Raw genomic sequence first — 56,903 nt, 5'->3', positions numbered from 1 at the left:
GCCACTCAGAATTGCCAGCAACGATATGGATACGGTCATTACTAGGCCATTCATGATGACATAGCGGGCGATCCAGAGTTGGTCCAAAAAGGTCTGTGACATCGGCTTACCTCGGCAATGCCAGCCGGCGTTCAACGAAGCGCATGACTGAAGCGATTACGAAACATGTTGCGACATAAAGCGCCGAGGTAACCATCCATGTCTCGATCACGCGGAAACTTTCGACATTGATCTTGCGCGCGGCAAAAGTCAGTTCCGGGACAGCAATGGTTGCGGCGAGCGAGGTATCCTTGAACAGCGATATGACCGTCGACGACAAGGAAGGCAGAACGTTGCGCAGCATCAGCGGCGCGACGATCGATGTACGGATCTGCATTCCGGTGAGCCCGATCGCAAGCCCAGCTTCCGTCAACCCCTTGGGAATGGACAGCAGACCGGCCCGGAATACTTCCGCGAGATAGGCGCCCGAGTACAGGGACAGGACGAGGACGAAGCTTTTTATCTTATCGAGCCTGAAACCGATTTGCGGCAATGCGAAAAAGGCAAACAGCACAAGCACCAGGATCGGCAGATTGCGGATAAGCGTGACGTAGCAGCGGGCCGGCACTGCGGCAATTCGCTGCTTCGAGATGAGCGCAAAGGCCACCAGAAGACCAAGCACGGCACCAATCAACAGCGAGATCGCGGCAAGCCCAAGGCTCAGCATCAATCCGCTCAAAAGAAAATCGAAGTTGCGCCAAACGGCGCCGAAATTCAGCGTGTAACCCACGACAGGCCGCCTCCAGAAGAAGGAACGGGAGATGCTCCCGTTCCTTTTTACCAATTACTTGAATTCGACCGGAAAGCCGATCTGCGGAGGTGTCAGGTCTTTGCCGAACCAGGTTTTGTAGGACTTCGCATAAGTGTCGAACTCGACGCCGGTCATCGCCTCGTGGAGGGCGGTATTGACGAAGTTCAGCCAATCCTGATCGCCGCGCTTGACGCCGCAGGCATAGGTCTGCGGGTTCCATCCATAACCGGCATCCTTATACTTGCCGGGGTTCTGGGTCATGTACCAGGCAAGGGAAGACTGATCGGTAGCAGCGGCATCGGCCCGGCCGGACTCAAGCGCCTGGTAGATCAGGTCGACGGAATCGTACTGGTCGACGGTTGCTTCCGGAAGAGCTGCATGGACCATGGCTTCCGCATAAACATTCTGAAGCACCGAAATCGTCACCGAAGAGCCCGCCGCCTTGAGTGCGGCATAGTCGGCATATTTGCCGTCTGCCTTGAGCATGAGGCCGACGCCCTCGCGATAATAGGGAATCGTGAACGCGATCTGCTGAGCACGCTCGCCTGTCACGGTCATGAACTGGCAGGTGATATCGACCTTGTCTGTCGTGATGTTCGGAATGCGCGCGTCCGACGACTGGTTGACGTATTCGATCTTGTCCGGATCCCCGAAGAGGGCCTTGGCGATGATGTGACCCATGTCGACGTCAAAGCCCTGGAGTTTATCGTCCGCACTCTTGAAATGCCAGGGCGCGTTGGTGCTGCCGGTTCCCATGACGAGGTGGCCACGGGCGAGCACCTCGTCAAGCTTGCTGCCAGCAGCCAGTGCCGGGCTGCATAGAATTGCGGTCACGGCCAATGAGATCAGGCCGGTTCGAAGTGAAATCGTCATTGTAGTTCCCCTTTTTTGTAGAGCGTCGTTCCCGATGTCCTGTATAGTGGACATGTATCTGCTTTAATGGACTCCTACATCAAGTCCTATGAGGAACAAGTTGTCAATAGGCGCTACCGAAGGCAGTCCGGCGCCAAAGTGCCCGCGAATTGCTGCCCGTCGTGTGGTGTAGCGTTTGTGCAATCGGAAATCGGCGCTCGAGCCAGCGGCTGCACTGACCAAGAGGGAAGGGCAGGGCAGCCCGCCGCCTGCATCGATCGGATAAAATTGTGAAATATCGAGACCAAATCGGCCGCTTTGCGCAATCGGAAGTCGTCAGTTGCCGTCTCGCTTTCGCGCACCGCCCCATCGGCAACGACTCCGAAGGGATGGCTTAGCGTCGGATTTCATCTGATTGGCTTGCCCGAAGTGTCGATCACCTCGATCGAATGAGCGATCAACCGCCGTCGTCCACTGGTGAGCAGCTCGAGATCGCCGCGCTGATTGATGAGATCGCCGACGAAATGACCAAGAGAGGCGTTGGAGCGGCCATAACGGATCGTTACGCCGCACTATCCGACGGCCTCCGATATGAGGAGGATGAGTATAAATTCAATCTGTTCGGTGTCATGACCGCAGTTGCGCCATGGAGATGGTCGCTCATATTCCGGAGATCACGATAAAGTTCATAGCCATATGAAAAGCGCACGAAAGAAGTATTCCACCGCTAAAATATCGTATAATCCCAAGAAAAAATCCAATTAGTGCATAGTCTAAGAATGCCGACAAACTATTAGGAACGTGCGGTATTATGTATAAAACTGTCGTGCAGAAAACGATCAATTTATCGTTGTAGTGATGATTCCGGAGCTTCAGCCATAGATAACCACGAAAAAATAGCTCCTCGCAGATCGGTGCGATGATGCAGGTCGTAAGTATGAAAAGAACGCTTGTAGCCGAAAAGCTGTAGCTTGCCTGGTCCAGACCCTGCCAAGCGGACTTTAAGAGCAGCAAAACAAGGCCCGTCACAAACGCATAGAGCCGCGAGCGATGTTCGCGATCCGGTTGAGCAACCTCTCGAATACGCAGTAGGATCGACCCCAAAAGCACTATGTCAATTGTCAAGATCGGTACGACAATGGCTATTTCTGTTCGTGCCATCCCGGTAACGTCCGATGCGGACAGGACGACGCCGGCAATATTGGTAATCAGAAAAGCCACGAATACTGCGCTTATGATAATTCCGATGTCACCCGCGCAGACGAGAAAAATCATACGACAGATAGTTGTCACCCCTACGAGAAACCGCTTCCAGAACTGTGCCATGAACTAAAAGCCGCCTAGCCACCTGAATTTCAATGAATGGTTGGGGTCATCGCTGCCTAAACAATGGACTAATGAGGAAGTCCCATATCAAGAATGAGATAATTGGAGAGAGAAAGGCGAAGTAAATGAAATGATCTCCGATTCCCCGTAGGCCGAAGGGGAACAGAAAAATCAACAGGGGATTTATGATGGCAAGGGGTATGAGAATGTTAAGATATTTCAACCGTTACCTCCCCAGTATCGGACATAGACCCCGACGAGAACCAGAATCTATGTCCTTTGCCGCCGGTTCCGAGAACTATCTATGGCTTTCCGGAGCTGCTAATGCCTCTACCACCGTCGGATGCGGGGCCTCCACCGTAGTCACCCATCGCGGTATAGCCACCATAGTCGGGTGAGGCTCCGCTGTTAATATTATTCTCTACGGAGTTGCCGATCGCATAGCCAGCGAGCCCGCCGCCTGCAGCGCCGATCCGCCCGCCCATGGGGCCAGCCGCAGATCCAGCCGTTCCCCCGACCACGCCGCCGACAGCAGCACCTATCCGGCCGCCCCATCCGCTGTTTGAACTACTATCAGATGAACCACCCATAAAACTTCTCCTATCTTGCGCTTTGGGTTGAAATTTCATTATGTGATGCATCACAGATAGTATTATCTGTGCCAGATGTGGCTATAATCAACCCTAAAAGTCGCGCCCAATAGGAAAACAACCATTGGATGAAACTCCAGCATCATTTTCCTGGTTCACGAAAACAACCGGGAAATACACTGGCCACATAGTTGAACTTTCAATCATTTCTATTGTCCTGCGCCTTCTCGGGCTTGTTCAACCTTTTGTTTTTCAGGCGCTTATCGACAGAATTCTCCCATTTCAGCGGGAAGATAGTCTTTATATTGTTGTTGCACTGCTCGTTGTCGTCGCTTTGTTTCAGAGTGCATTCAAGTCGGTGTCGACGTATCTCGGCGGTGATCTGGTCAATCAACTGACACGCGAGTTCAGCAGGCGTATTTACGAGCACGTTCTCCATTTGCCGCTCCGCACCCTGCAAAAATGGCAAGTGGGCGAGTTGTTCGCACGCATGGGTGAAATCGAAACTATTCGACGGTTTCTGACTGGAACCATCTCCGGTGTGATCATCGATATCGTGTTCTCATTTGTGTATCTCGGCGCTCTTTTTTCGATCAGCCCATCTCTTACCCTGATCATCGTCGTCATCCTGCCCATGCAGATGGCCGCAATCGCGATAGTCGGTCCCTTCCTGCGTCGTCGCTTGAAGCAGTCGTTCCTCGCAAACTCAGCTCATCAATCCCGTATGATCGAGACCTTCAGGAATGCTGAGACTGTGAAGGCCCAGGCCGCCGAAGAGCGCTATGCCAGGCGTCTCGATGGAACGATGTCCGCTTCCCTCGATCTGGGGTTCAAGATCACCAGGTTGCACATTGTGAACGGAATCATCAGCGATGCGTTCAGCAATGCTTTTGATATCTTGATCGTCTTTTTTGGCGCGATGCTCGTTCTGGATAACTCCATCACCCTTGGACAACTTGTAGCGTTTCATTTGCTGGCCGGACATGTGTCGGCACCCATCCTTGGACTGGCGTCGCTGTGGGAGCACTGGCAGGGCATCAAGATCGCTCGCCTTCGTCTCGGGGATGTCCTAAACGCCCCCTCGGAGGTCAAAGCGGGTAAGCAAAACCTTGTTTTGAAAGGACCGGCAACTCTGCGCCTGGAGGCGGTCTCGTTCGGATACACTTCGGAGTGTCTTGTTCTCGACAATCTGGACCTGACGATTTCCCCTGGAAAGCCGACCATCATTGTGGGACGCTCAGGCTTCGGAAAATCTACCCTAGCGAAGGTTCTGAGCGGATTGTATCCACCGGACTCGGGTACCGTCTTCATCGACGATCAGGTGATGGATAGCTTCACCCCGGAGAGTATCAGGACCAGCATAGCCTACCTGCCGCAGGAAGCTGCACTGTTCGCCGGAACGATTAGGGAAAATCTCCTCCTCGCCAAGGAAGACGCCACCGATGATGAGATGCAAACGGCATTGCGGGATAGCGCTTGCGCAGAAATGATCGAGCAATTTCCGGATGGAATGGAGACAGAGGTTGGCGAGCACGGATCTTCACTATCAGGTGGTCAGCGACAGCGATTGGCGCTAGCTCGCCTTCTGTTGCGTAACCCCAACGTCTTGATTGTCGACGAACCTACCAGTGCCCTGGATGAGCGGTCCGCGTCCATTATCACGCAAACGCTGAATGACCTCGCCAAGTCTCGCACCGTTGCCATCGTCAGTCACCGGCCAGAACTGTTTGGTACTGAGGCGCATGTCGTCGATCTCGAAAAACTCCAGGTGCGACCATGACTGGGGTGTCGCCATCCATGGCACGAGCGTCGCCGACAGTCCGAATAACGGCCTGGCTTCTTCTGGTGCTGTTCGCTGTCATCCTTGGCGGCAGCATCGTTGCCAAGACCGAAGTTGTGGCACGGGGCTCTGGAAAATTAGTTCCGATCTCGCGTGTTCAGGTGGTGCAACCGCTCGCCGACGGCAAAATCATCGAGTTGAATGTCAACGAGGGGCAGACGGTGGCTGAAGGCGAGGTCCTGGTCAAACTCGATCCCACCGCAGCCCAAAGTGATATTCAACGGATCCAGGCCAATATCGAGCAACAATCGCTCGATGCGGATGTGGCTGATGCCATTGTTACGCCACTTGCCTCACAAGATCCTGCAAATCCCGGCTTCGTCGAGGCTGGCGTCCAGAAATTCCGTCAGGACTGGCCTGCTAGCTCCGAGAAGGAGCCAGAAGGCGAGGCGCTTGTCCGTGCAACACTCGTTGCCTTGCGCGATCAAATTTTGCAGACCGATGCTCAACTGAAACAATTGGAGTTGCAGCAGGAGGCGCAGAATGCCCGCATAGAAAAGGCCAAGACTGATCGTGACATCGTTTCTCAGAAGCTTACCTCGGCGGATACTCTACTGCAGCAGGGGGTCATGAGCCGCAACGAACACCTCGATAGGCTTCGAGAGTTGAGATCAATCGATAGCGATGCGCGGGTGGCCGAAAGCGAACTTTCTGCCCTGGTGGCATCGACGGAAACGACGAGACGTCAGCGGGCATCTGCGATCTCCGACAATCTCGCCACGCAGCGTCGCCGTCTCAGGGAATCGGAGATCGCCCGAGACAGTTCCAATGCTGCATTACGCGCTGCGCAGGAAAGGCTGAACAATCTTACACTTCGTTCACCGGTCGCCGGACGGGTCGAAAATATGACGGTTCACACGGTGGGCGGCTACGTGGAGGCAGGAGCGACCTTGATGGGTGTTGTGCCGACTGACGGTGGCATGGAAGTGGAGGCCTTCTTCGATAACAGAGACGTGGGTTTTTTGCAGAGCGGACAGAAGGCATACGCAAAGTTCGACGCCTTTCCATCTGAGCGCTTCGGCGTCGTTCCTGGCCACGTGACCAGCATCGGGGCGGATGCACGGGAAAACGGCGCATCCAAGTGGGTATATGCCGTGCGCCTCCGGCTCGATAAGTCTGGATTGTTGGTGGACGGCAAGGACATTGGCTTTTCACCAGGGATGACGGTGACCGTCGATGTCGTCACGTCAACACGCAGGCTTATTTCCTACTTTTTCGAACCTATTACGAAGGCGCTACAAAATGGGTTGAAGGAGCGATGACACCAATGGATACGACTTCAGCGGTCAGAAAATTGGGTGCGATGGATGCGCTCGGGTGTATGACGTTTTTGGCACTTCAATCTCCGCTTCATCGACGCTGGTCGATCGCTGACATGGAAAGAAACTTCGTCCCCGCACTCAAGGCGGGCCAGTGCAAGATTTACTTTCACGGACCGGATAATCCCAAAGCCTTTGTGACATGGGCGCTCGTCGACCAAGAAACGCACCTAAAGCTGATGAGCGATGGCCTTACGCCTCATGAATCAAAATGGGCGTCAGGAAACAACCTTTGGTTCATCGATGTTGTAGCACCTCACGGCGACGCAGCAATGGTCATTCGGGACTTGCGGCAAAATCATTTCTCCGGACAAAACGGATACTCGATCAAGCGCAACCCGGATGGCTCGATCAATCGAGTTAAGAAGTGGCGTAACATTCGTTGAAATTGAGCCTCGTCTCTCGCATGCTTTGCTTTAATCGCCAGCCGGGGAGGTTGCGATGAACCGAAGGAGGGATTCCCCATGACAACATCTGACGCGGAATTCCTTCACCCAAGGTCAACTTGCCGTAATCTAAAGCCTGCCGTGAAACACATTGGAGATCAGCTGTCGCCGACAGCCATAATTATCGGCAGGTTTGCTCCGGCTCTACAGAGAGTGTTGTCAGGGGTAGCCATGTAAGTTCCATAAGATAGATTATCTGATTTTTGCATGCGGAAAGGTACATTCTATTTCCAAGTGCGACATGCGAATGACGCCAATGGGTTATCACTCGCAAGGAACACGCAATGAGGCGCACCTACTCGCAGATTGGATTGGACGATCGTCGCTTCGCTCACTTGTCCGGCGCGAGGGCCGCCTCCACCCTGCGCAGCAGGCTCTTCAGCTCCGGCTCGCGGACCTGAGCGGCCGCTTCATTGGGCGAAAACCATTGCAGTTGGCGTTGGCCACGCTCTGGAAAGCGATCGGCCAATTCGGCGACTTCGAGAAGGTGGACTTGAACGATAGAGGGCACGGTCTCGCCGGTGCCGAGGACTTTGAGATAGGTATAGTAGCCGAAGCGCTTCTTCCTCGCCTTTCCTCTGACACCCGCCTCTTCCCACGCCTCGCGTTCGGCGACCTGATGCGGAAGCTTCTTGTCCATCGGCCAACCCCTGGGAATGACCCACCGGCCGCTTTCGCGCGATGTGATCAGCAGGATTTCGACATTCTCCCGTCCCTGCGACCGCCGGTAGCAGATCGCGCCATATTGTTCGATGGACCGGCCGGCGAAGAGTTTATCCGCTTCGCCGGCCAGACGGCCGAGATAGGTCTTTTTACTCATTGGCGGTCACGGCCGCCTGCGGCATCGGGCTCGGCGTCCGGCTCTGCAAGAGTTCACCGCGCTCTTCCAGAACGGGATAGGCGGCAGCGGCGACAAGATGGGAGTTGATCTGCTTGAGGTCGCGCAGCAGATCGAGGTGAAGCGAACTGGTCTCGGCGGTCTCGATGCCCCCTTGCCGCAGGCGCTGGAAATGGGCTTCCGTTCCCTCGCGCTCCGCCTTGCGGAAGATGACCTTTTCCTCCGCCAGCATGCGGGCGGCGCTCTCGTTCTGTGTCATGAACAGGGCTGCCGTTGTCCGCAGGTTCGATTGCAATCGGTCGAACAGCCTTGCCAGCTCGATCTGGCCCTCCTTCGAGAAGCTCAAGCCCCGGCGCAGACGTTTGGCCAGATGCGGCAGCAGGTTCTGGTCGAGAACATCGCCGGCATGCTCCATGTTCATCGAAAACAGCAGGATTTCGTTCAAACGCCGCCTGTCGGCTTCGCCGAGCTCGTCGGGATCGATCGAAGTCAGATAGGTCTTAACCGCCGTGTTGAGGCTGTCGAGGATGTTGTCCAGCGACCGCAGCCGTGCCAATGCCCGCCGGTCGGTGTCCGACAGCGCCAATTTCGCGCCGGCGAGCATTTCAGACAAGACGTCGACCAGCCTCAGCGCCTCTCGCGCCGCAGCTCCGAGGGCAACGACAGGCGTCTCCTTGGCGGCCGGATCGAGATATCTGGGGCGTGTCGGATCGGCTTCGTCGATCTTCTGCGGCAGCAGTTTCGTCAAAAGATCGGCATAGGGCCGCAGCAGCGGCATGAAGACCACCGCCAGAACGACATTGAAGGCACTGTGAAAATTGGCGACCGCACGGCCGCTGTCGCTGTCTACCATCGCCGACAGGCGCGTGGCGGGCTCCAAGAGGCCGATCACCGCGATCACCCCGACAATGCGTGTCAGCATGTTGCCGATCGGCAGCCGCTTGACGGATAGATCGGCGCCCGACTGCCCTTCGATCAGCGGGTTGATCGCGGTTCCCAGATTGGCGCCGAGAACGAGAGCAAAGGCCTGATCGACATCGACAAGACCCTTGCTTGCCAGGGACATGATGAGCAGCACCACGGCAACGCTGGAATGGGCGGCCCATGTGAGGATCGCCGCCAGAAGCATGCTGAGCACCGGTGTTGCGGCAATCGCATCCAGCACATAGGCAAGCGCCTTAGACCCTTCATATTGCGTCATCAGATCGAGCAACTGATGCAGCGCCAGAAGCATGAAGCCGAGCCCGATCATGACGCGCCCGAGATCGTGAATGCGCGAATTCGCGACCCGCCGAAACATCAGGACGCCGATAAGGATGAGCGCTGGCGAAGCAGCCGCGACATCGAAGGACAGCACCTGCACGATCAGCGTGGTTCCCACATTGGCGCCCAGCATGACGGCAAGCGCCGGCACGAGATCCACCAGCCCGCCGGCTGCAAAGCCCGACGCCATGAGGCCGGTTGCCGTGCTGCTCTGCAGGATTGCGGTGACGCCGATCCCGGCGAAAAACGCCTTCATGCGATTGCTCAAGGCGCGGCCGAGAAAAGAGCGAAGATCCGGGCCGAAGGCGCGTTGAATGCCTGTCTGGACCATGCGCGTGCCCCAGAGCAACAGGGCGATGTGGCCGGCCAATGCAACAAGGCCGAAAATAAGCGCCATAGCGGTTCTCCGTATGTCAGCAATGCCCGGACGAATGCCGAACATCAGTATCTCGATTAACCAAACTTTTGTTAGCCGACTATGTTTCTTTGCCTTTATGCCTTTTGCAAGACCAGATTGTCATAAAAATGAACGGAAGAACAATTTTACTGTTTAAAATCATGATGATGAAATGACGTAAATCCCGTCATCATCTAGAATAAATATTCATTTCGTCTGGAAAGGTCCGTCTGAAAACGACGATTTTCGGTCCGCAACGCTATTATCCGATGACATTGCCGCTTTTTCGATTTGATCCGTCCGACGTCTGGCCAATATAGCATAAAAATCAGCATAGACCTTTTGGCGCGCAGGGTCCCCTGCCCGCAAGCCTGGACGATGGGAAGACAAGCAGCCGAGGGCTTCAAGATGACGTGTTTTATCTGCATCACATGCGGCACGCAGTTCCGCGAAAGCGGCGCACCACCTCCAACCTGCCCGATATGCGAGGACGATCGTCAATTCGTGCCCCAATCAGGGCAGGAATGGACAGACATGGGAGCACTTGACCGAACCCATAGCGTGACCTGGAATAAAGAAGCGGAAGGCGTACACAGCCTGCAGATCTCGCCTTCTTTCGGCATAGGCCAGCGCGCATTTCTGATCGAAGGTCCGGCCGGCAATATCCTCTGGGATTGCCTCAGTCTCGTCGATGAGCCCAGCAAAACCCGGATTGTCGCCATGGGCGGCTTGAGCGCGATTGCGATCTCCCATCCCCATTTCTATTCGTCGATGATCGAGTGGAGTGCGGCCTTCGATAACGCACCGGTCCATATCCACGCCGATGATGCCAAATGGGTGCAAAGATCCGGCCCCGCCCTGCGCCTCTGGACCGGTGAAACGCTGCGGATCGGCCAGGCGACCATGATCCGCTGCGGCGGTCATTTCGATGGCAGTTCCGTGCTCCATTGTCCCTGGCTCGAGGGTGGCCGAGGCGCCCTTTTCGTCGGCGACACCATGCAGGTCACCATGGATCGCAAATTCGTCAGCTTCATGCGCAGCTATCCGAACCTCATCCCCCTCGCCGCCAAGGCGGTCACGGCAATTTCGCAGGCCGTGCAGCCATACCGGTTCGAGGCGATCTATGGCGCATTCCCCGGCCGCACCGTCGAGAGCGACGGCAACCGCGTGGTGGAACGCTCGGCTGAGAGATATGTCAAGGCGATCGCAGGCTAGAGTGCCCCTACTCCCGATCAGCGTGCGGGATCGATCCGGTACGGATATGCACGTCATCCGGGTTATCGCCGTCAGCGAAAGCTGCCGGACCGTCCACGCCAGCCGGCGTGGAAGATCATGCCATGATCGTCGAGCGCAGCTTCAATGCGAGATCGGGGCTATCCGAAGTCAGGCTGCCGATCCCCCGCCCCAGCCAATGGCGGAGGTTTGCCTCGTCGTTGACCGTCCAGACGCAGAGCCGTTCCAAAGGCAGCCGATTGCGGATCAGATCCCATTCGGCTTCCATAAGCTCGTGGTGAATGGCGATGATCTTCACCAGCTCATCCACCCGGTCGATGAAGGCGGCCAGCCCGCCCTGCCTTTCAGCCCAGGCAGCGTTGACGGAAACGAGACGCGAGATTTTCGGAGCATGATGGCGGCAATCCTCCAGGACCGAAAGGTCGAAGGAGATCAGGTAGGAGCGCTCCTCGATGCCGAAGCGGGCTAGCTCGCTTGCGACCCGCGCCGCAATATCCGGGTAAGGGGTTCCATTCCCGCCGACCTTGATTTCGACATGCAGGTCGATGGCGTCGTTCGGTGCAAGCACCTGCAGCACTTCGTCAAGGGTTGGAATGGCCTCATCCGTGCCTTTCAGCCGGGTCGCCTTGCGGCCCTCGATCGACAGATCCGGTACGGGACCGGCGCTCTCGGTAGTGCGTTCAAGGGTCGGATCGTGAATGACGACGAGCTCGCCGGCCAGCGTCAGATGGACATCGAATTCAACGGCGTCCACACCTAGCTGGGCAGCATTGCGAAAGCCGGTGAGCGAATTTTCGGGCCAGAGGTTGCGGGCGCCGCGATGGCCGGTAATCAGGGTCATGGAGCATGTTTCCTATCGGATCGTGGGATCGAGCTTGTCGCGCAGCCAATCGCCGACGAGCGAAATGGAGAGCGTTGTCAGCATGATGACGATGGCGGGCGCCAGCATGATCCAGGGCGCGCGCGTCAGATACTCCCGGCCGAAGCCGACCATGTTGCCAAGGCTGGTTTCCGGCGGCTGTACGCCGAGGCCGAGAAAGGACAGACCGCTTTCCATCAGGATGATTTCAGGGAAAGTCAGCGTCATGGAAACGATCAGCGTCGAGGCGACATTGGGAAGGATATGGCGCAGGTAAACCCGTGCCGGCGTCGCGCCGAGCTGCACCACCGCGGCGGCATAACCCTGAGCGCCAGCGGCGATGGCAAGCCCTCGCGCGATGCGCGCATAGCGCTCCCAACCGTAAAAACCCATGAGACATACGAGCAGCAGCATCGAGGAACCGAAGAAGGCGAGCACCGCCAGCGACATGATGAGGAAAGGCAGCGCCGCCTGGAAATCCGCGAGCATCAGGACCAGATGCTCCACGAAACCACGGAACTGCGCCGCCAGGAAGCCGAGCAGCGTGCCGAAGATCGCAGACAGCAGCGTCGCGCCGAAGGCGATCACAAGCGAGACCCGGATCGACTGAATGAGGCGCGAAAGCACATCGCGGCCGAGTTCGTCGGTGCCGAGCAGATGCCTGGCCCCGCCCGGCGCAGACAGCCGGCTGGTCAGATCCATGGCGGTGATGTTGAAGGGGCGGATATGATCGGCAAAAATTGCGGTCGCGACCATGGCCGCAAGCCATAGCAGGCAAAGAGCGACCGAAAACGGCACGTTGCGACGCAGGAAGGAAACGAGGCCGCCCTGCTTTCGGGAGACCGGCGTTTCGATAAGATCGGCAGTAGCCATCATATTCTCCTCAGTGTCGCGCCGCATGCGAGCGAAGGCGCGGGTCGAGCCAGCCATAGAGCAGGTCGACGACGAGATTCGACACGACCATGGCGGCGGCGATGATGAGCAGGATGCATTGAACGACGGCAAGGTCGCGGTTGCTGACCGAAACCACCAGCAGGCGTCCGATGCCCGGCCAGGAAAAGATCGATTCCACCACGACCGCGCCGGCAAGCAGCGAGCCGACCATGAAGCCGACGATGGTGACGATCGGCACCGCCGCATTCGGCAGGGCATGCTTCCAGACCACATCGCGCCATGTCAGCCCCTTGGCGGAAGCCGTGCGGATATAGGGCTGCCCCATGACCTCGATCATGGCGCTGCGCGAGAAACGCGCGAGGATGCCGATCCCGCCGATGCTCATGGTCAGCGTCGGCAGGATACCGTGCATCCAGGTGTCCTGTCCGCCCGAGGGCAGCCAGCCGAGAATGACGGAGAAGATCAGCACGAGCACCAGCCCCATGACGAAAGAGGGAATGGTAAAGCCGAGCACGGCGGCAAGGATGACGCCGCGGTCCGTGAAGCTCTGGCGATGCAAGGCGGCATAGACACCCGCCGGGATGCCGAGGACGAGCTTGAGAACAAGGGCTGGGATCGTCAGCTGCAGGGTTGCGGGCACGCGTTCCAGCACCAGATGCAGCGCCGAAGCCTTGTCGCGCATCGAGACGCCGAAATCGCCGGTGAAGATCGATTTGATATAGGCGATATATTGAACCCATACTGGCTGGTCGAGACCCCAGGACTTGCGGAAGGCATCGACCGCTTCCTGCGGCACATCAGGCCCGAGCATCACCAGGGCCGGATCGCCCGACATGCGCAGCACGACGAAAGCGAAGGTGATGACGGCCAGGATCGTCAGTGCGGCACGGAAGAGGCGGACGAGAACAAAGCGAATCATGATGGCCCCTATGCCGCGACCGGCGTGGTTTCACCCGTCACGACGTGACAGGCGGCAGTGCGACCATCGCCAATCTCGCGCAGTTCCGGTGCGGTGGAGCGGCATATGTCGCGCGCCAGCGGGCAGCGGGGATGGAAGGCGCAGCCGGATGGGCGGCTTGCGGGGTTTGGCGGCTCGCCTTGCAGGATGACGCGATCGCGCATCAGCTTGCCGGGCACGGGAATGCTCGAAACCAGCGCCCTGGTGTAAGGGTGCTGCGGCGAACGGAAGATGACGTCGGAAGAGGCCTCCTCCATGATGCGGCCGAGATACATGACGGCGACGCGGTCTGCGACGTTGCGCACCACCTTCAGATCGTGACTGATGAAGACCATGGCGATGCCGCTCTGCTCCTGCAGGTCCCGCATCATGTTGATGACCTGTGCCTGGATCGATACGTCGAGCGCCGAAACCGGCTCGTCGCACACCAGAAGCCTCGGTCGCGAGGCGAGCGCCCGGGCAATCACCGCGCGCTGCCGCTGACCGCCGGAAAGCTCATGGGGATAGCGCTCCGCCTGGTCGCCACGCAGCCCCACGGCGGCCATCAGCTCCGCCACGCGCATGGCATGATGTTCCTTCGGAATGAGCTTATGGATCTCGAGCGGCTCGGCGATCTGGGCGGCGATCGTCAGGCGGCGGTCGAGGGCTGCAAGCGGATCCTGGAAGACAAGCTGCATTTTCGCACGCAGTCTGCGCCACTCCGCGCTGCCGCGTTCGGGCATCGGCCGGCCTTCGAAATGAATTGCGCCTTCCTGAGCGTCATCGATCCCGAGGAGCATGCGCCCGAGCGTCGACTTGCCGGAGCCGGATTCGCCGACGATGCCGAGCGTCTCGCCGGGCGCGACCGCCAGCGACACGCCGTCGACGGCGCGCACCGAGCTTGGACGGCCGAAGAGGCCGCTGCGCATGCCATAGATGCGTACAAGGTTGTGAGCTTCGATGAGCGGGGTCATTGCAACAGGCCCTCCGGAATATCGGACCGGATCTCGGAAGCCCCTGCTGCCGGCACGGGCCGCAGACAGGCAAGCTTGCGTTCGTCTTCGAGCGTGACAAGCTGCGGCCGCTCGTTGCGGCAGTCCTCGACGGCACGCATACAGCGCGGCGAGAAGGAACAGCCCTTCGGCAGATGTTTCGGATTCGGCACGGTGCCGCGAATGGGGATCAGCCGCTCGCGGCCACCATCGATGCGGGGAATGGCGTCGAACAGGCCGCGCGTATAGGGATGCCGTGGTTCGGAGAAAAGCTGCTCGACACTGCCCTCCTCTACAATGCGCCCCGCATACATGACGCAGATGCGCTCGCACACCTGGCTGACGGCACCCAGATCATGGCTGATGAAGACGGTCGCCATGCCGGTCTCGGCGCGAAGCTCGATCAGCAGATCGAGGATCTGCGCCTGGATTGTAGCGTCGAGCGCCGTCGTCGGCTCGTCGGCAATCAGAAGATCGGGTTGGCCGGCAAGCGCCATGGCGATCATCAGGCGCTGGCACTGGCCGCCGGAAAACTCATGCGGATAGGAATCGAAGCGGCGACGCGCGTCGGGAATGCCGACCATATCCATCAGCCGTATCGCCTCCGCTCTTGCGGCCTCGCCGCACAGGCCGCGGTGGGCAGCGAGCGCCTCGGCAATCTGCCGGCCGATGCGCAGCACCGGATTGAGGGAGCTCGACGGATCTTGGAAGATCATGGCAATGCGCTTGCCACGCACGCTTTCGAGCACGGCACGCTGCCCGCCGATCAGCTCGCGGCCTTCGAGCTTGACGGAGCCGGCAACACCCGCCTTGGCGGGCAACAGGCCAAGTGCCGCCAGCCAGGTCACCGACTTGCCGCAGCCGGATTCGCCGACAAGGCCGAGCGCCTCACCCCTGCCGACATCGAGATCGATGCCGTGGAGAACCTGCACCCCGTCGAAGGCGACCGTCAGATCGCGCAGTTCCACAAGGCTGGAGCCGGTCGTGCCCATGTTTCATCCCCGCATTTCGTTCGAAGCAAAAGACGGCCCGCGGCGGGCTTGCACCGCCGCGGGCCGAAGCGATGAGCTGGTCAGATCGACCAGTTGGTGGAGCGGAAGTCCATGGCGAAAGCCGGAGCCGCCTTCCACTTCAGCGATGACTTCATGCCGGTGAAGACGGCATTCTGATGCAGGACCTGGTAGGCCGGGTCTTCGCGTTCGCAGATCTCGAGCATGCGGGCGACGGCCTTCTTGCGCAGCGCACGGTCGGTGGAGGTTTCCATGACGACGGAGAGCTTGTTCACCTCCTCGTTGCTCCAGTCCTTCTTCTGCTGGACTTCGCCGTTCGGGCCGAACTGCACGACCAGGGGCGTGATCGGGTCGTTGATGCTGTTGCCGGCCGACCAGTCGCGAACGCCCTTGACACCGGCCGGATCGTGGATTTGGGCCCAGTTTTCCTTCATTTGGATCTCGACGTTGATGCCGACCTGCTTCCACATCTCCACCATGATCTGGCCGTTGGCCGTCTGGTTGGTGTAGTAGTTGTTCAGCAGGCGGAACGGGATCGCATCGCCCTTGTAGTTCGCCTGCTTCAGAAGATCCTGGGCAAGCTTCGGATCATATTCCGGAACCTTCCAGCCTTCGACGAACATGTCGCTGGAACGGAAAGAATCGAACTGCAGACCGGCCGGGACGACGGTCTTTCCGCCCCAAAGCGCGTCGACGATCGCCTGACGATCGATGGCATGCGTCATGGCGCGACGCACCAGCGGGTTGGCAAGGACCGGATTCTGCACGTTGAAGACCGAAATGCGATGGTTCCAGATCATGGAGTTTTGAACTTCATAGCCCGGAGCAGCCTGGACCGTGGCAATCTGGTCCGGCGGCAGGTCGCAGGCGAAGTCGTATTCGCCCGAAAGCAGGCCATTGACGCGCGAGGCGACTTCGGGAACCTCGACGAAACGGATCTGCTCGAGCGGCGGGCGGCCGCCCCAGTATTGGTCGAAGGCGATCAGCGTCAGCGAAACGTCGGGCTTGAATTCGCCGACCATGTAGGGACCGGTGGTAATGGGCTTGCGAGCCCAATCGGCATAGGCGGCGGCCTCATCCCAGCTGCGGCGGTTGGCAATCTGACTGCCGAAGGAATACAGACGGCCTTCCATCGTCACGTCGGGCGTCGCATTGTGGAAACGAACCGTGTATTTATCGACGATCTCGACGCCGGCGAGCGCCGGCCACAGACGGCGGCCGATGCCGGGAATGGTGGCCGGCAATTCCTTGACGGTTGCGGGCTTGTGATCGTCTTCGAAGATCGTTTTGCCGCCTGCGGGCTCGGTATTGCCGAACAAGCGCTCGCGCGAGAAGGAGAAGGCGACATCTTCGGCGGTGAGTTCATCCCCATTGTGGAACTTGACGCCCTGGCGCAGCTTGAGTTCGAGCGTCCTGTCGTCGAGGCGCTTCCACTCGGTGGCAAGGCCCGGAACCGGCCCCTGGTTGCCCATCCAATCGCGCAGGATCAGGCCTTCCCAAAGGTTCGGGAAGAAGACGCGCTCGCCGACATTGGACTGCTCGTTCCATATGTCGAGCGTGTTGTTATTGGTGATCTTCTGGACCGCGATGGTGATGGACGGACGCTTGGCCTGGCTGAAAGCGAAGCGTGGCAGCATGAGCGTGCCGGCGGTTGCGCCGAGCAGGCCGAGCGCGCCGCGTCGATTGATCGAAAGCATCGGAAACTCCTCTTGTGATGACCCACGAGCCCCCCGGAGCCGCGCGGCCTTGCCTATTAAGATCGCTTGCATGTCGCCAGGTTGACGGCTTCATGAAGTTTCGGTTAACGCGCCCACCGCAGATGCGGTGAGGAGCGGTTTCGTCGCGCGAAATATCCGCGCGCCGAGATCATCTGGCGGCCGCATTCCTGGATGCAAAGGCGCCGGGCGCTCCGCTGAAAACGCGTAGGAAGCGACGGCGGACCTCTTCGTTCATGGAGACGCCGGCCTCTCGAAGCGCCCGAGCCAGCGTTCTGCCGGATATCGGCCCGCTGTCGATTGATGCCGTGTCGCAATCGGAAATCAGAAACTCTATCGTCATGCCGATGGCATTACGTTACATATGTTACACCTATGTGATGTTTGTAACTTTTGGGCATGTGGGCAGGCGAAATATGGAATTGCACGAGATGAAGATCCGGGCGGCATGGCTCTACCACGTGGAAGGCCTGACCCAGGCACAGATCGCGGAGCGGATGACCCTTACGCGCCGGCGGGTGAACGAGTTGCTCGCAGCCGCCGTGGAGGAAGGGATCGTCAGGGTGAGCTTCGCCTCCCCGCTCACCGCCAGCATCGAGCTCGAATCGCGCTTATGCGAGCGCTTCGGCCTCGAAGGCGCTGTCGTGGTTCCGACGCCGGCCGATTCGCGCCTGCTCCATCAGGCAATCGGCCGCGGCGCCGCGGCCTATCTGGGTCGGCTGATCCAGGCACGCCGGCCGCGCTCGATCGGCGTTGGCTGGGGCGCGACGCTGCGCGAAACGGTGAGCCATATGACACCCGCGAGCGAACCGCAGATCGAGGTGCGCTCGATGATGGGCGGGCTGGCGCGCGGCTCTGAAATCAACACGTTTGAAATCGTCCGAGGCTTCGCCCAGGTGCTGAAGGCGGAATGCCACTATTTTCTCGCTCCGATCTATGCGGAAAGTCCGCAATCGCGAGAAGCGATCATCTCCCAATCTGTCTTCGAAGGAATTTTCCGCAAGACCTGCGAAGTGGATATTTCCTTCCTGAGCGTCGGCGACATGACCCGGCAATCGCTCCAGGTGCGCTATGGGCTGCCGGCCGGCACGGATGTCGAAAGCCTTGCCATGGCCGGCGCAGTCGGAGATTTGCTCGGCCACTATCTCGACTCGAACGGCAATCCTGTCGACCATCCGCTGAACGGAAAGGTGATCGCCCCTGCTCTCGCCGATTATCGCGGCATACCCTGTCGCATCATCGCTTCCGGCGGCCTGCACAAGCAGGCGATCCTGCGCGCGGCGATCCGGGCCGGACTGGCGACGTCGCTCGTCACGGACGAGGAGAGCGCGAAGCTGTTATTGTCCGCCTGACGATATCGGGCAGCAAAAGCGTTCCTGGAACGACTTCAGACTTCCGGTGCCATTTGCCTGTCCTTGACCAGTCGCGCCGGCAAAGTGACGGTCACAGACAATCCACCGAGATCGGAGCGGGCGAGCGTCAGCTTGCCGTCATAGGCCTCGACCAGATCCTTGGCGATCGCAAGACCGAAGCCGGTTCCGGCGATGCTTTCATCCAGTCGCCGGCCGCGGCGGATGAAGGCGATCTCCGCATCCTCGGGCAGGCCGGGACCGTCATCCTCGATGAGCAACCTCACGCCTTCGAGTTCGGGCTGCAGCGACAGACGAACCTCGACCCTTCCCGCCGCCCATTTCCTGGCATTGTCGATCAGGTTGCCGGTAATATCGGCGAAATCCGCTTCGTCCACCGCCAGCCACATCTCGACGGGTGCCGTGAGCTCGAACTCGATCTCCCGGTCCGCCGACAGGCGCCGCATGACGGAGATGATCTTCTGCAGGTCTGCGCTGGCATCCATGACGCCCACCGTATGGGCTGCCGCCAGGCTCGCGCGGGTCTGCGCCAGCGTCCGCTTGATCTGCGCTTCCATACGGCTGACCTCCGCCTGGATTGCCGCGGCGCGCTCCGACATGCCCTCTTCCGAAAGCATCCGCGCCGTAGCCTCGAGAGCCGCCAGCGGAGTCTTGAGGCCATGCGCGAGATCGCCGGCGCGAGCGCGCGCCTGGGTCAGCTGCGTCTCGCGGGACGCCAGCAGACCGTTGAGATCGTCCACCAGGGGCTGGACCTCGCGCGGAAACTGGCCGGTGATCTTTCGTGCGGATCGCTCCTGGACCGCCATCAACGCCATGCGGAGATCGTTCAGCGGCCGCAATCCATAGCGCAGAAATACCACGACCGCCCCGATCAGGGCGACCGACAGCACGCCAAGGGAGGGTGCCATGGCATAGAAGAAGCGCCAGCGCGCCGGCGCAAGCTCGCTGTTGTCGAGCGCCATGACGATGTCGACGATCTGGTCACCGGTGGCCGAGGGGATCGAGATCGATCGTTCGACGGCGAGAAGATGGCTGCCGTTCGGCCCTTTCATATCCGTTGCCCGGCCGGCATCGCGGGGACGGGCACGCAGCCAGGGAAGGTTCTGCTCCCAGAGCGATTGCGAGCGCAGTTCGACGGTGCCGTTGCGCCCGACCTGCCAGTAGAAACCGCCATTCGGAATGCCGAAACGGGGATCCGTCGGCGTATCGTCGAGGAAGAGCTGATTGGAGGCATTGATATCGACCGCCGCCAGCAGAACGCGCAGTTCCTCGTCTATCTCGGAAAGTGCCAGCGCCCTCACCGCCAGTCCGGAAATGGCGTTGATGCCGACCCCGGCCAGAAAGGTTGCAACGATGATCGCCACCACGGAACCCAGCAGCAACCGCCCCCGCAGCGAGAACGGTGTCATGACGGCGGCGCCTCGCGCGGGATGATATAACCCTGACCCCGACGGGTCTCGATGACCGTCCCATCGAATTTGCGCCGCAGGCGCGCGACGACGACTTCGAGCGCGTTCGACAGCAGTTCCGTTTCCTCGTCATAGATACTGTCGGCGATCTGCGACCGCGACAGGACGGTACCCGCATTGTGCATCAAATAGGCCAGAAGCCGATATTCAAGAGCCGTGACCTGCACCGGCTGCCCGCGAAACGAAACCGTGCGCTGGCGCGTGTCGAGTTCCAGCACGCCATTGGAAAGAATGGGAGAGGATTGTCCGGCGGCGCGGCGCATCAGTGCGCGCACGCGGGCGAGAAGCTCCTCCATTCGGAAGGGCTTGGTCAAATAGTCGTCGGCCCCTGCATCCATGCCGTCGACCTTGTCGCGCCAGCCGTCACGGGCCGTCAATATGATGACAGGCATGCCGCGGCGCTCGGCACGCCAGCGTCGCAATACCGTCAGGCCGTCGAGCTTCGGCAGCCCAAGATCGAGAATCACAAGATCGAAATGCTCGATATCACCGCGATACCATGCCTCTTCGCCGTTGCTCACGGTCGAGACGACATAGTGCTGGTCTTCCAGGCAGCGGCGCATATCCGCCACGATGCTGGGCTCGTCCTCGGCTATGAGAATGCGCATCGTCAGCGTCTCTCGATCACGGCGAGCGTTGCACCGTCGAGCACGATATCGCCGCGCTTGCCGTCGGGTTTCAGCACGCGCACGGCATAGGCCTGATGGCCGGCGCGGCGAACCCGCTTGATTCGCAGCACCCGTCCCGGCATTTCGCGTGCAACGACGGCATAGATGTCGCGCAGTGGCCGCAGCGTACCGGCATCCTCCACCAGCACGCTGCTATGCGGACGGGCCGATGCCTCCATGCCTATGGAACTCAACGAAGCTGCCACCAGGAGAACGGACAGTCGGCGGGGCCTGCCGGCTCTTCGCTCGAATATGCGCAACGATATCAATCCTTCTTCACATGCTCGCAGGTCGCATCCTGCACCGGTAAACCATAACTTTCTCAACATTACAGTTCCCTGACAACCCCCGTAAGAGAGCTGCAAATTGGAGGGTGTATAAGCGCTGACAAATGGCACGCTGATCGTGCTGAGTTTCGTTCCGCAGAAGTTACCATGACTATCCAGATTTCGTCGATTACTTCAAATGCCAGCCTCTCGGTTTCCTCAGGCGGCATCCGACCCGAGTTCGTCCGCAACGAGACGCTCGTAGACATCTTCAAGGCAACGGTCGCGGCCAGCCCGGACAAGACGGCACTGACCCTCATTGGAACCGACGAGGCGATGACCTATGCCGAACTCGACCGGCTCTCCGATGAAGCCGCGCGCGCGCTGAGCCGCCGCGGCATCGGTCCCGGCGATTTTGTCGGCCTGTGGTTCCAGCGCTCCCTCGAGCTCCACGTCGCGCTTCTGGCAATCCTCAAGGCGGGTGCTGCCTACATCCCCTTCGATGCCGCCGCCCCTGCGGATCGTCTCGCTGTCAGCCTTACCGACTGCGGCGCAAAATGGCTGCTGACGCACGAAGAGAAGGCCGCGCTTGCGCCCTCCTTCGATGGCCAGACGCTTCTCCTCAAGAGCCTGCTTTCCGAAGACAATGCGGACATCGTTCCGCGCGTTTCCACTCACGACGATCCCGCCTATGCGATCTATACCTCCGGCTCCACCGGCAAGCCGAAGGGGATCGTCATCACGCACCGGAACATCTGCCATTATCTGCGGGCAGGTAACGATGTGCTTGGGCTTGTCGAATCTGACGTCGTCCTTCAGCAGGCTTCGGTCGCCTTCGATCTTTCTCTGGAAGAAATATTCATCCCCTATATGGTCGGCGCGACCCTGAAGGTCGCGACATCGGAAGTCATGGCCGAGCTCGACAGGCTGGCCGACATCCTGGAAGCGGAAAAGATCACGGTCATCGATACCGTGCCGACCCTGCTCACCATGCTGGAGCGCGACGTCGAAAGCCTGCGCGTCATCATCGTCGGCGGCGAAGCCTGCCCGCCTGCGATCGTCAGCCGATTCTCCAAACCAGGCCGACGCCTGATCAACACCTACGGCCCCACCGAGACGACCGTCGTGGCGACCTTTGCCGAACTCGACCCGTCGCGGCCGATCACGATCGGCTGTCCGATCGCCAATACGACCGCCTATGTCGTCGACGAAAACCTGCAGCTTGTTCCGCGTGGCGATGCCGGCGAGCTGCTGATCGGCGGGCCGGGTGTCGCCGCCGGATACAGAAACCTGCCGCAGCTGACCGCCGCCAAATTCATAGCCAATCCCTTCGTGGCCCACGACGATCCGGTGCTTTACCGCAGCGGCGACGCCGTTTTGATGGATGAAGATGGTCAGCTCCATTTCCTCGGACGCATCGACGACCAGGTCAAGATTCGCGGTTATCGTATCGAGCTCGGCGAGATCGAGACCGTCGTCGGCGAGCTTCCGGACGTGAAGGCGGCCTCCGTCGTCGTGCACCGGCCGCCGGATGGCGAGGAAATGCTGGTCGCCCATGTCGTAACGGCTGGCAACAGCTTCGATCGGGAGAAGGCGCGCGCCGTACTGGCGGCCAAGCTGCCGCCCTACATGGTGCCCGCGGCCTGGCACAGCCACGTGTCGCTGCCACGGCTGCCCTCCGGCAAGATAGACCGCAAGACGCTTGCCGCCATCCCGCTGGTGAGCGATCAGGCGACACAAGCGCAGGAGCCGCCGCGCACATGGACCGAGGCGCAGCTGCTGAAGGCGGCGACCGAGGCGCTTCGCCTGCGCTCCATCAATTTCGAGGCGGATTTCTTCACCGAGCTCGGCGGCCATTCCATGCTGGCGGCCCGCTTCGTTTCCGAGGTCCGCAAGATCCCGCTGCTGGCGGGGATCGCATTGCGCGACGTCTATGCCGGCCGCACCCTGCGGGGCATCGCGGCGATCCTCGAGCAACGGACCGAGCGCGCCCCCGGGCAGGAACCCAAGAATTTCGAGCCGGTTCCCTGGCGTCGGCGCTTCTTCTGCGGCCTGGCGCAGGCCGCGGTGCTGCCCTTCATCGTCGCGCTCGCGACGCTGCAATGGATCGGCCTACTGCTCGCTTCGATCCTGCTGATCGACGACGGCGCGTCCCTCTGGAATGAGATTCTCATCCTCGGCGGCGTCTACCTCGCCCTCAATCTCGGCGAAAAGCTTGTCGTCGTTGCGCTTAAATGGCTCGTCATCGGCCGCACGCGCCCCGGCGTCTATCCGCTGTGGGGCAGCTATTATTTCCGCATCTGGCTGATGCAGCGCATCGTTCAGCTCACGGCTCCGAAATTCCTCAAGGGCTCGCCGCTCATCCGCCTCTACATGCGGGCATTGGGTGCCAAGGTCGGCCAGGATGCGATGATCGATGAGTTCGAAGAAGGCGCAATCGATCTCGTGCGCGTCGGCGCAAGATCCAGCCTCGGCGTCAAGATCAAGCTCGCCAATGTCGAAGTCATCGGCAATGAAATCCATGTCGGCACGATCGATATCGGCGACGGCGTGCAGATCGGCAATGGCTGCGTCATCGGCCACAATGTCAAGATCGGCGATGGCGCCGTCATCGGCGATCTGACGGCGATTGCCGCGGGCACGCATGTCGAAGCCCATACGCGCTGGGACGGTTCGCCTGCTCGCCAGACCGGCCATGCGGAACATGAGGAGATGCCGGCGCATCCGGAGTTGGGAATCGCCGGGCGCGTATTTCAGTTCGCCGCTTACTTCGTCGCCTATAATGTCAGCCTCGTCGTCGGCCTCCTGCCGATCTTCCCGGCCTTCTATCTGTTCTCCGCCGTGCAGCAGATGTTCTCTCCCGGCACTGACGAGCCTCTGTCCTGGGGAATGATCGCCGCGCTCTCCTGGCCGGCCGCCCTGCTGCTGATCATCGTGTCGATGGCTGTCGTCGTCGCGTTCCGATGGGTGCTGCTGCCCCGCGTCGTGCCGGGCCGCTACTCCATCTTCGGCAACCTCTATTTCCGCAAATGGATCGTCGGCTTGACCACCGAGGCCATGCTGGAAACCTTGAATTCGCTCTATGCCACGGTCTTCATGCGCAACTGGTACCGCCTGATGGGCGCCAAGATCGGCAAGGGCACGGAGATCTCCGCCAACTTCGCCGGTCGCTACGACCTCATCGAAATGGGCCGCGACAACTTCATCGGCGACGAAACCATCTTCGGCGACGAGGAAATCCAGAACGGCTGGATGGTGCTCAAGCGCCTGAAGACCGGCGACCGCTGCTTCTTCGGCAATTCCTCCGTCATCTCGCAGGGTGCCGTGATCGAGAGCGATTCACTCGTCGGTATCAAGACCCGCCTGCCCGACTCGCTGCATGTCAAGACGGGCGAAACCTGGTGCGGCAGCCCCGCCTTCCAGTTCCCGACGCGCGAGCGGCTGCAGGCTGCCGCCACGAGCACCTATGCGCCGCCTTTGCGCATGCGGCTCGTGCGCATCGCGTTCGAGGCCATGCACACGTCTCTGCCGACCGCCATCCTGATCGTCATGGCACTCGCGATGTCCGATCTGATGGCAAGCGCGATCGACGATGGCGCCTGGGGCAGGCTGTTCTGGACGCTGATGGCTTCCGGCCTGGCAACTTCGGGTATCCTGTATCTGGTTGCGGTCGCCTTCAAATGGACGCTCATCGGCACCTACAAGCCCATGAACCGGCCGATGTGGTCCTGGTGGGCGATGCGCACAGAGGCCGTCGCGGTCTTTTACGGCGGGCTCGCCAGCAAGATGCTGCTCGACTACCTGCGCGGCACGCCCTTCCTGCCCTGGCTGCTGCGCCCCTTCGGCGCGAAGATCGGCCGCGGCGCATGGCTCAACAGCACCGACATTTGCGAATTCGATTGCACTCATATCGGTGACCATGCCGTGCTCAACATGGGATCCTGCCCGCAGACGCATCTTTATGAAGACCGCATCATGAAAGTTGGCCGTATCATGATCGGCAACGGCGTCTCCGTCGGCTCGGGCAGCACGGTCCTCTACGAGGCCAATGTCGGAGATTTCGCCGAGATCGGCCTGTTGACCCTCGTCATGAAGGGCGAGGCCATCCCGGCAGGCACCTCATGGGTCGGCACGCCCGCCCAGGCCGTGCAAGCCGAGCAGGAGCCAGCGCCTGCGGTTCAAAAAGAGATCCTGCCCTCCGCGGCCGCGTGAGCGGCGCCATGACGGCTCCTCGGTTCGAGGTCGTCCTGCGAGTTGCGGATGCGGTCGCCGTCCTTGTCCGCCCGGCTCCAGACGGGCGGATGGAGCGCGACAGGGCGGCGCAAGCCGCTTTGAGAAGCGCAGCGCAACGGGACGATCTTGTCATCTATCGGCGGCCGAGCGATCGCCCGGCGCTGAATCCTCCCCTTCACGAACTCGGCGTTTCGCTTTCGCATCGGGCCGACCTGCTGCTGGCAGGCTTCTCGCCCGACGCCGCTGTCGGCGCTGATATCGAGATCGAGGATAACAATGGTTTCGACCCGATCGCCTTTGCCGCCGACCATTACTCCAAAGGTGAGGCAGCCATCATTGCCGGGCTCGATAGCGGCACGGCACGCGAGATCTGCTACCGCCTTTGGGTGATCAAAGAGGCGGCCTTGAAGATCGGCGGCCGCGGCATTTTCGATGGGCTGGACGAACCGGACCTGGCAAAGCATCTCGATCTCATTCGCATCGACGGCGCAAGCGTCAACCTTGAAGCCGGATCGCGACTGCCGCCGATTGCGGTGTCGGTCATCCGACTTGCCGGGCCTGCGGATCGGCCGATTTATTGCGCCCTTGCCCGTGATTTGACGCCGAAGGCGCAGATGGCCATTGCCTGACGCCCGATGGCTAGTCCGTCCGCTCTCATTGCGTGATCGGATACGTCCGATTGCTCCGCTTTCCGGAGCGCGATTGCGGATGATTGATTGAAACCTTATTCATCGATGGCTCTTGGCGCACGTAAAGGGAGAACTACATCTTCAACGACGGACGATGCAGCCGCATGACTCAAGAGGAACAGCGGTTGAAAGCCCACGCTCGCCATGTACGGAGAGTAACGGATGACGGTCACCGAACCACCGCCTATGTCCCGAACAGCGGCCATATCCTATGCGATCGGCTTGTCAATCGCCTTGCTCGCGCTCATTTTTCTGCCGGTCGGCCGCCTCGACTGGACGCCCGGATGGATCTTTATCCTCTTTTTCTTCACGGTCTACGGTGTAGCGGTCCTGGTTCTGAAACGGGTAAACCCGGCAATCTTCCGGGCTCGCAATCGCTTTCAGGCCGGCACCAAACGCTGGGATGTGATTCTCGTCTCGCTCATCTGCCTCGGCTTGGTCGCCGAAATTCCGGTAGCGACCTTGGATTCCGGCAGGATGTCGTGGTCGGCGATGCCGATCTCCGTCGTGATCCTCGGCTATATCCTGCTTGGCGCCGGCATCGCGCTTGGCACTTGGGCGCAAGCGGTCAATCGCTTCTTCGAGCCCGGCGTCCGTCTACAACGCGAGCGCGGCCAGCGCGTCATCAGCACCGGTCCCTATGCGTTTGTGCGCCATCCGGGTTATGTCAGCGCGATCATGGTGTTCGCCGGTCTGGCATTGGCGCTCGCCTCGTGGTGGGCCTTGATCCCGGCCGCCTGGGCAACCGCCCTACTGATCCTGCGCACGAGCTGGGAAGATGCCCTGCTGCATGCCGAACTCGAAGGCTATGCCGACTATGCCCGACGCGTCCGGTTTCGGCTCGCGCCCGGTCTTTGGTGAGGTTCATTTTCAGCGAATATCGGTACTGTCAGACCATAAGGACCGAAGCCCACCGGCCTTTCCCTTCAAGGGGTCGGTCGCGGGTACCCCAAGCTTTTCGATCCGGGCCTTCTGCTCCGCCGACGGTATTTCGCGACACAGGTCAGCCTCCTGATCCGGCGGATACCCGCCGATCACGAGGAAATCGCCGCTGGCCTCAAGGCGGCAATGTCCTGTTCCCGCTGGCAATAACAGCGCATCGCCGGCCTTGACCTCGATATCCTTGCCGCCCGGCCCGCCAATCATCAGTCGAGCCTGTCCTTCGGCGATACCCAGTATTTCGTGGGCGGTGGAGTGATAGTGATGAAAGTCGTAAACGCCATTTCGCCATAGTCCACCCCATCCGTTCGCCCGGAAGAGCTGCTCGAATCCTTCCGCCCGGTTCCGACCAGCAAGCGCCCCGCGGTAAACGATGACCGGAAAGCGCTGGTTGTTCGGCACCCATTCCCTTGGCTCGAGCCTGATTGCCTGCTCCATGTCTTTCTCCTCTCAGCCGCTTCATAACCGCACAGGACAATTCCGGTTCCACGAGAAAATTGGGAACGATCGTCCGCCGCTCCGGTTCGGACAGGGTATTCGATGAATTTCGAAAGGATAGATCATGCCTTCCATCAACTCCGCACATATTCTCATCCTTGCCACCGATGGCTATGAGCGGTCGGAGCTTCGCGTCCCCTTGGACGAACTTCAGAAGCGCGGCGCTAATGTAAAAGTCGCCTCCATCAAGGAGAGCAGCATAAAGAGCTGGGACAAGACCGATTGGGGCGACAGCGTCGACGTCGATCTGCTGGCAAGAGATGTCGACGTGAACCAGTTCGATGCGCTGGTGCTGCCAGGCGGCCAGATCAATCCCGATAAATTGCGCGTCGATGGTGACGCCATGCGTGTCGTCCGTGAATTCCTACGGTCCGGCAAGGTCGTTGCCGCCATCTGTCATGCGCCCTGGCTGCTGGTCGAAGCCGATGCATTGCGCGGCCGTCGGGCAACCTCCTACTGGTCCATCAAGACCGATGTCAAAAATGCCGGAGCCGATTGGCAGGATGAAAAAGTGGTGACCGATCAAGGCATCATCACATCGCGATCGCCTGAGGATCTGGACGCTTTCGTCGACAAAATCGTCGAGGAGGTGCAGGAGGGGCGCCACGAGCGGCGTGTGGCCTAGAACAAAAGCCTTCGAGACCCGGCAATCGCGGTCGGGTCTCTCCTCCACTGTCCCGGAACGACTTGTGACATAACGGTTTCGCCATCATTCGCATATTGACTGACGCGGCCTGCTTTGATCTTTTGGCCGAAATGGCAATGCCTGACATCCGGTCCTTGGAGGCTGGCGGATGTCCGGGAGGAACAGCAGGGCATGATGATGACGGCTGTGCGGGCGGTCAGCCTGAAACAGGTGGCGATTTCGTTTGAAATGGCCGACAAGACGCGGTTCGATGCCGTTGCGGCTACTGACCTGAATGTGGAAGCGCATGAATTCATGGCAATCGTCGGCCCGACAGGCTGCGGAAAGTCCACGCTTCTCAACGCGACTGCAGGACTTTTGGCGCCTGTATCCGGCACGGTCGAGGTCTTCGGCCAGCCGCTGAAATCGATCAACCGCCAGGCAGGCTATCTTTTCCAGCAGGATTCGCTGATGCCGTGGAAGACGGTGCTGGAGAATGTCGCGATCGGCCTTGAGATTACCGGTATCGGCCACGCGGAAGCAAGGAAGAGCGCGCGAGAATGGCTGGAGCGCGTCGGGCTTGCCGCGTTTGCGGACCGCTTTCCGCGTATGCTGTCGGGCGGCCAGCGTAAACGCGTCGGTCTGGCCCAGGTCCTGATCCGCAATCCGAAATTGCTCCTGATGGACGAGCCTTTCGGCCCACTCGACGCGCAGACCCGCCTGATCATGGGCGACCTCTTACTGAAGCTCTGGTCCGAAGACCGCAAGGCCGTCATGTTCGTCACGCACGACCTCGATGAGGCGATTGCCCTTGCCGACCGCGTCATCATCATGTCGGCGGGACCGAAATCCCGCATCATCGGCGATTTCAAGGTGCCGCTGGAACGGCCGCGCGAGATCGGCGAGATCAGGCACGATCCTGTCTTCATCCAGCTGCATCGCGATATATGGCGGGCATTGCGCGATGAGGTGATGACGGCCTACCGCCAGAGCAGCGGAGAGATCGCATGAACCGCACTCTCCTTCTTTCGCTGCAGATCCTTGTGGCCGTGGCCATCCTGGCTATCTGGCATCTCGCGACGAATACCGGCCTTTTCGGCAACCCGAAGACCATATCTTTCTTCTTCGCCGATCCGCTCAAGGTGGCGCAGCGCGTCATTCAGTGGTTTGCCAGCGGATCGATCTGGTATCATCTCTGGATCACGCTATCGGAATCGATCCTGGCCTTTCTGCTCGGCGCTTTCGGCGGCGTCGTCTTCGGCTTTTGGTTCGCCCGCAAACCTTTGATCGCGGCCATCTTTGACCCCTATGTGAAGGCGGCGAATGCGCTGCCCCGCGTCGTGCTCGCCCCGATCTTCGCGCTCTGGTTCGGCCTCGGCATCTGGTCCAAGGTCGCGCTCGGCATCACGCTTGTCTTCTTCATCGTCTTCTTCAATGTCTATCAGGGCGTAAAGGAAGTCAGCCAGCCGGTCCTGTCCAATGCCCGCATGCTTGGCATGAACGAGCGGCAGTTGCTGCGCCATGTCTACCTCCCCTCAGCGCTTTCCTGGGTATTTTCCAGCCTGCATACATCGGTGGGTTTTGCCGTGGTCGGCGCCGTTGTCGGCGAATATCTGGGCTCTGCCGCCGGGCTCGGCTATCTCATCCAGCAGGCCGAGGGTGTTTTTGACGTGACCGGCGTCTTTGCCGGCATGGCCGTGCTGACGGCTTTCGTCCTGATCGTGGATTGGGTGATGACTCTGGTCGAACGGCGCCTGCTGGCCTGGCGCGGCCAGTAGCGCCAAGGAAAATAGCGAAGTGGAGGAAAAAGCATGGAGCGCAGGACATTTCTGATCGGGACGGCGAGCTTCGGCATCGGCGCATCGCTTGCAGGCATAATGCCCGCCGTGGCACAGGATGCGAAACCGGAAAAGCCGGACCTGTTGATCGGCGTGGGCGGCAAGCCCCTGCTCTATTATCTGCCGCTGACGATCGCCGAGCGGAAAGGCTTCTTCAAGGAAGAGGGTCTCAACGTCACCATCAATGATTTCGCCGGCGGTTCGAAATCGTTGGAGGGCCTGATCGGCGGCTCCCTTGATGTCGTCGCCGGCGCTTACGAGCATACGATCCGCATGCAGAACAAGGGCCAGGATATCGTCGCGATCTGCAATCTCGGCCGCTTCCCGGGGATCGTCATTGCCGTGCGCAAGGATCTCGCCGGCGAGATCAAGTCCATGGCCGACATGAAGGGCCGCAAGATCGGCGTGACGGCGCCGGGTTCTTCTACGGCGCTGATGTTTCAATATGCCATGCTGAAGAACGGGCTGAAGACCGACGATGCATCGCTGATCGGCGTCGGCGGCGGGGCCGGCGCAGTGGCCGCGGTCAAGAGCGGTCAGATCGACGGCCTTTCCCATCTCGACCCGGTTATCGCACAATTGCAATATGACGGCGACATCACCGTGCTTCTGGATACACGCACCGAGGCCGGTACGCGTGCGCTTTTCGGTGGCCCGAACCCGGCCGCGACCGTCTATATCAAGCGTGAATTTGCTGAAGCCAACCCAATCACGACACAGCGGACGGTCAATGCCTTCATGAAGGCTTTGAAATGGATATCGACCGCCAACCCGGAGGACGTCGCGGGCGTCGTTCCAGAAGAATTTCTGCTCGGCAATCGCGACCTTTATATGCAGGCGTTCAAGAATTCCAAGGAAATGTATTCCCCGGACGGCATGGTCACGATGGAAGGCTATCATTCCATGATGGGTGTCCTGAAGACGCTCGATCCTGAACTTGCCAATGCCGACGTGCCGTTCGAAAAGACCTTCGACCCGACCTTCGCCAAGGCTGCGAAGATCTGAGCAAGGCATCCGGCGTGCTAACCTCCCGCCACGCTATTCCGCACGGCGGGAGGTTGAATGATGCCCGATGAGCCTGCTCTTCAGGCGTTGCCGGATCATCGACAAGTAATCCTTGCCCCCTCGCCGGAAGAGAGCGAAATTCGGCAGCGCTTTCCCATCATCCCGCAGAACCGGCATGAGGTGCCCCTCTGCACAGCATCGTGGGTGCCGATGGCAAGCTTTAATGGGAAAGCGACGGCGCCATCAAAGGATCTTCCCTGACGACGTCGATCAGAAAGTCGAGCACGGCCCTGATGCGCAACGGCAGGTTTCGCCGGGACGGGTAAACGACATTGATCGGCAATCGGCTCGGCGGAAAATCCGGCATGAGTCTTATCAGCCGACCCACCTCGATATCGGGCACGGCCAATATATGGGAAAGCACGGCAAGGCCGTTGCCGGCGAGTGCCGCGCGGTGGGCAGCGATGGAATTGCTGGCGATCAGGCGCGGCGCGACGCGCACGGCCACGTCCTCGGCACCATTGGAAAAGGACCATGACCTGCCGTCGCCGGCGCGCTTGTAGCAGATGCAATCATGGACGCTGATATCGTTAAGTGTTTTCGGAGCTTTTCGCCCTTCCAGATAGGAGGGCGCAGCGACGAGAAATGCCGTCGTCCAGCCGATCCGGCGGCACATCAGGCTGCAGTCCGCAACCACCCCGAGGCGCACCTCGAGATCGATCCCCTCCTCTACAAGGTCGGATGGCTCCTCGCGAAAGAGCAGTTCGACGGAGAGCCCCTGATGCTGTTCAAACAGCATCCCGAGGCGATCGCTTATGCAGAGCCCCAACGGCGTCGGTAGGGCAAGCCGCACTTTACCCGTCGCGGCCATACCGCCACGACAGGTCGTTTCACTGAGCGCTTCGACCGCCTCGATGACCTTGAGCGCCATCGGGATGATCTGCTCTCCCTCCGCCGTCAGGGCCAATGCATTCGTCGTGCGGTGCAGGAGACGCGTCTTGAGATGCGCTTCCAGTGCCGAAATCTGCCTGGAGACCGCCGGCTGCGTCACGCTGAGGTGAACCGCGGCCGCCGAGAAGGAGCCGGTTTCCACCACTCTCATGAACGTTTGCAGCGCACCTACGATGTCCATCCTCACCCCCATACTTTTGCGCATAAGCCTTATGTACCCAGCTTAATCGCGAAGGGCTTTACTGTCCAGCAATTACGGATATTTTTTATCCATAAGGATATTAAATGTCCTTAATAACGGAGATGACCTATGACGCAACGCGTGAACTATGCCCAGCAATCGCCGGCACTTTTCAAGAAATTGTCGGATCTCAGCATGGCTCTGAAAGACAGCGCCATCGACCAGAAGATTCATGATCTCGTGCAGATCCGCGCCTCGCAAATCAACGGCTGTGCCTTCTGCCTGGACATGCATGTGAAGGAAGCCAAGATCCACGGCGAGAGCGAGCTCCGGCTTTATCACATCGCCATATGGCGCGAATCCAATCTTTTCGTGCCGCGGGAACGCGCCGCCCTCGCCTGGACCGAAGCGGTGACGAAGCTGCCGGAAGGCGGCATTCCCGACGAGCTCTATGAGCGTGTGCGCGGCCAGCTTTCGGAGAGGGAGATTTCCGATCTGACTTTCGCGATCATGGTCATCAATGCCTGGAACCGCGCGAGCATCGCTTTCAAAGCCGTGCCGGGCTCGGCTGACAAGCTCTATGGCCTCGACAGGGCCGGCCTCAACTGAACCTTTCTCCCTGAGTGCCCACCAAACGATACGCGTCCGCATCGGCGGCGCGAAGACCACAATTGACAGGAGACGTACATGAACATGAATAACCCCGCAAAGCCCGTTAAATCAGGCGCCGACGAACTGGTCCCGTCGCGCTATGCTGTGCAGATCGGTGATATCGAGGTGCTCGTGATCAGCGACGGCGTGCTGCCGCTGCCGACCAAGATGCTGGGATACAATGCCGACCCGGCCGACCGCGCGGCCTGGCTGAACGATATGTTCCTGCCGCCGGACGCTTTCGACTGGGCGCTGAACGTGGTCGTGGTGCGCAGCGGCAAGCAGACGATCCTCGTCGACGCCGGCCTGGGGCTGGACCCGGAATTGAACCTGCCGCGGGCCGGGCAATTGATCAAGCGACTGGAAGCCGCCGGCATCGACCTTGGATCCGTTACCGACGTGGTGCTGACCCATATGCATATGGACCACGTTGGCGGGCTGCTCGTCGACGGAGTGAAGGAGCGGTTGCGTCCGGATCTCAGGATCCACGTGGCAACGGCAGAGGTCAAATTCTGGGAAGCGCCCGATTTCTCGCATGTGTCCATGCCACCCGGCTTCCCGGACGCGCTTCGGGCGGCCGCCAAGCAATTCAGAAAAGAGTACGACAGTCACCTCAGATTGTTCGATGATGAGTATGAGGTGGCGCCCGGCGTGGTCGTCTCCCGAACCGGCGGTCACACGCCTGGCCATAGCGTGGTCCGCGTGGCATCGGGCAAGGATCGGCTGATGTTTGCCGGCGATGCGGTGTTCGCGGTCGGCTTCGATCACCCCGACTGGTTCAACGGCTTCGAACATGATCCGGAAGAAGCTGCCCGCGTCCGCCTCCGTCTTTTGCGCGAGTTGGTGGAGACCGGTGAGCTTCTGGTGGCCACTCATATGCCGTTCCCCTCCGTCGGCCATGTGGCAGCCGACGGCGATCACTTCCGTTGGGTGCCGGTCTTCTGGGATTACTGACCGCCTGCTGCACCAGAGCCGAGCCGGCGCACGGCCTCTGAGGCCACGCCCCGGCTCAGCCGAGTGGATCTGCGGAACCGGTAGGGCCGGCCCGATCCTCGACCAATCATTCAGAAACGAATGAACAATGCGGTGCGCGAAGCGGCCGCACATGGAGAAGCACATGAAAATCGTCATCATCGGCGGAACCGGCCTGATCGGTTCGAAGACAGCCGACCGCCTTCGCAAGCAGGGCCATGAGGTTATCGCCGCCTCCCCCAATACGGGCGTCAATACGATCACCGGCGAGGGATTGGCCGAGGCACTTGCCGGCGCCTCCGTCGTCATCGACCTTGCAAACTCGCCCTCCTTCGAGGACAAGGCCGTGCTCGAATTCTTCGAGACCTCGGGCCGTAACCTGATGGCGGCGGAGAAGGCGGCCGGCATAAGGCACCACATCGCCCTTTCCATCATTGGCGTCGATCGACTGCCTGGCAGCGGCTACATGCGTGCCAAGGTTGCCCAGGAAAAGGTCATCAGAGAATCGGGCATCTCTTATACGATCGTTCACTCGACGCAGTTCATGGAATTCTTAGGCGGTATCGCCCAATCCGCCACCATCGGGAACGTTGTGCGGCTGCCGACGGCCTATGTGCAGCCGATCGCTTCGGACGACGTCGCCGACGCCATGGCCGCCGTCGCGACGGCGACCCCCATGAATGGCGTGATCGAAATCTCAGGCCCGGAACGGGTCCGGATGAACGAGTTCGTCGCCCGCTATCTGAAGGCCATGGGTGATGCGCGTAATGTCGAAGGGGATCCCGATGCGCGCTATTTCGGCACCAAGCTGGAGGACGGTTCGCTTGTCTCCGACAACAATCCCCGCATCGGCCATATCGCTTTCGAACAGTGGTTCGCGACCTCTGCACGCAAATGAATGAACAAGGTGCAGCGCCGCGGGTGCGGCACTGCGCAGCTCCCAAGAAAGGAATTCGAGATGATCAAGTCAATTCTCGGCCTCGCCCTGGCCGCCCTGCTGTCCACCACCGCCGTTGCATCCGCTGCAGGTGAGAAGGATGCCAAGGTCACGCTCGTCTACGAGCATGAACTGCCGAACGTTCCGGGCAAGAGCATCAAGGGCGTTCTGGTCGAATATGGTCCCGGCGGCTTCTCTTCGGGCCACACCCATCCGAACTCGGCCTTCATCTATGCGACCGTCCTGGAAGGGGCGATCCGCAGCCAGGTCAATGACGGTCCTGTCAAGGTCTACAAGGCAGGCGAGAACTTCTCCGAGATGCCGGGCGACCGCCACGGCGTCAGCGAGAATGCCAGCAAGACCAAGCGGGCCAAGCTCCTGGCTGTCTTCGTCGTCGACAGCAGCCAGACGGAACTGACCTTCCCGATCAAGAAGTAGCTGCGTTGAGGCGGATGCCGTCGGCATCCGCCCACGCCGCCTGAAGAAAATCATCGTCGGTGAGCCCGTCATGTTTGGCGAACATCATTCCCTTCCGCTCGTCCTGATCAATCTGCTCGGGCTGGCCGGCATCGTCATTTGGCATATCCAGGGACGCAGCCGTCCGACCGGGCGCCTGATCGTGCAAATCCTGTTCTTCACCGGCATGAGCCTCGTGCTCTGGCTGGCCGGAATTTCGCCCTATCGTCTCGACGACGCCGAGCTTCAGGAGGCGGGCATGCTGCTCGCCAAATCCGCAAGGGTTCTCTGGTGGCTCCATCTCGCATGGACGATGATCGGCTTCGTGCAGATCTATATCACGCTCAACCACAAGCCGCGGGAAGCCCACCTGCTGCAGGATCTGATTGTCGGTGTCGTCTATCTCGGCGTGGCTCTGGCGGTCATCGGCTTCGTCTTCGGCGCGCCGATCGGCCCTCTGGTTGCCACCTCCGGCGTGGTTGCCATCATCATAGGCCTGGCGCTGCAGAACACACTTGCCGATGTCTTTTCCGGGATCGCGCTCACGCTCGGCCGTGCTTACGTCATCGGCGACTGGATCCAGCTTGGCGACGGCACGGAAGGGCGCGTGGCCGAAACCAACTGGCGCTCGACCAATCTTTTGACCGGCGGGCACAATGTCGTCGTTCTGCCCAACAGTGTCCTTGCAAAACAGGGAATGACCAATCTCAGCCGTCCTGACGAAACGCACTGGATTGCACTTGCCGTGCATGTTGCCGCTACCCAGCCGCCGTCCATCATCGAGGAGCTCATGCTCGGCGTTCTACGGAGCTGCGAGCGAATCGTTAAAATTCCGCCGCCGTCCGTCGCACTCAAAGCGATCGATGCAGTCGCTATCGAGGTTGAGCTGCAGTTTTGCGTGGCAAGCCCGGCGAGCAGGATGTCCGCTAAAAATGAGGTCATCGATCTCGTCTATCGGCACTGCCAGACGAATGGCCTCTCATTGGCAATGCCCGGACAAAGCCTTTTCTGCCTGCCACCCAGCGAGGGTGCCGAGCCCACTGGGGCGATTGTCAGGCAGCTTTCAGCCGGCACGCTCTAGCACCCATTCGAAAGAGCTCTTCCAAAGCTCCGGCGCGACTTCCTGCGAGAGGATGCCAACGAGATCCGACAGTTTGACCCCGCGCAATTTTGCCCGCCAGGCTTCGTCGGCCTCCCACATGATACGCGCGACTGCGCATGGGCTGCTTTCGCAATGGTCCTTCGGCCGGCAGGGATTGTTGGCCCGGATATTGGTGCAGACAAAGGTACGCTGCCGGCCCTCGACGGCCTCGACGATCTCGAGAAAGGTCAGCTCGGCCGGTGGTTTCGCCAGCCGGTAGCCGCCCGACGGGCCGAGGGACGTATCGACAAGCCCAGCCTGCGACAGGCCTTGCAGAGCCTTGGAAAGATATTCCTTGGGAAGCCCATGGAATTCGGCCAGTGCTTTGGTGGAAAGATAGCGACCGTCGGGCAGACCGGCTAGAATGGCGCAGCAATGAAGCGCCCATTCGACTTGGCTTTTCAAGATCATGAATTTATTCCACGGGCCGATCTTCGCTGGCCCTATCAAGGACAAAAGATATCCTTATTTCGCCGAAGTGTAAACCGAATGCCGCGCATCGCTTGTGCAACCCGGACACATCTGCGTCGCTTGCCGCCAACGAGCAACAATCCGAATCTTCTCGCCGCAGGATTGCACGACCGGGAGCTTAGCTTGTCTCTGCTTTACGACGCGGACGTGACACAGCTATCGGCGTGTTGGGCCCAGTCTCAGACATGGCCGCTCAGGTCATCCATTTGCGGTGCTCGATGAAGCGTTCCGCCAGAAGGTCGATGAACAATCGCACCTTGGTCGGCAGATGGCTGCGGTTCGGATAGATCGCGCTGATCGTGAACTCCACGGCGCGATACTCGGGCATGACGCGCACGAGGCGCCCGGCGGCGACATCTTCGAAGACGATGAAGCTCGGGGCAAGGAAGATGCCGTGCCCACTGGCCAGGAGATAACGCAAAGTCTCGGCGCTGTTGGAGACGACATTGCCCGCGATCTTGACGCCTTGCTGCTTGCCATCGGCATCCTCGAAACGCCATTCGTCGCCATAGGGATAGTGCGTATATTGCAGGCAATTATGCGCGGCGAGATCGGCCGGCACCTTCGGCAAGGAATGCGTGTCGCGATATTCGGGCGAGCAGACGAGCATGTGGCGCCAGGGCGTAAGCTTGCGTGCGACCAGAGTCGAATCCTGGGCAGGCAGGGTGCGGATCATCAGATCGTAGCCCTCTTCGATCATGTCGATCGAGCGCTCGCCGACGTTGAAGTCGATCGAGATCGCCGGGTACTGAGTCATGAATTCGTTGATGACGGGAAGCAGGAAACGGACGATGGCGCCGCTGGTATAGATTTTCAGCGTACCGCGCGGCATGGTGCTGAGAGCGCCCGCCGTCCGATCGGCCTCCTCGAGATCGGCAAGGATCTGCGAGGAACGCTCATAATAATATTTGCCTGTCTCCGTCAGGCTGACCCTGCGCGTCGTGCGATTGAGGAGCCGCACGCCGAGACGATCTTCGAGGGATTGCACATGATTGCCCACCATGGTGACGGACATGTTGAGCCGGCGGGCGGCTGCGGAAAAGCCGCCGCAATCCACCACCCGGCCAAAGACTATCAGGCTGGTCAACCGATCCATATCGTCCTCGGATTATCCGCTGTGAGTTGATGATCCTTCCAGATTTGAGGAGATTATCAGAAGGATCGTTCGGACGCATCTTCATCGCATCAAAAAGGAGCCCATGCAAACGGGCTCGATGCTGAAGGAAACGGACCATGGTCGAACTACCCCGCAACGAGGCGTTCAGAAACGCGAGCCAGGCCGAGGCCGCACCAGCCGGCGAAGTGGCAAAGTCTCCAGCTGCCGAGGCGCCGCAAGGCCCGACCGTCGGCACACCTGCCACCGTCGCTGCTGCCAGGACAGGCCGCAAGCTGGTCAAGCGCGGCATGCTTGCCGCCGCGCTGCTGGCCGGCGTCGCCTTTGGCGCCGATTTCGGCTATCGCTACTGGACGGTCGGACGCTTCATCGAATCGACCGACGACGCCTATGTGAAGGCCGACTACACGACCATCGCACCGAAGGTCGCCGGCTACATCAAGGACGTGCTCGTCAACGACAACGACACGGTCAAGACCGGCCAGGTGCTTGCCCGCATCGACGACCGCGATTTCCAGGCGGCTCTTTCCCAGGCAAAGGCTGATCTCAAAGCCGCCGATGCGGCAATCGCCAATATCGACGCCCAGATCCTGCTGCAGCAATCGCTGATCGCGCAGGCCAAGGCAACGGTCGATTCTTCCAAGGCTTCCCTGGACTATGCAATCTCGGACGCAGCGCGATCGGCACGACTGATCACCAACGGCGTCGGCACCCAATCGCGTGCCGAAGAGACGCAATCTGCCAGCAAGCAGGCCGCCGCCGCCGTCGAACGCGATCAGGCTGCAGTCATTGCGGCCGAGAACAAGGTGCCGGTGCTGCAGACCCAGCGCGATCAGGCGGTCGCCCAGCGCGAGCGTGCCGCGGCCGCAGTTCAACAGGCGGAACTCAACCTGTCCTATACGAACATCGTCGCGGCCGTCGATGGCACGGTCGGCGCCCGCTCGATCCGCGTCGGACAATACGTCACCTCGGGCACGCAGCTGATGGCGGTGGTGCCGCTGCACTCCGTCTATGTCGTCGCGAATTTCAAGGAAACCCAGTTGACCTACGTGCGCCCCGGCCAATCGGTCGAGATCAAGGTCGACAGCTTCCCGGATGTGGCCATCAAGGGTCACGTCGACAGCCTCTCGCCGGCAAGCGGACTGGAATTCTCGCTGCTGCCGCCGGACAATGCGACGGGCAATTTCACCAAGATCGTCCAGCGCATCCCGGTGAAGATCGTCATCGATGACGAACACCTGGCAGGGTTGCTGCGCTCCGGCATGTCGGTCGAGCCTGAAATCGATACCAAGGCAGTGCAGACCTCGACGGCCAATGCCGAGAAATTATCCAGCGACGCCGGATAACCCTTCCCCTCCTTTGTCGATCATCTGCGCGACACCGTCATGAGATTGTTCCGGCATCAGCCGGATGGAGAAACATCGTGGCCACTCTTCAGATCGCCGCAAACAACAATTCCGCCATACCCGTGAACGCTGCCCTCGCGCCGGCTGCCCGGCCCGCCATGAGCCCTTTGCGCATGTGGACCGCGGTGATCGGCTCCACGCTTGGCGCTTTCATGGCCGTTCTCAACATCCAGATCGTCAATGCCTCGCTCGCCGACATCCAAGGCGCGATCGGCGCCGGAACCGACGATGGCGGCTGGATCTCGACCTCCTACCTGATCGCCGAGATCGTCGTCATTCCCCTTAGCGCCTGGCTGGCGCGCGTCTTTTCGGTCCGCAATTATCTGCTGACCAACGCCATCCTCTTTCTCGCCTTCTCGGTCGGCTGCGCTTTTGCTGCAAATCTGCAGCAGATGATCGTCCTGCGCGCCATACAGGGCTTTTCCGGCGGCGTGCTGATCCCCATGGCCTTTACCATCATCATCACGTTGCTGCCGAAGCCCAAGCAGCCGATGGGTCTTGCCCTCTTCGCCCTTTCCGCAACCTTCGCGCCGGCCATCGGCCCGACCATAGGCGGCTATCTCACCGAGAACTGGGGCTGGGAATACATCTTCTACGTCAATCTCGTGCCCGGCATGCTGATGGTCGGCATGCTCTGGGTCTCGCTCGACCGCGCCCCGATGAACCTTGCGCTGCTCGCCAAGGGCGACTGGCCCGGCATCATCACCATGGCGGTTGGCCTTGCGGCGCTGCAGACCGTGCTTGAAGAAGGCAACAAGGACGACTGGTTCGGCTCGCCGTTCATCGTCCGCCTCTCCGTCATCGCCGCGGCCTCCTTGACGCTCTTTCTCATCATCGAACTGCGCGCCGCCCATCCACTCCTCAACCTGCGTCTGCTGGCACGCCGCAATTTCGGCTTCGGCATCGTCGCCAATTTCCTGATGGGCGTCGCCCTCTATGGCTCGGTCTTCATCCTGCCCATCTATCTGACGCGCATCCAGGGCTATAATTCCGAGCAGATCGGCATGGTGCTTGCCTGGACCGGCATTCCGCAGCTCATCCTGATCCCGCTGGTGCCGCGGCTGATGAAGCGTGTCGACGCCCGGCTGCTGATCATCGTCGGCTTCGCGCTCTTTGCCGCTTCGAACTTCATGAATATCTACATGACAAGCAACTATGCCAGCGATCAGCTCTTCTGGCCGAACATCGTGCGTGCCATCGGCCAGGCACTCGCCTTCACGCCGCTGACGGCAATCGCCACCGCCGGCATCGAGCAGGAAAATGCCGGTTCCGCCTCGGCGCTCTTCAACATGATGCGCAATCTCGGCGGTGCGGTCGGCATTGCCGCGCTGCAGACCTTCCTGACCAAGCGCGAGCAGTTCCATTCCAACATCCTCACGAATTCGGTCTCGGTATTCGAAGAGGCTACCCGCGCCCGCGTTGCCAATCTGACGAATTACTTCATGAACCATGGTGTCAGCGACCAGGCGCTTGCCACGCACAAGGCGATCGTTGCCATCGCCGCCAGCCTTCGCAAGCAGGCCAACATCATGGCTTTCAGCGACACGTTCTTCCTGCTCGGCGTTGCGCTTGTCATTGCCCTCGTCGCCAGCCTGCTTCTCAAGAAACCCGGTCAGCTTTCCGGCGGCGGAGCGCACTGAGCGGTGCACCTCGAAGAGGAAGAAATAACCATGACCTTGCTGCACGACATGCCAAAAGCCACAACAGCAAACCCCAGAGCGACGCACGGCGGCATCAATATCGGGGCAATCCTGAGTCTCATCGAATGGCTGACCGGCGACGAATGCCACGCCCTCGACGAGGCAGGCCTTGTCGCAGGTCTTGGCCGCCGCCTGCAGGCGCTTGGCCTTCCCGTTGACCGGCTGACGCTGCACCTGACGACGCTGCATCCTGAGTTCATCGGCCGCACCTTTGCCTGGGCGCCGGGCGAGCCGGTCGAGATACATGATCGGGAGCATGGCGCGCGCCTCGCTTTGGCCAACACGCCGCTCGTGAAGGCGCAGGACATGCGCGAACTGCTGGTCGTCGGTCCGGGCGAGAGTCCGCATGGGCGCTGGCAGCATATCGACATCTTTTATGGCCGCGGACTGGTGCAGTTGATCGTGGCGCCGCTCTGCAATGCCGACGGGCCGATCAGCACCGCCGCCTTCGGCACGCGCCGCCCCGGTGGTTTCACATCGGCCGAACGGGACGTGATCGAGCGCATTCTGCCGGCGCTGCGCAATACCTGCGAGCTACGCGTTCTCAGGCAATGCGAACTCAGCCTTCTCGATACCTATATCGGCCCGATGACAGCAAGCCGGATCCTTGCCGGACATATCCGCCGCGGCGAGATCGAATCCATGGAGGCGGCGCTTCTGCTCTGCGATCTGCGCGGCTTCACCGAACTTTCCAACCGGCTGCCCGGCAGCACCGTCCTCGGTCTCCTGAACGCCTATTTCGATAAGGTGGTACCCGCAATTACCCGCGAGGGCGGCGAAGTGCTGAAATTCATGGGCGATGCCGTTCTCGCCTTCTTCCCTGGCGCCGATGCGGCCGGTGCCTGTGGGGCCGCCCTGGCTTCAGCGAAGACAATCCTCGATGAAATAGGCAGCTTCGAATATGATGGCATCCGCGCCAAGGTCGGCATCGCGCTGCATTATGGCGAGGTCAGCTACGGCAATGTCGGCTCCGGCAACCGGCTGGATTTCACCTTGATCGGCCCCGACGTCAATATCGTCAGCCGCATACAGAGTATCTGCAGCGAAAGGGGCGAAGCGCTCCTGACCTCGGCCCCCTTCCGGCAAAAGGCGGGGATCACCGACGCAATTTCGATCGGTCAGCAGCGCTTGAAGGGTTTCGGCGAAACGATGGAGCTTTTCGCGCTCACGCGCGCGGAGTGATCCCGTCTCAATCGAAGACAAGGATCGACGCGCGTTTTTGCATCCGCTCGACATTTCCGAAGGTCGCGGTAGTTGATCCCCATATCGGCAGCGGCGACGACGCCCTTCGGGCGACATAGTTGAAATCATTCAGCAAAAATCCCGTCGCACACTTGGCATAGGATTCCTGTGCAGTCCGCGAATCTCTACGGCAATTAATTTAAGTTATTGAAAATAATTGATAAATATTTCCGAGATCACGATAGACTTATGAAGGCCCGGCGCCCTGAGCATGGTTGACAGATGCGCCTGGGTCGCGATAGCCGATAGCATGGAGAATTGAATGAGCATTTTACCGAACGTCTTTTCTTCGCGCTTCGCCGCCCGAAGAGCATCCGCCGCGACCAGTCGATCGTCCGATGAATTTCGGTGGGTGACCTGGATCCTTGCGATATATTTCGCGGTGCAGGCCGTCGTGCGGATTTCTCTTTCGAGCTCGGTGCGAATAGACGAAGCGCAGCAATTCGTGGTCAACCAGTGGCTGGCGTGGGGATATGACGCGCAGCCGCCGCTTTACAATTGGATTCAATACGGAGTGTTTGACGTCTTCGGCACCAGCGTCGCATCGCTCGCCGTGCTGAAGAACATCCTGCTTTTCCTCGTCTATTTCGCCTATCACCAACTGGCGCGACTTCTTTTGGAGGACAAGCGCCTGGCCGCGGTCGCCACGCTGTCGCTTCTGACGATCCCCCAAATGTTCTGGCAGGCGCAGCGGGACCTGACGCACACTGTCGGCACGCTCCTCGCAGTGACCGCTTTCATCTATTTCGTCGTGAAGACCATTCGCAAGCCGACATTCACCTCCTACGCCATGATGGGCCTATGGGCAGGGCTTGGAATGCTCACGAAGTACAATTTCGTACTGATCATCGCGAGCGTCTTTGTTGCGGTCGTTTTTCATCCGCAAGGGCGCTCAAGGCTGCTGGACAAACGCTTTGTGATGACGCTGGCTTTGGCCATCCTCGTGTTCCTGCCGCATGCGGTGTGGATGCTGTCGAACATGGACCTGGTCCTCACCTCCACCGTCGCAACCATGTCGGAACAGGGACAAGGGGGGAAGCTTTCCGATATCGGCCATGGCGTTGTCGAACTGATCAAGACCAGCATCGTCATCATCGCGCCTACCGCCGCGATCTTCCTGATCGTCTTTCGCCGGCCGTTTCTGCAGTCGCTTCGGTTTAAAAGCGAATGGGTGAATTTCTTTGAAAGAATATTCCTGAGCACGGTGGCCATACTGTTCGCGCTGATCCTGGTTACGACGCTCACGGAATTTCGCGACCGCTGGCTTCTGCCCTTTCTGTTTCTGGTTCCGCTTTACTTCTGCCTGAAGCTTGAGGCCGCCGGCGCACAAAACCCGTCCGACATAAAGAAATCCTTTTATGTGCCTTTCGGCCTGATGATCGCCCTCCCCCTCATCCTGACGGCAGGCACGGTCTTTCCGAAGCTGTTCGATTCATATCAGCATTTGAACACGCCCTATGGCCCGTTTCTGAAGGAGACGATCGCCGCGGAAGGCAAGCAGCCGGTGGCGGTGGTGACGACAGCATGGCTCAAGGCGGGCAACATCCGCGCCAATATGCCGGATACGGCCGTAATATCCACGGCATATCCCGCATCCGATCTTGACCGCCAGGCTTTGGGGAACGGACCGATCTTGCTGGTCTGGAATGAGCGTGACGGACACGCTTCGTCCATGCCCGACGAGCTCAAGCGGTGGCTGACGGCGAAATTCGGCAACTCGATCACCTTGCCCGCGCAGAACGATGTCGCCATTCCGTATTACTATGGGAAAGATCCGGATCGGTTCCATTTCGGCTATGCGTGGTTCTACCCGGCCGCGGGCTAGGGAACGCGCCTGCCCCATTTCCCGGACCGGCGCCCAGGACACATAATCTCTCATGATTGCCGATGACCTCTTCGGTTCGGCATAGCCGGCCGCATCGCGAAGGCGATGACGCGTAAGCGCGGCATTGAGCCGCCGCGCATTGATTCTATGCTCGCCCTTCCCCCGCATGGCCCCGGACGACGTCACGCGGACACCCATGGCAATTTCTCCTGGCCACCGAAGCCTTTCTCCGATCCATCGGTGCGGCGTCGCACCGTCAACTCGGATGCACCTGCTAGATGCGCCGTTCCACGATCACCGCTGACGGATCGCCTGCCCGATATCGACGATTCCGATCTCTCGCATCTGAACGCCCGAATCGAGGGAAAAATCAGTATAGTTTGTAATAAAGACTTACTATTTGGCGGATTTTTGAGGAAAATAATATACATCTCGTATGTTTATATAGTATATCCTACAAATGTTCTTAAGGCAGACTTATTTATATTTATGGATTCTGATGTATTTTTGCATCTATGACGCTTTTATGTCGTTACTTACAGAAAAATCCGAAACTATTGTATTTCGATGCCGGCGCGGCCTCGCTAGTTTGCGTGCGCGGACATCCTGTGACGTTCCGCAAGAGGGAACAGCCGGATAGATGGAATGTGGCGGGTAGTCACCGACATCGTTCTGATCCGGCAAAGCGATTGGAGAAAAAATGAATATCAAGAGCCTTCTTCTCGGCTCCGCTGCTGCACTCGTAGCAGTTTCCGGTGCTCACGCGGCTGACGCTATCGTTGCTGCTGAGCCGGAGCCCCTGGAATACGTCCGCATCTGCGATGCATATGGCGCTGGCTACTTCTTCATCCCGGGCACGGAAACCTGCCTCAAGATCGGTGGTAAGGTTCGTACCGAAGGCAAGTGGTATGACGCTTATGACCCGGATGCACGCTATGGCACTCTCTGGCACACTCGTGCCGAGCTGCAGCTGCAGACGGCAACCGACACCGAATATGGTCCTCTGAAGACCAACACCGAACTGCGTTGGGACTGGAATGACGGCAACGCCACCTCCACCAACCTGCTGCACGCAAGCATCAGCCTCGGCGGCTTCACCATCGGTAAGGAAGACTCGCAGTTCAACGTCTTCACCGGTTATGCCGGCGACGTCATCAACGACGACGTGATCGGCGATGGCCCGTACGAACTGAACCAGATCACCTACAACTACGACGCCGGCAACGGTTTCACGGCTGTGATCTCGGTTGAAGACAGCAATTCGGGCCCGGGTGCTACCGGCGCCAATGGCGAAGACAGCTCCGACCACTATGCTCCGGACGTTGTCGCAGGTGTTGGCTACAAGGCCGGCGCATGGGGCTTCAAGGTCGTCGGCGGCTACGACTCGATCGTTGAAGAAGGCGCTATCAAGGCTCGCGTTGATGCCGACTTCGGCGTATTCGATGCCTTCGTCATGGGCGGCTGGAACACCGACGGCGACAAGCTGAACAAGTATGCCAATGGCGATTCGATCGGCCAGAGCTGGGGCGACTGGGCAGTTTGGGGTGGCGTTGGCGTACCGGTCAACGAAAAGCTGAAGTGGAACCTCCAGCTCGCCTACACCGACAACAAGACCTTCTCGGCAACCACGAACGTCAAGTGGAAGCCGGTCAAGAACCTGCTCATCGAGCCGGAAGTCACCTACACCAACTGGGATTCGATCAACGAAGACCAGTGGGCTGGCGTTCTCCGCTTCGAGCGTAGCTTCTAAGCCTATCCAGATCTAATCTGATCTGAAATAGACCTCCGATCAGAAAGGGAGGAAGGTTCGGTTTCCCTCCGGACCTTCTTTCTTTTTTGCATTCTGGAGATCATGATATTCCGGCTGGCTCTTCCGAAGCCGGCACCTTTCCCGGGCGCACGGGCGTGCTCAAAAAGGCAGCGGCATGGCCGCAAATTGATGCTTTCCACCGCCACCAACCTTGCCGTATCCGTTGAGCGACGACACGCTGGCGAGAGGATACGGCCATGGCGAAGCCCTTCTATTGGAATGAACTCAACACATATGATTTCGCCGATCTCTCGGCCGACACCACGATCGCGATCCTGCCGATTGCCTCGACGGAGCAGCACGGCCCGCATCTGCCGATCGCAACCGATGTTGCGATCGCTACGGGCATGCTGGCGGAACTGAAAGTCCAGCGCCCCGCCGATCTCGATTTCCTTGTGCTGCCGACGCAGGAAATCGGCAAGGCCAACGAACATATCTACGGTCCCGGCACGCTTTCGCTCAGCGCTGAGCTGTTGATACCGGTGTGGACCGCCATTGGCGCGAAGGTCGCAGAGGCCGGCATCCGCAAGATGGTTATCGTCAACTCCCATGGCGGCAATCTCGATATTATGGGCATCGTCGCGCGCGAGCTGCGCGTGCGTCATCGGATGGCCGTCGTCGCCACGCAGTGGAGCCGCTTCGGCACGCCTGACGGCATGATCGACGACCATGAGCAGCGCTTCGGCATTCATGGCGGCGATGTCGAAACCTCGCTCATGCTGCATTTCCGGCCCGAGCTCGTGCGGATGGACAAGGCTGAGAATTTCGCCTCCAGAGCGGAATGGATGAAGGAACATTCCAAATATCTGCAACCGCTGCCGCCGCATTCGCTCGCCTGGATCGCGCATGATCTCAATCCAAACGGCGTGGTCGGCAATGCCGCGGCCGGCACGGCCGAAAAGGGCGCGCTCATCTGCCGGCACCAGATCGCCGGCTTCATCGAGATGCTGCGCGACCTGCGCGACTATCCGCTCTCCAACCTCTATTCGAAATAGGTGTCCGAACGGCGGCGCTCGGAGGGCGCGATGATATGCCCCTTCGCGTGCAGCTCCTCCACCATTCCGGCAAGTTCCGCCAGCAGGTACTCGGCGAAAAGGCTGGTGGCGGCATCGAGCGGCGCACGCGTCCGGGCGAAAAGCTTCATCGGTTGGGGCCGTGAGTGGGGCTCGGCGATCGGCCGAAAGACCAGCTCCCCGCGGCGACACTCGGTGATAACGTCGAGCGGGTTGAGCAGCGTCAGCCCTGCCCCGCATTTCACCAGTTGCTTGAGCATTTCCGACGCATTGCTCTCCAGCACGGGCTCGACCTGCACGGAGAGACGTGCCAACGTCAGATTGATGATATCGCGCAGGCTGCTTCCAGGCTGCGCCAGCAGCAGCCGCTCCTCGACGACATCGGCGAGATTGATCGGCCCCGGTCCGATCAACGGGTGACCGGGAGGCAGCACGACACCGATCGGTATGTCGAAATTGCCGAGCGAGCGGATGCCGGGCGTTGCCGGTATGTTGAAGCCCAGTCCGATATCAACCTCTCCGGCGACTACCGGCGCCATGGTGGTGGAGCCGGCATCGTTGCGCAGCTGGATGAAGACCCTCGGATGTTCCAGGAGGAAGCGGGCGATGATCTCGGGCAGAGGTCCGGCGGCAAGGCCGACCGTCGCGACGATCCTGACCTTGCCGGCCTGCTGCATCTTGAGGCTGCGAATGCGCCCTTCCAGCCGCTCGTAATTCTTCAGCACCTCGCGGATATGCTCGATGCAGAGCTCGCCTGCCGCCGTCAGCCGCAAGCCACGCGGCAGACGCTCGAAGAGTGGCGCCCCCATTTCCTCCTCCAACGCGAGAATCTGCCGGTTGATCGCCGATGACGCCACGTTTAGCCGCGCCGCCGCCTTGCGGATCGAGCCGCAGCGGGCAATTTCATTGATGTAGAGAAGCCGTCTCGAATGCAGCATATGCGTTCCCATTGCTTAATTTTTGCCCAGGCCGCACAATTTAGGCACAGACCTGGGAAGAGATGCCGAAAAGGCATCAATGCGGACGAATTTTGATGCTTTTCAAAGCGCAAGGCAATCGCTCAAATGCAAGAAATGGGCCTCAACAATGACGTCCCATGGCAGATAAGGGGAACAGTCAGCCATGCATAATATATTGAAGATAAAAGCATTTTTCGCCGCCGTGGGTCTGGCCGCAGCAATCGTCTCGGCTGGACCCGCAAACGCACTCGATAAAGTCACCTACGGCACCAACTGGCTTGCCCAGGCCGAGCATGGCGGCTTCTATCAGGCCATTGCCGATGGCACATACAAAAAATATGGCCTCGACGTCACCATCGTTCAAGGCGGCCCCAATGCCGCCAATTCGGCTTTGCTGATTTCCGGCAAGCTTAATTTCTACATGGGCGGCCCGCAGCAAGAGATCGACGCGGTCAAGCAGGGCATTCCGATCGTCGATGTCGCGGCGATCTTCCAGAAGGACCCGCAAGTGCTGATCGCCCATCCGGATGCCGGCGTGGAGAAATTCGAGGATCTCGCCAAGCTGCCGACGCTATTCCTGAGCAAGGACGGCTATATCACCTATTTCGAGTGGATGAAGGCGAATTTCCCGGGCTTCAAGGACGAGCAGTTCAAGCCCTACAATTTTAGCCCGGCGCCCTTCCTCGCCGACAAGCAGTCGGCGCAGCAGGGATATGTCACCTCGGAACCCTATGAGATCGAGAAGCAGGCTGGCTGGAAGCCGAAAGTCTTCCTGATCGCCGATGCCGGCTATTCGCCCTATTCGACGATGATCACCGCGCAGAAGGCGCTGGTCGACAAGAATCCCGATCTCGTGCAACGTTTCGTCAATGCCTCGATCGAAGGCTGGTACAACTATCTCTACGGCGACAACAAGGCGGCCAACGAGCTGATCAAAAAGGACAATCCCGATATGACGGATGGCCAGATCGCCTATTCCATCGCCAAGATGAAGGACTATGGCATCGTTGAATCCGGTGACGCTCTCGACAAGGGCATCGGCTGCCTCACCGAGGCGCATTACAAGAAGTTCTTCGACGAGATGGTGCAGATCAAGATCTTCGATGCCGATATCGACTACAAGAAAGCTTTCGATACGCAGTTCGTCTGCAAGGGCGTCGGCATGTCGCTGAAGAAGTAAGCCTTGACACCTCCCCTTGAGGGGGGAGGTCGCCGTAAAGCGGCGGGTGGGGGTGATGTTCTCGGATTTGCAAAAGATCGCCCCACCCCGGAGCTTCGCTCCGATCCTCCCCTCGAGGGGAGGGTGGATCAACAAAGAGCCGAACAATGACACTATCGGAAACCATTGCGACAAATCGAACGGAGGCACGCAAGCGGCCGCTCGTCGTCATGGAGCAGGTCTCTAAGATCTTCTCGAACGGCACGTTGGCGCTGTCGGACATGTCGCTCCATGTGGAGAGCGGCGAATTCATAAGCCTGCTCGGACCTTCCGGCTGCGGCAAGTCGACGGCTTTGCGTATCATCGCCGGCCTCGGCGGTGCTTCCAGCGGCAGGATCGATTGGCCGAGTTCACGCATCAACGCGAAGGGCCTGCCGGAGGGCGATATCGGCTTCGTCTTCCAGGAACCGACGCTGCTCCCTTGGAAGACGGTGTTCGGCAACGTCCACCTGCCCCTGAAGCTAAGGGGAATTTCGAAAGTTGCCGCCCATGAACAGATCATGGAAACATTGGCGACGGTCGGCCTTCAGGACTTCGCCGATGCCTATCCGCGGGAGCTGTCCGGCGGCATGAAGATGCGGGTTTCGATCGCGCGTGCGCTGGTAACGAAACCGAAGCTGCTGCTGATGGACGAGCCCTTTGCCGCGCTCGATGAAATCACGCGCCAGAAGCTCAATGACGACGTGCTGCGCCTCTGGCAGACAACAGGCATCACCGTCATCTTCGTCACGCATTCCGTCTATGAATCCACCTATCTCTCCAACCGCATCGTCGTCATGAAGGCGCGGCCGGGCCGCGTCCACACCGACTTCCCCCTGCAAACCAGCGGCGAACGCGATCCGCTCTATCGCTCATCGGAAGAATACCGGGAGGTGTGCGAAAAAGTATCCCGTTCCCTGATCGAGGCCATCGGCTGGCCGGAGGCCCATTGATGAGCGACAGCACCAGCCTGCCCGCCATTCTTTCCGCTGAAACAATCAATGCGCCGGCTACCGCCGCCAGGCAGCGCAATCTAGAACGCGCGCTCGGCGTCGTCGTACCGATCGCGACCGTTCTCGTGCTTCTCATCCTCTGGCAGCTTCTCGTCGTCGGCACCGGCATTCCGCAATATATTCTGCCGAGCCCGATCGCCGTCGCCAAGGCGCTTGTCTCCGATTGGGGCATTCTCTGGCCGGCGCTGTGGGTGACGACCGAAATCACCTTCATATCCCTCGTCCTGGCGCTGATCGGCGGCGTCGGCTTCGCCATCTTCCTTGTGCAGTCCCGCTGGATCGAACTCGCCTTCTATCCGCTCGCCGTCATTCTTCAGGTGACGCCGATTGTCGCGATCGCACCGTTGATCCTGATCTATGCGCCGACACGCGAAGCAGCGCTTTTAATCTGCGGCTTCCTCGTCGCCTTTTTTCCAATCCTGTCCAACATGGTGCAGGGATTGAAAAGCGTCGACCATAATCTGCTTAATCTCTTTGATCTCTACGGTGCCTCGCGCTGGCAGGCCTTGCTGCATCTGAAGCTGCCGGCAGCCCAGCCCTATTTCATGACGGGCTTGAGGATCGGCGGTGGCCTGTCGCTGATCGCATCGGTCGTCGCGGAATTCGCCGCCGGCTCCGGCGGTCCGAATTCGGGCCTGGCGTTCCGCTTGCTCGAGGCGCAATACCGCCAGAACATGCCGCGGCTCTTCGCGGCACTGCTGCTTCTGTCGGCGCTCGGCGTCGCCATCTTCGCCTTCACCTCCTTCATCTCATGGCTGAGCCTGCATCGCTGGCATGAGAGCAGCCTCAAGCGGGAGAACTGATGTCCCACGCCTTCATGTCACCGCCGAATGCCGCTCGCTTCGTGCTGAGCAATGCTACCGTTCCCGCCGTGACGCTGTCCGGTTTTCCGGCACCCTCCAGTGAGGGCCTCGTCAAGGCCGATATCGTCGTTGCCGACGGCCTTATCAGCGATATCCGCGCGCCGGGTACAGCGCCGGTGGAATATGCCAAGGTCGATATGAGGGAGGGCATGGTCTGGCCGGCTTTCGCCGACATGCACACCCATCTCGACAAGGGCCACATATGGGAGCGCCGCTCCAACCCGGACGGTAGTTTCATGGGCGCGCTCGATGCCGTGCGCACCGACCGCGAAGCCAACTGGTCGGCCGATGATGTGCGCAAGCGCATGGAATTCTCGCTGCGCTCGGCTTACGCCCATGGCACAGGCTTGATCCGTACCCATCTGGATTCACTAGCGCCGCAACACCGCATTTCCTTCGAGGTTTTCGCCTCGGTTCGCGAAGCCTGGAAGGACAAGATCGCGCTGCAGGCCGTCGCTCTCTTTCCGCTCGACAGCATGGTGGACGATGCCTTCTTCGCCGATCTGCTTCGCGTCGTTCGCGACACCGGCGGCTTGATGGGCGGTGTCACTCAGATGAATCCGGACCTTGAGGGCCAGCTGGACAAACTGATCCGCGCAGCCGCCGACAACGGTCTCGACATTGATCTGCATGTCGATGAGACAGAAGACAGGGAGGTGCTGACGCTGAAGGCGATTGCCGAAGCCGTGCTTCGCAACGGCTTCACGGGCAAGGTCACAGCCGGCCATTGCTGCTCGCTTGCCCGGCAGGACGAGGATGTGGCAAGCGCCACCATCGAACTCGTCGCCAAGGCCGGGATCTCCATCGTCTCGCTGCCGATGTGCAACATGTATCTGCAGGACCGTCATGCCGGCCGCACACCGCGCTGGCGCGGTGTCACCCTTCTGCATGAGCTTGCCGCCGCCGGTGTTCCCACAGCCGTTGCCTCCGACAATACCCGCGATCCCTTCTATGCTTATGGCGATCTCGATCCAGTCGAAGTGTTCCGGGAAGCCGTGCGCATCCTGCATCTCGACCATCCGCTGGATACGGCCGCAAGGGTCATCACCACCTCGCCCGCTGAGATACTTGGCCGCCCGGATATCGGGCGGATCGCCGTCGGCAGCCCCGCCGATCTCGTGCTTTTCAGCGCCAGGCGATGGAGCGAATTCCTTTCCCGTCCGCAGTCCGACCGCGTCGTCCTTCGCAAGGGCAAGGTGATCGACCGCAGCCTGCCGGATTATCGTGAACTCGACAGCGTCATTGGAGCCTGACATGCCGGATTACCAGCGCATCAAGAAAGAACTCGAAGGCATCGCCGTCGAAGACAATCCGGCGCTCGTGCGCCAGAAGAGCCGCGACTTCTATTGGTATTCACCGATCCTGAAGGCCCAGCTCGACAATGTCACAGCCGATCTCGTCGTGACGCCGAAGACCGAGGAAGAGGTGATCCGCACTTTGAAGGTCGCCTACGCGCATGACGTACCCGTCACGCCGCGTGGCGCGGGCACCGGCAATTACGGCCAGGCGATGCCGCTTTCCGGCGGTATAGTGCTCAATCTCGCCGCGATGAACAGGATCAAGGAGATCCATCCCGGCCGCGTCGTCTGCGAGCCAGGGATCGTCATTGCCGAACTCGACCGCCAGACCAAGGCCCATTCGGGCCAGGAACTGCGCTTCCATCCTTCGACCGCGCAGACGGCGACGATCGGCGGCTTCATTGCCGGTGGCTCGGGCGGTGTCGGCTCGATCACCTGGGGCGGCCTGCGCGATCTGGGCAACATCCTGCGGCTGCGCGTCGTGACGATGGAAGCAGAACCCCGCACTCTCGATCTCACCGGTTGGGATCTGACCAAGGTCAGCCATGCCTACGGCACCAACGGCATCATCACCGAAATCGAGATGCCGCTGGCGCCGGCCTATGATTGGGTCGATGTGCTGGTCGGTTATGACGACTTCATGGATGCCGTGCGCTTCTCCGATGCGCTCGCCAAATGCAACGGCATTCTGGTCAAGGAGATCGCCCCGATCGCCGCTCCCATTCCGCACGAATATTTTACCCGCCACAAGCCCTATATCCGTCAGGGGCAATCGATCGTGGCGCTGATGATCGCGCCGCACTCGATGGATCCTTTCGTTGCCTTCACCATGCAGCAGAAGGGTGAAATCACCTTCCGCTCCGACAAGGTGGAGAGCATGAAGGGCATTCCGCATGCCTATGAACTCGCCTGGAACCACACGACGCTGCGCGCTATCAAGGTCGATCCGTCGATCACCTATCTGCAGGTGCAGTATCCGGGGCCGGACCACGTCGCCAAAGTCCAGAAGATGGTGGAGATTTTCGGCGACGAGGTGCCCGGTCATCTCGAATTCATCAAGTTCGACGGCCAGATCCAGTGCTCGGGCTTGCCGCTGGTGCGCTATACCTCAGAGGCGCGGCTTGAGGAGATCATTAGGATTCATCAGGACCACGGCTGCCCGATCTTCAACCCGCATCGCTATACGCTGGAGGAAGGCGGCATGAAGCAGACGGATGCCGTGCAGCTTGCCTTCAAGAAGGAAACAGACCCGAAGGGCCTGCTCAACCCTGGCAAGATGATTGCCTGGGACGATCCGAATTTCGATTTCAAATCCGGCAAGAATTACCTCTTCCCCGGCCTTGCAGCGCTGATGGAGGCCTCATGAAGGTTCTCGTCCTTCATTCCCATCCGGTCGAGGAAAGCTATGGCGCCGCGCTGCACCGGCAAACCATCGAGAGCCTGAAGGGCGCCGGCCACGAGGTCGACGATTGCAATCTTTATGCGGAAGGGTTCGATCCCGTACTGTCACGCCAAGACCGCGTGATCTATCATGACTATCCTGGCAATATCGAGGCGGTAAAATCCTATGTCGAGCGGTTGCAGCGCGCGGAAGCCTTAGTCATCGTCACGCCCGTCTGGAATTTCGGCTTTCCTGCGATCCTCAAGGGTTATTTCGACCGGGTCTGGCTGCCCGGCGTCTCCTTCGAACTCGTTGACGGCAAGGTGCGCTCAAAGCTGCAGCACATTCGCAAGCTTGGGGCGGTGCTGACCTATGGCGCCGACCCGTTCCGCGCCTTCATCGCCGGCAACCCTCCGAAGAAGATCGTCAAGCGTGTCCTGCGCGCCCAGATCAAGCCCTTCGCCCCGGTCGTTTTCCTTGCCCATTACGACATGAACCGCTCGACCGACGAGACGAGAGGGCTTTTCCTTGACAAGGTAAAGCGGGAAATGGCGCGCTTCTGAGATTGAGCGCGCTTGTTATAGCCGATCTCTAAGCATATCCGCGGTGACGTTCCGGCCACGCCGGAAAACACCCAAAATCGCTACCTGATCGCGTTCAACGACGAAAGCAATCGACGTTGTGCGGCGGTAGCCGATAACACGAAGCCCCGGCACCGGCCCTTCGTGAACGGTCCCGCGCTCCGCAAACGTTGCAAGCCCTCAATAAGCTCATAAATACCGCCGACACTAATTGCCGGCAATCACTGGCCGAAATTGGCAGCCACGTCGTCAAAAATCTGGTCAAGCTCTGCCGGCGTGGATGACTTCGTTACAGTCATGGTAACGGCCAGATTCAAGCTGGCGCTGGATGAACTGCTCGTCGTGATCGGTCAAGGCTTGGCGGTTGCGCATTGTGGTCTCCTTACCCTGATTGTGGGGTGGGAACCGGATTTCTGCAATGGTTTTGCGGCACCGGCAAACCATCGAGGAGATCGATACGTTATCCCGCTTCGCGCCGCGTTCAGATGCGACATCAAATCATCGACCCGGCGGTGATACCGCCGAGGCGATTTTCCACGCCGACATCTGCCACATTGAACTGATTGCTCATCACTCACATGGCCAGCGCATAGGACGCCTGCTCTAGCCGCAGATGCTCGAGCATCCGTGCGATCCCTTCCTCCAGGCTGATCGACGGAGTTAATCCGTAGGAGCGTTGCAGGGCCGTATCGCCGCAGCGGTAGAAGACGCCTTCCGGGTGGCTCGATCGTCCGATGACGGCAGGTTGCCAACCGATCTGCTGGCTGATGGTCTCGGCCAATTGGATGAAGGAGGTGGCGATGCCGGTTGATAGATTGAGGCTCGCACCATCGGGGAGCAATTCCCGCGTCTGCCAGATGAATTCGATGCAGTCGGAAATGTGGATGAAATCGCGGCACTGACGGCCGGAGCCCCAGACGTAGACTTCCGCCGCGCCCTTTTCCGCCAGCAGCCGGCGACAGATCGCCGGGAAAGGATAGGCGAGATCCTGATCTTCGCCATAGCCGCTGAACGGTCTATAGGCGATGGCTCGCCGGCCATAGCGCTCGACATAGAGTTTCATCAGATATTCGCCGGTGAGTTTCGCCCATCCATAGCTGAGATCGGGCACGCCGACGGCGGCGTCGAAATTGATCATGTCCTCCGCCAGCAGCCGATGATTGTCGACGGTCTGCAGCGAGACCGGATAGGCTGCGCTGGAGCTGAAGAATATCACCGAACCCGGCTTGGCCCGCGACGCCCACTGCCATAGTTCCGCATCGACCGACAGATCCTCGGCGACATCGAGTGCCCGCGTTTCCAGCGTCACCCGGCCGCCGACCAGCGCCGCCAGATGGAAGACATAGTCAAAATGCTCAGGCGCGCGCGTGAAGAACGTGCGGCAGTCTTCCTCATGGAAACTGAAGCGCGAACGCGTAAAGCGCTGCCATAGATCAGGATGAAGCGCCCCTGTTCCCGTAACCAGTGAATCGACGCAGACGACATCCAATCCCTCGGCAAGAAGTCGCTGGATCAGATGTCGGCCGACGAAGCCACAACCGCCTGTCACCAAAGCGCGCATTATTGTTCCCCCCAACCTAATGTTCCGAAAAGCTGCCCCGCCCCATGTAGATATCCACCATGCGGCGTCCCCATTCCGCTCTGCTCGGTGCGATATGCTGGCCGAGGGCCAATGCTCCTTCGCTTAACCGCCGCATCAGGTGGTCGTCATCGGTCTGTGCCAATTTCTCCGCCAGCGACGCGGCATCGCCACTTGTGAAAACCAGACCCGCGCCATGCTTTTCGACCTCTTCTGCGATCAGCGCATTGCTGCTGACGATGACCGGGATACCGGACATCAAAGCCTCGGCGGCAACCAGGCCGTAAGGCTCGGGCATGCGCGACGGCATGACGAAAACACGCGCTTCGCCGGCAATCCTCGCAACCTCTTCATCGCTCAGCCAGCCGGGCACGAAGCAATGCGGCAGCGCGCGCTGCATTTCCTCAAGCAACGGCCCCCGCCCGATGAGCGTCGCGGTCCTGCCGGTCTGATTAAGGGCGTCCGCCAGCGTCCGCACACCTTTTTCCCAGCACATGCGGCCGAGAAAGACGGTGCGGCGGTTGCGCCACGCCTCCACCGGCGTCCGCGTCAACGGCTCGGTCGGCGTGCGCAATGTCGTGAAGTGCTGCAAAGGGCCGGAGCGCAGATGCGCCTCCATGTTTTCATGGGCGAGCACAATGCCGACGCGGCTCCAGAATTCCTCGCCAACACCCCGCTGTGTCAGGGTGCGGCGGAAACGCCAAAGCTTATGGAAATAATTGCGCTTGTCGCAATTGGTCGTGAGACACGCGGCAGACAGTGGCTTGATATCGCAAACGTCGCCGCTGTGGAAATTGATGAGCCCGCCGTTCGGACAGCTCAGGAAGAAGTCATGCGCCGTGACGATGACTTTGACCTCGTGTTTGGCAAGTGCATAAAAGATCGACGGCGACAGGATCTGGGACCAGCCATGCACGTGGACGACGGTCTCCTCATCCGACTCCCGAAGCAAACCCTCCATCGCCTCATGAGCGCGCCGATTGTAGTTTTTCGCGAGGATATCCCCGAACGCCGGACCTTCTCGAAGGGGTCGTTCGCCAAGCGCAACCGTGCGGATACCGGCGAACCGCGGCTTGAGACCTTCCCCGTCATCGCCGACCAGTATGGCGCAGGTCAGGCCCGCATCCCGGCTTGCATCGAGACATTGCAACGCCACCTTGGTGGCGCCACCGCGAACTGTCGAGACATCATTGACAAGGATGAGACGCATGAGATCGGCAACTCGTCCGCTTGTGTTATCCGGGTTGAACGAAGAAACCG

General features: G+C 59.9%; 52 protein-coding genes (1 of these 52 cut by a window edge). 29 read left to right on the top strand and 23 right to left on the bottom strand.

The genetic code is table 11. The annotated features are described in order from the left end of the window. The 4 genes from DQ393_RS32565 to DQ393_RS32545 form a co-directional block, all read right to left on the bottom strand. Window positions 1–102, bottom strand: the 5' portion of a protein-coding gene (locus DQ393_RS32565; RefSeq protein ID WP_112345789.1) for an amino acid ABC transporter permease. It extends 558 nt beyond the left edge of the window; 102 of the gene's 660 nt are visible here — the first part of the coding sequence; the start codon lies at window positions 100–102; the stop codon falls past the left edge of the window. A gap of 4 nt (window positions 103–106) precedes the next feature. Continuing rightward, window positions 107–769, bottom strand: a complete 663-nt coding sequence (locus DQ393_RS32560; protein WP_112345788.1) for an amino acid ABC transporter permease — start codon at window positions 767–769, stop codon at window positions 107–109. Between the two features lie 54 nt (window positions 770–823). Beyond that, the gene (locus tag DQ393_RS32555) at window positions 824–1,663 is read right to left on the bottom strand and encodes a transporter substrate-binding domain-containing protein (RefSeq protein WP_112345787.1); all 840 of its coding nucleotides are present in this window, start codon (window positions 1,661–1,663) and stop codon (window positions 824–826) included. Between the two features lie 639 nt (window positions 1,664–2,302). Beyond that, window positions 2,303–2,968: a CPBP family intramembrane glutamic endopeptidase gene (locus DQ393_RS32545; protein ID WP_112345785.1), complete on the bottom strand. Its 666-nt coding sequence runs from the start codon at window positions 2,966–2,968 to the stop codon at window positions 2,303–2,305. Between the two features lie 714 nt (window positions 2,969–3,682). Between DQ393_RS32545 and DQ393_RS32540 the strand changes: the two genes are divergently transcribed. The 3 genes from DQ393_RS32540 to DQ393_RS32530 are packed head-to-tail and all read left to right on the top strand — an operon-like array spanning window position 3,683 to window position 7,103. After that, window positions 3,683–5,338 carry a peptidase domain-containing ABC transporter gene (locus DQ393_RS32540; RefSeq protein ID WP_112345784.1) on the top strand — a complete coding sequence of 552 codons (1,656 nt, stop codon included), beginning with the start codon at window positions 3,683–3,685 and terminating at the stop codon, window positions 5,336–5,338. Beyond that, window positions 5,335–6,660 (top strand): HlyD family type I secretion periplasmic adaptor subunit, encoded by a 1,326-nt coding sequence (locus tag DQ393_RS32535; protein WP_112345783.1) that lies wholly within the window; start codon window positions 5,335–5,337, stop codon window positions 6,658–6,660. Before DQ393_RS32540 ends, DQ393_RS32535 begins: the two co-directional genes overlap by 4 nt. A gap of 5 nt (window positions 6,661–6,665) precedes the next feature. Then, the gene (locus DQ393_RS32530; RefSeq protein WP_112345925.1) at window positions 6,666–7,103 is read left to right on the top strand and encodes a toxin-activating lysine-acyltransferase; all 438 of its coding nucleotides are present in this window, start codon (window positions 6,666–6,668) and stop codon (window positions 7,101–7,103) included. A 391-nt stretch (window positions 7,104–7,494) separates the two neighbouring features. Here the strand turns inward: DQ393_RS32530 and DQ393_RS32525 are convergent, their stop codons facing one another. Together DQ393_RS32525 and DQ393_RS32520 are read right to left on the bottom strand one after the other, a co-directional pair. Next, entirely contained in the window at window positions 7,495–7,983 is a 489-nt protein-coding gene (locus DQ393_RS32525) for an NUDIX hydrolase (RefSeq protein WP_112345782.1), read from the bottom strand. Further along, on the bottom strand, window positions 7,976–9,661 hold the full coding sequence (locus DQ393_RS32520) for a Na/Pi cotransporter family protein (protein ID WP_112345781.1): 1,686 nt from the start codon (window positions 9,659–9,661) through the stop codon (window positions 7,976–7,978). Before DQ393_RS32520 ends, DQ393_RS32525 begins: the two co-directional genes overlap by 8 nt. Window positions 9,662–10,069: 408 nt before the next feature. Here DQ393_RS32520 and DQ393_RS32515 point away from each other — a divergent pair, with 408 nt between their 5' ends. After that, a complete protein-coding gene (locus DQ393_RS32515) occupies window positions 10,070–10,876 on the top strand; it encodes an MBL fold metallo-hydrolase (RefSeq protein WP_112345924.1) in 807 nt (268 codons plus the stop codon). Between the two features lie 115 nt (window positions 10,877–10,991). Here the strand turns inward: DQ393_RS32515 and DQ393_RS32510 are convergent, their stop codons facing one another. The 6 genes from DQ393_RS32510 to DQ393_RS32485 all read right to left on the bottom strand — a co-directional run bounded on the left by DQ393_RS32510 (window position 10,992) and on the right by DQ393_RS32485 (window position 17,283). Then, the gene (locus DQ393_RS32510; protein WP_112345780.1) at window positions 10,992–11,735 is read right to left on the bottom strand and encodes a glycerophosphodiester phosphodiesterase family protein; all 744 of its coding nucleotides are present in this window, start codon (window positions 11,733–11,735) and stop codon (window positions 10,992–10,994) included. Window positions 11,736–11,747: 12 nt separating this feature from the next. Then, window positions 11,748–12,626 (bottom strand): ABC transporter permease, encoded by an 879-nt coding sequence (locus tag DQ393_RS32505; RefSeq protein ID WP_112345779.1) that lies wholly within the window; start codon window positions 12,624–12,626, stop codon window positions 11,748–11,750. A 10-nt stretch (window positions 12,627–12,636) separates the two neighbouring features. Further along, window positions 12,637–13,566, bottom strand: coding sequence for an ABC transporter permease (locus DQ393_RS32500; RefSeq protein ID WP_112345778.1), 930 nt, complete (start codon window positions 13,564–13,566; stop codon window positions 12,637–12,639). An 8-nt stretch (window positions 13,567–13,574) separates the two neighbouring features. Next, a complete protein-coding gene (locus tag DQ393_RS32495; protein WP_112345777.1) occupies window positions 13,575–14,558 on the bottom strand; it encodes an ABC transporter ATP-binding protein in 984 nt (327 codons plus the stop codon). After that, window positions 14,555–15,568, bottom strand: coding sequence for an ABC transporter ATP-binding protein (locus DQ393_RS32490; RefSeq protein WP_112345776.1), 1,014 nt, complete (start codon window positions 15,566–15,568; stop codon window positions 14,555–14,557). The genes DQ393_RS32495 and DQ393_RS32490 overlap by 4 nt, the downstream gene beginning before the upstream one ends. Window positions 15,569–15,648: 80 nt before the next feature. Further along, window positions 15,649–17,283, bottom strand: coding sequence for an ABC transporter substrate-binding protein (locus DQ393_RS32485; RefSeq protein ID WP_112345775.1), 1,635 nt, complete (start codon window positions 17,281–17,283; stop codon window positions 15,649–15,651). A gap of 434 nt (window positions 17,284–17,717) precedes the next feature. Here DQ393_RS32485 and DQ393_RS32480 point away from each other — a divergent pair, with 434 nt between their 5' ends. Further along, window positions 17,718–18,653 (top strand): sugar-binding transcriptional regulator, encoded by a 936-nt coding sequence (locus DQ393_RS32480; RefSeq protein ID WP_112345923.1) that lies wholly within the window; start codon window positions 17,718–17,720, stop codon window positions 18,651–18,653. Between the two features lie 35 nt (window positions 18,654–18,688). Here the strand turns inward: DQ393_RS32480 and DQ393_RS32475 are convergent, their stop codons facing one another. From DQ393_RS32475 to DQ393_RS32465, 3 genes are read right to left on the bottom strand one after another with little or no spacing between them, the layout of a single operon-like run. Next, entirely contained in the window at window positions 18,689–20,080 is a 1,392-nt protein-coding gene (locus DQ393_RS32475) for a sensor histidine kinase (RefSeq protein ID WP_112345774.1), read from the bottom strand. Beyond that, window positions 20,077–20,748: a response regulator transcription factor gene (locus tag DQ393_RS32470; RefSeq protein ID WP_112345773.1), complete on the bottom strand. Its 672-nt coding sequence runs from the start codon at window positions 20,746–20,748 to the stop codon at window positions 20,077–20,079. The genes DQ393_RS32475 and DQ393_RS32470 overlap by 4 nt, the downstream gene beginning before the upstream one ends. Window positions 20,749–20,750: 2 nt before the next feature. Then, window positions 20,751–21,002 (bottom strand): PepSY domain-containing protein, encoded by a 252-nt coding sequence (locus tag DQ393_RS32465; protein WP_245430540.1) that lies wholly within the window; start codon window positions 21,000–21,002, stop codon window positions 20,751–20,753. A 240-nt stretch (window positions 21,003–21,242) separates the two neighbouring features. Between DQ393_RS32465 and DQ393_RS32460 the strand changes: the two genes are divergently transcribed. The 3 genes from DQ393_RS32460 (at window position 21,243) to DQ393_RS32450 (ending at window position 26,857) form a co-directional block, all read left to right on the top strand. After that, the gene (locus DQ393_RS32460) at window positions 21,243–25,286 is read left to right on the top strand and encodes a Pls/PosA family non-ribosomal peptide synthetase (protein WP_112345771.1); all 4,044 of its coding nucleotides are present in this window, start codon (window positions 21,243–21,245) and stop codon (window positions 25,284–25,286) included. An 8-nt stretch (window positions 25,287–25,294) separates the two neighbouring features. Beyond that, complete coding sequence (locus DQ393_RS32455) at window positions 25,295–25,936, top strand: 4'-phosphopantetheinyl transferase family protein (protein ID WP_112345770.1); 642 nt, start codon at window positions 25,295–25,297, stop codon at window positions 25,934–25,936. A gap of 222 nt (window positions 25,937–26,158) precedes the next feature. Next, window positions 26,159–26,857, top strand: coding sequence for a methyltransferase family protein (locus tag DQ393_RS32450; RefSeq protein WP_181592465.1), 699 nt, complete (start codon window positions 26,159–26,161; stop codon window positions 26,855–26,857). A 9-nt stretch (window positions 26,858–26,866) separates the two neighbouring features. On the opposite strand, the gene DQ393_RS32445 is transcribed toward DQ393_RS32450, so the two are convergent. Then, window positions 26,867–27,373, bottom strand: coding sequence for a cupin domain-containing protein (locus DQ393_RS32445; protein WP_112345769.1), 507 nt, complete (start codon window positions 27,371–27,373; stop codon window positions 26,867–26,869). A 124-nt stretch (window positions 27,374–27,497) separates the two neighbouring features. Between DQ393_RS32445 and DQ393_RS32440 the strand changes: the two genes are divergently transcribed. The 4 genes from DQ393_RS32440 (at window position 27,498) to DQ393_RS32425 (ending at window position 30,901) form a co-directional block, all read left to right on the top strand. After that, entirely contained in the window at window positions 27,498–28,058 is a 561-nt protein-coding gene (locus tag DQ393_RS32440; protein WP_112345768.1) for a DJ-1/PfpI/YhbO family deglycase/protease, read from the top strand. 192 nt (window positions 28,059–28,250) lie between these two features. Then, window positions 28,251–29,069 carry an ABC transporter ATP-binding protein gene (locus DQ393_RS32435; protein WP_112345767.1) on the top strand — a complete coding sequence of 273 codons (819 nt, stop codon included), beginning with the start codon at window positions 28,251–28,253 and terminating at the stop codon, window positions 29,067–29,069. Next, window positions 29,066–29,836, top strand: a complete 771-nt coding sequence (locus tag DQ393_RS32430; RefSeq protein WP_112345766.1) for an ABC transporter permease — start codon at window positions 29,066–29,068, stop codon at window positions 29,834–29,836. Before DQ393_RS32435 ends, DQ393_RS32430 begins: the two co-directional genes overlap by 4 nt. 33 nt (window positions 29,837–29,869) lie before the next feature. Then, window positions 29,870–30,901 (top strand): ABC transporter substrate-binding protein, encoded by a 1,032-nt coding sequence (locus DQ393_RS32425; RefSeq protein WP_112345765.1) that lies wholly within the window; start codon window positions 29,870–29,872, stop codon window positions 30,899–30,901. A 220-nt stretch (window positions 30,902–31,121) separates the two neighbouring features. Here the strand turns inward: DQ393_RS32425 and DQ393_RS32420 are convergent, their stop codons facing one another. After that, on the bottom strand, window positions 31,122–32,033 hold the full coding sequence (locus DQ393_RS32420) for a LysR family transcriptional regulator (RefSeq protein ID WP_112345764.1): 912 nt from the start codon (window positions 32,031–32,033) through the stop codon (window positions 31,122–31,124). 129 nt (window positions 32,034–32,162) lie between these two features. Between DQ393_RS32420 and DQ393_RS32415 the strand changes: the two genes are divergently transcribed. From DQ393_RS32415 to DQ393_RS32395, 5 genes are all read left to right on the top strand, one after another. Continuing rightward, window positions 32,163–32,642, top strand: coding sequence for a carboxymuconolactone decarboxylase family protein (locus tag DQ393_RS32415; protein ID WP_112345763.1), 480 nt, complete (start codon window positions 32,163–32,165; stop codon window positions 32,640–32,642). 78 nt (window positions 32,643–32,720) lie between these two features. After that, window positions 32,721–33,638 carry an MBL fold metallo-hydrolase gene (locus tag DQ393_RS32410; RefSeq protein ID WP_112345762.1) on the top strand — a complete coding sequence of 306 codons (918 nt, stop codon included), beginning with the start codon at window positions 32,721–32,723 and terminating at the stop codon, window positions 33,636–33,638. A gap of 163 nt (window positions 33,639–33,801) precedes the next feature. Beyond that, entirely contained in the window at window positions 33,802–34,554 is a 753-nt protein-coding gene (locus DQ393_RS32405) for an SDR family oxidoreductase (RefSeq protein ID WP_112345761.1), read from the top strand. Between the two features lie 60 nt (window positions 34,555–34,614). Next, a complete protein-coding gene (locus tag DQ393_RS32400) occupies window positions 34,615–35,031 on the top strand; it encodes a cupin domain-containing protein (RefSeq protein WP_112345921.1) in 417 nt (138 codons plus the stop codon). A 70-nt stretch (window positions 35,032–35,101) separates the two neighbouring features. Continuing rightward, window positions 35,102–36,130 (top strand): mechanosensitive ion channel family protein, encoded by a 1,029-nt coding sequence (locus tag DQ393_RS32395; RefSeq protein WP_112345760.1) that lies wholly within the window; start codon window positions 35,102–35,104, stop codon window positions 36,128–36,130. On the opposite strand, the gene DQ393_RS32390 is transcribed toward DQ393_RS32395, so the two are convergent. Together DQ393_RS32390 and DQ393_RS32385 are read right to left on the bottom strand one after the other, a co-directional pair. Further along, window positions 36,113–36,601 carry an RrF2 family transcriptional regulator gene (locus DQ393_RS32390; RefSeq protein ID WP_112345759.1) on the bottom strand — a complete coding sequence of 163 codons (489 nt, stop codon included), beginning with the start codon at window positions 36,599–36,601 and terminating at the stop codon, window positions 36,113–36,115. The two genes, DQ393_RS32395 and DQ393_RS32390, sit on opposite strands and share 18 nt — an antisense overlap. A gap of 253 nt (window positions 36,602–36,854) precedes the next feature. Further along, window positions 36,855–37,757: a LysR family transcriptional regulator gene (locus tag DQ393_RS32385; protein WP_112345758.1), complete on the bottom strand. Its 903-nt coding sequence runs from the start codon at window positions 37,755–37,757 to the stop codon at window positions 36,855–36,857. Window positions 37,758–37,894: 137 nt separating this feature from the next. Here DQ393_RS32385 and DQ393_RS32380 point away from each other — a divergent pair, with 137 nt between their 5' ends. From DQ393_RS32380 to DQ393_RS32355, 6 genes are all read left to right on the top strand, one after another. Further along, the gene (locus tag DQ393_RS32380) at window positions 37,895–39,121 is read left to right on the top strand and encodes an HlyD family secretion protein (protein ID WP_112345757.1); all 1,227 of its coding nucleotides are present in this window, start codon (window positions 37,895–37,897) and stop codon (window positions 39,119–39,121) included. Window positions 39,122–39,198: 77 nt separating this feature from the next. Further along, complete coding sequence (locus DQ393_RS32375) at window positions 39,199–40,821, top strand: MDR family MFS transporter (protein WP_112345756.1); 1,623 nt, start codon at window positions 39,199–39,201, stop codon at window positions 40,819–40,821. Window positions 40,822–40,869: 48 nt separating this feature from the next. Next, window positions 40,870–42,063 (top strand): adenylate/guanylate cyclase domain-containing protein, encoded by a 1,194-nt coding sequence (locus tag DQ393_RS32370; protein WP_245430546.1) that lies wholly within the window; start codon window positions 40,870–40,872, stop codon window positions 42,061–42,063. Window positions 42,064–42,385: 322 nt separating this feature from the next. Then, window positions 42,386–43,948 carry a glycosyltransferase family 39 protein gene (locus DQ393_RS32365; protein WP_112345754.1) on the top strand — a complete coding sequence of 521 codons (1,563 nt, stop codon included), beginning with the start codon at window positions 42,386–42,388 and terminating at the stop codon, window positions 43,946–43,948. Between the two features lie 700 nt (window positions 43,949–44,648). After that, on the top strand, window positions 44,649–45,698 hold the full coding sequence (locus DQ393_RS32360; RefSeq protein WP_112345753.1) for a porin: 1,050 nt from the start codon (window positions 44,649–44,651) through the stop codon (window positions 45,696–45,698). A 257-nt stretch (window positions 45,699–45,955) separates the two neighbouring features. Then, complete coding sequence (locus DQ393_RS32355; RefSeq protein WP_112345752.1) at window positions 45,956–46,753, top strand: creatininase family protein; 798 nt, start codon at window positions 45,956–45,958, stop codon at window positions 46,751–46,753. Here DQ393_RS32355 and DQ393_RS32350 read toward each other — a convergent pair. After that, complete coding sequence (locus DQ393_RS32350) at window positions 46,741–47,709, bottom strand: LysR substrate-binding domain-containing protein (protein WP_112345751.1); 969 nt, start codon at window positions 47,707–47,709, stop codon at window positions 46,741–46,743. The two genes, DQ393_RS32355 and DQ393_RS32350, sit on opposite strands and share 13 nt — an antisense overlap. Window positions 47,710–47,893: 184 nt before the next feature. Between DQ393_RS32350 and DQ393_RS32345 the strand changes: the two genes are divergently transcribed. The 6 genes from DQ393_RS32345 (at window position 47,894) to DQ393_RS32320 (ending at window position 54,046) form a co-directional block, all read left to right on the top strand. Next, on the top strand, window positions 47,894–48,910 hold the full coding sequence (locus DQ393_RS32345; RefSeq protein WP_112345750.1) for an ABC transporter substrate-binding protein: 1,017 nt from the start codon (window positions 47,894–47,896) through the stop codon (window positions 48,908–48,910). A 146-nt stretch (window positions 48,911–49,056) separates the two neighbouring features. Then, window positions 49,057–49,881 (top strand): ABC transporter ATP-binding protein, encoded by an 825-nt coding sequence (locus DQ393_RS32340; protein WP_112345749.1) that lies wholly within the window; start codon window positions 49,057–49,059, stop codon window positions 49,879–49,881. Further along, window positions 49,881–50,744: an ABC transporter permease gene (locus tag DQ393_RS32335; protein ID WP_112345748.1), complete on the top strand. Its 864-nt coding sequence runs from the start codon at window positions 49,881–49,883 to the stop codon at window positions 50,742–50,744. Before DQ393_RS32340 ends, DQ393_RS32335 begins: the two co-directional genes overlap by 1 nt. Continuing rightward, a complete protein-coding gene (locus DQ393_RS32330) occupies window positions 50,744–52,057 on the top strand; it encodes a cytosine deaminase (RefSeq protein WP_112345747.1) in 1,314 nt (437 codons plus the stop codon). Before DQ393_RS32335 ends, DQ393_RS32330 begins: the two co-directional genes overlap by 1 nt. Before the next feature lies 1 nt (window position 52,058). Continuing rightward, window positions 52,059–53,468, top strand: a complete 1,410-nt coding sequence (locus DQ393_RS32325) for an FAD-binding oxidoreductase (protein WP_112345746.1) — start codon at window positions 52,059–52,061, stop codon at window positions 53,466–53,468. Beyond that, complete coding sequence (locus DQ393_RS32320; protein ID WP_112345745.1) at window positions 53,465–54,046, top strand: NAD(P)H-dependent oxidoreductase; 582 nt, start codon at window positions 53,465–53,467, stop codon at window positions 54,044–54,046. The genes DQ393_RS32325 and DQ393_RS32320 overlap by 4 nt, the downstream gene beginning before the upstream one ends. 279 nt (window positions 54,047–54,325) lie before the next feature. On the opposite strand, the gene DQ393_RS33650 is transcribed toward DQ393_RS32320, so the two are convergent. The 3 genes from DQ393_RS33650 to DQ393_RS32305 all read right to left on the bottom strand — a co-directional run bounded on the left by DQ393_RS33650 (window position 54,326) and on the right by DQ393_RS32305 (window position 56,853). Next, entirely contained in the window at window positions 54,326–54,436 is a 111-nt protein-coding gene (locus DQ393_RS33650) for a type II toxin-antitoxin system ParD family antitoxin (protein WP_181592464.1), read from the bottom strand. Window positions 54,437–54,638: 202 nt separating this feature from the next. After that, window positions 54,639–55,625: an NAD-dependent epimerase/dehydratase family protein gene (locus DQ393_RS32310; RefSeq protein ID WP_245430539.1), complete on the bottom strand. Its 987-nt coding sequence runs from the start codon at window positions 55,623–55,625 to the stop codon at window positions 54,639–54,641. 16 nt (window positions 55,626–55,641) lie between these two features. Beyond that, complete coding sequence (locus DQ393_RS32305; RefSeq protein WP_112345744.1) at window positions 55,642–56,853, bottom strand: glycosyltransferase family 4 protein; 1,212 nt, start codon at window positions 56,851–56,853, stop codon at window positions 55,642–55,644. Window positions 56,854–56,903 lie beyond the last annotated feature (50 nt).

This window comes from Martinezella tropici (assembly GCF_003287875.1).
GTDB lineage: Bacteria > Pseudomonadota > Alphaproteobacteria > Rhizobiales > Rhizobiaceae > Rhizobium > Rhizobium tropici_C.
Note: the sequence above shows the minus strand (reverse complement) of the source record. Positions and strands in the feature narration are given on the sequence as shown.

What these genes read in the sequence shown, in the direction of transcription:
- DQ393_RS32555 (WP_112345787.1), bottom strand. Translation starts at nt 1,663, where the DNA reads ATGACGATTTCACTTCGAACCGGCCTGATCTCATTGGCCGTGACCGCA.
- DQ393_RS32545 (WP_112345785.1), bottom strand. Translation starts at nt 2,968, where the DNA reads ATGGCACAGTTCTGGAAGCGGTTTCTCGTAGGGGTGACAACTATCTGT.
- DQ393_RS32535 (WP_112345783.1), top strand. Translation starts at nt 5,335, where the DNA reads ATGACTGGGGTGTCGCCATCCATGGCACGAGCGTCGCCGACAGTCCGA.
- DQ393_RS32530 (WP_112345925.1), top strand. Translation starts at nt 6,666, where the DNA reads ATGGATACGACTTCAGCGGTCAGAAAATTGGGTGCGATGGATGCGCTC.
- DQ393_RS32525 (WP_112345782.1), bottom strand. Translation starts at nt 7,983, where the DNA reads ATGAGTAAAAAGACCTATCTCGGCCGTCTGGCCGGCGAAGCGGATAAA.
- DQ393_RS32520 (WP_112345781.1), bottom strand. Translation starts at nt 9,661, where the DNA reads ATGGCGCTTATTTTCGGCCTTGTTGCATTGGCCGGCCACATCGCCCTG.
- DQ393_RS32515 (WP_112345924.1), top strand. Translation starts at nt 10,070, where the DNA reads ATGACGTGTTTTATCTGCATCACATGCGGCACGCAGTTCCGCGAAAGC.
- DQ393_RS32510 (WP_112345780.1), bottom strand. Translation starts at nt 11,735, where the DNA reads ATGACCCTGATTACCGGCCATCGCGGCGCCCGCAACCTCTGGCCCGAA.
- DQ393_RS32505 (WP_112345779.1), bottom strand. Translation starts at nt 12,626, where the DNA reads ATGGCTACTGCCGATCTTATCGAAACGCCGGTCTCCCGAAAGCAGGGC.
- DQ393_RS32500 (WP_112345778.1), bottom strand. Translation starts at nt 13,566, where the DNA reads ATGATTCGCTTTGTTCTCGTCCGCCTCTTCCGTGCCGCACTGACGATC.
- DQ393_RS32495 (WP_112345777.1), bottom strand. Translation starts at nt 14,558, where the DNA reads ATGACCCCGCTCATCGAAGCTCACAACCTTGTACGCATCTATGGCATG.
- DQ393_RS32490 (WP_112345776.1), bottom strand. Translation starts at nt 15,568, where the DNA reads ATGGGCACGACCGGCTCCAGCCTTGTGGAACTGCGCGATCTGACGGTC.
- DQ393_RS32485 (WP_112345775.1), bottom strand. Translation starts at nt 17,283, where the DNA reads ATGCTTTCGATCAATCGACGCGGCGCGCTCGGCCTGCTCGGCGCAACC.
- DQ393_RS32480 (WP_112345923.1), top strand. Translation starts at nt 17,718, where the DNA reads ATGGAATTGCACGAGATGAAGATCCGGGCGGCATGGCTCTACCACGTG.
- DQ393_RS32475 (WP_112345774.1), bottom strand. Translation starts at nt 20,080, where the DNA reads ATGACACCGTTCTCGCTGCGGGGGCGGTTGCTGCTGGGTTCCGTGGTG.
- DQ393_RS32470 (WP_112345773.1), bottom strand. Translation starts at nt 20,748, where the DNA reads ATGCGCATTCTCATAGCCGAGGACGAGCCCAGCATCGTGGCGGATATG.
- DQ393_RS32460 (WP_112345771.1), top strand. Translation starts at nt 21,243, where the DNA reads ATGACTATCCAGATTTCGTCGATTACTTCAAATGCCAGCCTCTCGGTT.
- DQ393_RS32455 (WP_112345770.1), top strand. Translation starts at nt 25,295, where the DNA reads ATGACGGCTCCTCGGTTCGAGGTCGTCCTGCGAGTTGCGGATGCGGTC.
- DQ393_RS32450 (WP_181592465.1), top strand. Translation starts at nt 26,159, where the DNA reads ATGACGGTCACCGAACCACCGCCTATGTCCCGAACAGCGGCCATATCC.
- DQ393_RS32445 (WP_112345769.1), bottom strand. Translation starts at nt 27,373, where the DNA reads ATGGAGCAGGCAATCAGGCTCGAGCCAAGGGAATGGGTGCCGAACAAC.
- DQ393_RS32440 (WP_112345768.1), top strand. Translation starts at nt 27,498, where the DNA reads ATGCCTTCCATCAACTCCGCACATATTCTCATCCTTGCCACCGATGGC.
- DQ393_RS32435 (WP_112345767.1), top strand. Translation starts at nt 28,251, where the DNA reads ATGATGATGACGGCTGTGCGGGCGGTCAGCCTGAAACAGGTGGCGATT.
- DQ393_RS32430 (WP_112345766.1), top strand. Translation starts at nt 29,066, where the DNA reads ATGAACCGCACTCTCCTTCTTTCGCTGCAGATCCTTGTGGCCGTGGCC.
- DQ393_RS32425 (WP_112345765.1), top strand. Translation starts at nt 29,870, where the DNA reads ATGGAGCGCAGGACATTTCTGATCGGGACGGCGAGCTTCGGCATCGGC.
- DQ393_RS32420 (WP_112345764.1), bottom strand. Translation starts at nt 32,033, where the DNA reads ATGGACATCGTAGGTGCGCTGCAAACGTTCATGAGAGTGGTGGAAACC.
- DQ393_RS32415 (WP_112345763.1), top strand. Translation starts at nt 32,163, where the DNA reads ATGACGCAACGCGTGAACTATGCCCAGCAATCGCCGGCACTTTTCAAG.
- DQ393_RS32410 (WP_112345762.1), top strand. Translation starts at nt 32,721, where the DNA reads ATGAACATGAATAACCCCGCAAAGCCCGTTAAATCAGGCGCCGACGAA.
- DQ393_RS32405 (WP_112345761.1), top strand. Translation starts at nt 33,802, where the DNA reads ATGAAAATCGTCATCATCGGCGGAACCGGCCTGATCGGTTCGAAGACA.
- DQ393_RS32400 (WP_112345921.1), top strand. Translation starts at nt 34,615, where the DNA reads ATGATCAAGTCAATTCTCGGCCTCGCCCTGGCCGCCCTGCTGTCCACC.
- DQ393_RS32395 (WP_112345760.1), top strand. Translation starts at nt 35,102, where the DNA reads ATGTTTGGCGAACATCATTCCCTTCCGCTCGTCCTGATCAATCTGCTC.
- DQ393_RS32390 (WP_112345759.1), bottom strand. Translation starts at nt 36,601, where the DNA reads ATGATCTTGAAAAGCCAAGTCGAATGGGCGCTTCATTGCTGCGCCATT.
- DQ393_RS32385 (WP_112345758.1), bottom strand. Translation starts at nt 37,757, where the DNA reads ATGGATCGGTTGACCAGCCTGATAGTCTTTGGCCGGGTGGTGGATTGC.
- DQ393_RS32380 (WP_112345757.1), top strand. Translation starts at nt 37,895, where the DNA reads ATGGTCGAACTACCCCGCAACGAGGCGTTCAGAAACGCGAGCCAGGCC.
- DQ393_RS32370 (WP_245430546.1), top strand. Translation starts at nt 40,870, where the DNA reads ATGCCAAAAGCCACAACAGCAAACCCCAGAGCGACGCACGGCGGCATC.
- DQ393_RS32365 (WP_112345754.1), top strand. Translation starts at nt 42,386, where the DNA reads ATGAGCATTTTACCGAACGTCTTTTCTTCGCGCTTCGCCGCCCGAAGA.
- DQ393_RS32360 (WP_112345753.1), top strand. Translation starts at nt 44,649, where the DNA reads ATGAATATCAAGAGCCTTCTTCTCGGCTCCGCTGCTGCACTCGTAGCA.
- DQ393_RS32355 (WP_112345752.1), top strand. Translation starts at nt 45,956, where the DNA reads ATGGCGAAGCCCTTCTATTGGAATGAACTCAACACATATGATTTCGCC.
- DQ393_RS32350 (WP_112345751.1), bottom strand. Translation starts at nt 47,709, where the DNA reads ATGCTGCATTCGAGACGGCTTCTCTACATCAATGAAATTGCCCGCTGC.
- DQ393_RS32345 (WP_112345750.1), top strand. Translation starts at nt 47,894, where the DNA reads ATGCATAATATATTGAAGATAAAAGCATTTTTCGCCGCCGTGGGTCTG.
- DQ393_RS32340 (WP_112345749.1), top strand. Translation starts at nt 49,057, where the DNA reads ATGACACTATCGGAAACCATTGCGACAAATCGAACGGAGGCACGCAAG.
- DQ393_RS32335 (WP_112345748.1), top strand. Translation starts at nt 49,881, where the DNA reads ATGAGCGACAGCACCAGCCTGCCCGCCATTCTTTCCGCTGAAACAATC.
- DQ393_RS32330 (WP_112345747.1), top strand. Translation starts at nt 50,744, where the DNA reads ATGTCCCACGCCTTCATGTCACCGCCGAATGCCGCTCGCTTCGTGCTG.
- DQ393_RS32325 (WP_112345746.1), top strand. Translation starts at nt 52,059, where the DNA reads ATGCCGGATTACCAGCGCATCAAGAAAGAACTCGAAGGCATCGCCGTC.
- DQ393_RS32320 (WP_112345745.1), top strand. Translation starts at nt 53,465, where the DNA reads ATGAAGGTTCTCGTCCTTCATTCCCATCCGGTCGAGGAAAGCTATGGC.
- DQ393_RS33650 (WP_181592464.1), bottom strand. Translation starts at nt 54,436, where the DNA reads ATGCGCAACCGCCAAGCCTTGACCGATCACGACGAGCAGTTCATCCAG.
- DQ393_RS32310 (WP_245430539.1), bottom strand. Translation starts at nt 55,625, where the DNA reads ATGCGCGCTTTGGTGACAGGCGGTTGTGGCTTCGTCGGCCGACATCTG.
- DQ393_RS32305 (WP_112345744.1), bottom strand. Translation starts at nt 56,853, where the DNA reads ATGCGTCTCATCCTTGTCAATGATGTCTCGACAGTTCGCGGTGGCGCC.